The 56,627-nt window shown below is 39.1% G+C and carries 63 protein-coding genes; 54 read left to right on the top strand and 9 right to left on the bottom strand.

Annotation, left to right across the window (positions count from 1 at the left end; genetic code table 11):
* The first annotated feature begins 549 nt into the window (after positions 1-549).
* Positions 550-1,449: an arginase gene (gene rocF, locus J2X07_RS19455; protein ID WP_310262774.1), complete on the top strand. Its 900-nt coding sequence runs from the start codon at positions 550-552 to the stop codon at positions 1,447-1,449.
* Between the two features lie 34 nt (positions 1,450-1,483).
* Here rocF and J2X07_RS19450 read toward each other — a convergent pair whose 3' ends face one another.
* On the bottom strand, positions 1,484-1,666 hold the full coding sequence (locus J2X07_RS19450; RefSeq protein ID WP_310262770.1) for an aspartyl-phosphate phosphatase Spo0E family protein: 183 nt from the start codon (positions 1,664-1,666) through the stop codon (positions 1,484-1,486).
* A 197-nt stretch (positions 1,667-1,863) separates the two neighbouring features.
* Here J2X07_RS19450 and sigW point away from each other — a divergent pair, with 197 nt between their 5' ends.
* From sigW to J2X07_RS19410, 8 genes are all read left to right on the top strand, one after another.
* The gene (sigW, locus tag J2X07_RS19445) at positions 1,864-2,439 is read left to right on the top strand and encodes an RNA polymerase sigma factor SigW (protein ID WP_310262768.1); all 576 of its coding nucleotides are present in this window, start codon (positions 1,864-1,866) and stop codon (positions 2,437-2,439) included.
* Between the two features lie 6 nt (positions 2,440-2,445).
* Positions 2,446-3,099: a zf-HC2 domain-containing protein gene (locus J2X07_RS19440; RefSeq protein WP_310262765.1), complete on the top strand. Its 654-nt coding sequence runs from the start codon at positions 2,446-2,448 to the stop codon at positions 3,097-3,099.
* Between the two features lie 355 nt (positions 3,100-3,454).
* A complete protein-coding gene (cdaA, locus tag J2X07_RS19435) occupies positions 3,455-4,288 on the top strand; it encodes a diadenylate cyclase CdaA (RefSeq protein ID WP_310262762.1) in 834 nt (277 codons plus the stop codon).
* The gene (locus J2X07_RS19430) at positions 4,272-5,525 is read left to right on the top strand and encodes a CdaR family protein (protein WP_310262759.1); all 1,254 of its coding nucleotides are present in this window, start codon (positions 4,272-4,274) and stop codon (positions 5,523-5,525) included. The genes cdaA and J2X07_RS19430 overlap by 17 nt, the downstream gene beginning before the upstream one ends.
* 18 nt (positions 5,526-5,543) lie before the next feature.
* Positions 5,544-6,884, top strand: coding sequence for a phosphoglucosamine mutase (gene glmM / locus J2X07_RS19425; protein WP_310262756.1), 1,341 nt, complete (start codon positions 5,544-5,546; stop codon positions 6,882-6,884).
* Between the two features lie 483 nt (positions 6,885-7,367).
* The gene (glmS, locus tag J2X07_RS19420) at positions 7,368-9,170 is read left to right on the top strand and encodes a glutamine--fructose-6-phosphate transaminase (isomerizing) (protein ID WP_310262754.1); all 1,803 of its coding nucleotides are present in this window, start codon (positions 7,368-7,370) and stop codon (positions 9,168-9,170) included.
* Positions 9,171-9,293: 123 nt separating this feature from the next.
* Positions 9,294-9,911 (top strand): NAD(P)H-binding protein, encoded by a 618-nt coding sequence (locus J2X07_RS19415; protein ID WP_310262751.1) that lies wholly within the window; start codon positions 9,294-9,296, stop codon positions 9,909-9,911.
* A gap of 33 nt (positions 9,912-9,944) precedes the next feature.
* Positions 9,945-11,546 (top strand): FMN-binding glutamate synthase family protein, encoded by a 1,602-nt coding sequence (locus J2X07_RS19410; protein ID WP_310262746.1) that lies wholly within the window; start codon positions 9,945-9,947, stop codon positions 11,544-11,546.
* A 289-nt stretch (positions 11,547-11,835) separates the two neighbouring features.
* On the opposite strand, the gene J2X07_RS19405 is transcribed toward J2X07_RS19410, so the two are convergent.
* Positions 11,836-12,165: a DUF962 domain-containing protein gene (locus J2X07_RS19405; RefSeq protein ID WP_310262744.1), complete on the bottom strand. Its 330-nt coding sequence runs from the start codon at positions 12,163-12,165 to the stop codon at positions 11,836-11,838.
* Between the two features lie 304 nt (positions 12,166-12,469).
* Between J2X07_RS19405 and J2X07_RS19400 the strand changes: the two genes are divergently transcribed.
* The 4 genes from J2X07_RS19400 to J2X07_RS19385 all read left to right on the top strand — a co-directional run bounded on the left by J2X07_RS19400 (position 12,470) and on the right by J2X07_RS19385 (position 15,402).
* A complete protein-coding gene (locus J2X07_RS19400; protein ID WP_310262741.1) occupies positions 12,470-12,892 on the top strand; it encodes a pyridoxamine 5'-phosphate oxidase family protein in 423 nt (140 codons plus the stop codon).
* A gap of 132 nt (positions 12,893-13,024) precedes the next feature.
* A complete protein-coding gene (locus J2X07_RS19395; RefSeq protein WP_310262738.1) occupies positions 13,025-13,531 on the top strand; it encodes a hypothetical protein in 507 nt (168 codons plus the stop codon).
* A gap of 9 nt (positions 13,532-13,540) precedes the next feature.
* Complete coding sequence (locus J2X07_RS19390; RefSeq protein ID WP_310262735.1) at positions 13,541-14,401, top strand: ABC transporter permease subunit; 861 nt, start codon at positions 13,541-13,543, stop codon at positions 14,399-14,401.
* Positions 14,398-15,402: an ABC transporter permease gene (locus J2X07_RS19385; protein WP_310262733.1), complete on the top strand. Its 1,005-nt coding sequence runs from the start codon at positions 14,398-14,400 to the stop codon at positions 15,400-15,402. Before J2X07_RS19390 ends, J2X07_RS19385 begins: the two co-directional genes overlap by 4 nt.
* 38 nt (positions 15,403-15,440) lie before the next feature.
* Here J2X07_RS19385 and J2X07_RS19380 read toward each other — a convergent pair whose 3' ends face one another.
* Positions 15,441-15,611 carry a YjcZ family sporulation protein gene (locus tag J2X07_RS19380; RefSeq protein ID WP_310262730.1) on the bottom strand — a complete coding sequence of 57 codons (171 nt, stop codon included), beginning with the start codon at positions 15,609-15,611 and terminating at the stop codon, positions 15,441-15,443.
* A 121-nt stretch (positions 15,612-15,732) separates the two neighbouring features.
* Between J2X07_RS19380 and J2X07_RS19375 the strand changes: the two genes are divergently transcribed.
* On the top strand, positions 15,733-16,212 hold the full coding sequence (locus J2X07_RS19375) for a DinB family protein (protein WP_310262728.1): 480 nt from the start codon (positions 15,733-15,735) through the stop codon (positions 16,210-16,212).
* 370 nt (positions 16,213-16,582) lie between these two features.
* Here the strand turns inward: J2X07_RS19375 and J2X07_RS19370 are convergent, their stop codons facing one another.
* Entirely contained in the window at positions 16,583-19,087 is a 2,505-nt protein-coding gene (locus J2X07_RS19370) for a transglycosylase domain-containing protein (RefSeq protein WP_310262725.1), read from the bottom strand.
* Positions 19,088-19,197: 110 nt separating this feature from the next.
* Here J2X07_RS19370 and J2X07_RS19365 point away from each other — a divergent pair, with 110 nt between their 5' ends.
* The 12 genes from J2X07_RS19365 (at position 19,198) to J2X07_RS19310 (ending at position 31,812) form a co-directional block, all read left to right on the top strand.
* On the top strand, positions 19,198-19,500 hold the full coding sequence (locus J2X07_RS19365; RefSeq protein WP_310262721.1) for a hypothetical protein: 303 nt from the start codon (positions 19,198-19,200) through the stop codon (positions 19,498-19,500).
* 189 nt (positions 19,501-19,689) lie between these two features.
* Positions 19,690-20,607: a GNAT family N-acetyltransferase gene (locus tag J2X07_RS19360; RefSeq protein ID WP_310262716.1), complete on the top strand. Its 918-nt coding sequence runs from the start codon at positions 19,690-19,692 to the stop codon at positions 20,605-20,607.
* A gap of 50 nt (positions 20,608-20,657) precedes the next feature.
* The gene (locus tag J2X07_RS19355; protein ID WP_310262713.1) at positions 20,658-21,269 is read left to right on the top strand and encodes a TetR/AcrR family transcriptional regulator; all 612 of its coding nucleotides are present in this window, start codon (positions 20,658-20,660) and stop codon (positions 21,267-21,269) included.
* Positions 21,270-21,472: 203 nt separating this feature from the next.
* A complete protein-coding gene (gene sigX / locus J2X07_RS19350; protein WP_310262710.1) occupies positions 21,473-22,018 on the top strand; it encodes an RNA polymerase sigma factor SigX in 546 nt (181 codons plus the stop codon).
* Positions 22,005-23,183: a hypothetical protein gene (locus tag J2X07_RS19345; protein ID WP_310262708.1), complete on the top strand. Its 1,179-nt coding sequence runs from the start codon at positions 22,005-22,007 to the stop codon at positions 23,181-23,183. The genes sigX and J2X07_RS19345 overlap by 14 nt, the downstream gene beginning before the upstream one ends.
* A 797-nt stretch (positions 23,184-23,980) precedes the next feature.
* Positions 23,981-24,439, top strand: a complete 459-nt coding sequence (locus tag J2X07_RS19340) for a C40 family peptidase (RefSeq protein WP_310262706.1) — start codon at positions 23,981-23,983, stop codon at positions 24,437-24,439.
* Positions 24,440-24,682: 243 nt separating this feature from the next.
* On the top strand, positions 24,683-27,712 hold the full coding sequence (locus tag J2X07_RS19335; RefSeq protein WP_310262703.1) for an efflux RND transporter permease subunit: 3,030 nt from the start codon (positions 24,683-24,685) through the stop codon (positions 27,710-27,712).
* A gap of 188 nt (positions 27,713-27,900) precedes the next feature.
* Complete coding sequence (gene uvsE / locus J2X07_RS19330; protein WP_310262701.1) at positions 27,901-28,866, top strand: UV DNA damage repair endonuclease UvsE; 966 nt, start codon at positions 27,901-27,903, stop codon at positions 28,864-28,866.
* Positions 28,867-29,041: 175 nt separating this feature from the next.
* Positions 29,042-29,767, top strand: a complete 726-nt coding sequence (locus tag J2X07_RS19325; protein ID WP_310262698.1) for an SDR family NAD(P)-dependent oxidoreductase — start codon at positions 29,042-29,044, stop codon at positions 29,765-29,767.
* Positions 29,767-30,792: an S-adenosylmethionine:tRNA ribosyltransferase-isomerase gene (locus J2X07_RS19320; RefSeq protein ID WP_310262695.1), complete on the top strand. Its 1,026-nt coding sequence runs from the start codon at positions 29,767-29,769 to the stop codon at positions 30,790-30,792. Before J2X07_RS19325 ends, J2X07_RS19320 begins: the two co-directional genes overlap by 1 nt.
* A 9-nt stretch (positions 30,793-30,801) precedes the next feature.
* The gene (locus tag J2X07_RS19315) at positions 30,802-31,149 is read left to right on the top strand and encodes a VOC family protein (protein WP_310262692.1); all 348 of its coding nucleotides are present in this window, start codon (positions 30,802-30,804) and stop codon (positions 31,147-31,149) included.
* An 87-nt stretch (positions 31,150-31,236) separates the two neighbouring features.
* Positions 31,237-31,812, top strand: a complete 576-nt coding sequence (locus tag J2X07_RS19310) for a DUF899 family protein (protein WP_310262689.1) — start codon at positions 31,237-31,239, stop codon at positions 31,810-31,812.
* A 2-nt stretch (positions 31,813-31,814) separates the two neighbouring features.
* Here J2X07_RS19310 and J2X07_RS19305 read toward each other — a convergent pair whose 3' ends face one another.
* Entirely contained in the window at positions 31,815-32,558 is a 744-nt protein-coding gene (locus tag J2X07_RS19305; protein WP_310262685.1) for a metallophosphoesterase family protein, read from the bottom strand.
* An 86-nt stretch (positions 32,559-32,644) separates the two neighbouring features.
* On the opposite strand from J2X07_RS19305, the gene J2X07_RS19300 reads away from it, so the two are divergent.
* Entirely contained in the window at positions 32,645-33,163 is a 519-nt protein-coding gene (locus tag J2X07_RS19300; RefSeq protein WP_310262682.1) for a DUF6886 family protein, read from the top strand.
* A gap of 179 nt (positions 33,164-33,342) precedes the next feature.
* Here J2X07_RS19300 and J2X07_RS19295 read toward each other — a convergent pair whose 3' ends face one another.
* Entirely contained in the window at positions 33,343-35,184 is a 1,842-nt protein-coding gene (locus tag J2X07_RS19295) for an LTA synthase family protein (protein ID WP_310262680.1), read from the bottom strand.
* A 122-nt stretch (positions 35,185-35,306) separates the two neighbouring features.
* Here J2X07_RS19295 and J2X07_RS19290 point away from each other — a divergent pair, with 122 nt between their 5' ends.
* From J2X07_RS19290 to J2X07_RS19275, 4 genes are all read left to right on the top strand, one after another.
* Positions 35,307-35,708 (top strand): VOC family protein, encoded by a 402-nt coding sequence (locus J2X07_RS19290; protein ID WP_310262676.1) that lies wholly within the window; start codon positions 35,307-35,309, stop codon positions 35,706-35,708.
* A gap of 11 nt (positions 35,709-35,719) precedes the next feature.
* Entirely contained in the window at positions 35,720-36,274 is a 555-nt protein-coding gene (gene lepB, locus J2X07_RS19285; protein WP_310262777.1) for a signal peptidase I, read from the top strand.
* Positions 36,275-36,319: 45 nt separating this feature from the next.
* The gene (locus J2X07_RS19280; protein WP_310262674.1) at positions 36,320-36,820 is read left to right on the top strand and encodes a DNA-3-methyladenine glycosylase I; all 501 of its coding nucleotides are present in this window, start codon (positions 36,320-36,322) and stop codon (positions 36,818-36,820) included.
* Positions 36,821-36,881: 61 nt separating this feature from the next.
* Positions 36,882-37,217, top strand: coding sequence for a L,D-transpeptidase (locus J2X07_RS19275; protein ID WP_310262671.1), 336 nt, complete (start codon positions 36,882-36,884; stop codon positions 37,215-37,217).
* Positions 37,218-37,243: 26 nt separating this feature from the next.
* Here the strand turns inward: J2X07_RS19275 and J2X07_RS19270 are convergent, their stop codons facing one another.
* A complete protein-coding gene (locus J2X07_RS19270; protein WP_310262668.1) occupies positions 37,244-37,495 on the bottom strand; it encodes a hypothetical protein in 252 nt (83 codons plus the stop codon).
* 15 nt (positions 37,496-37,510) lie between these two features.
* Positions 37,511-38,776, bottom strand: coding sequence for a helix-turn-helix domain-containing protein (locus tag J2X07_RS19265; protein ID WP_310262665.1), 1,266 nt, complete (start codon positions 38,774-38,776; stop codon positions 37,511-37,513).
* A 225-nt stretch (positions 38,777-39,001) separates the two neighbouring features.
* On the opposite strand from J2X07_RS19265, the gene J2X07_RS19260 reads away from it, so the two are divergent.
* The 10 genes from J2X07_RS19260 to J2X07_RS19215 all read left to right on the top strand — a co-directional run bounded on the left by J2X07_RS19260 (position 39,002) and on the right by J2X07_RS19215 (position 46,319).
* Entirely contained in the window at positions 39,002-39,904 is a 903-nt protein-coding gene (locus J2X07_RS19260; protein ID WP_310262662.1) for a hypothetical protein, read from the top strand.
* A 77-nt stretch (positions 39,905-39,981) separates the two neighbouring features.
* Entirely contained in the window at positions 39,982-40,392 is a 411-nt protein-coding gene (locus J2X07_RS19255; RefSeq protein ID WP_310262658.1) for an NUDIX hydrolase, read from the top strand.
* Between the two features lie 158 nt (positions 40,393-40,550).
* A complete protein-coding gene (locus tag J2X07_RS19250) occupies positions 40,551-40,850 on the top strand; it encodes a hypothetical protein (protein WP_310262654.1) in 300 nt (99 codons plus the stop codon).
* Positions 40,851-40,876: 26 nt separating this feature from the next.
* Positions 40,877-41,812: a magnesium transporter CorA family protein gene (locus tag J2X07_RS19245; protein WP_310262651.1), complete on the top strand. Its 936-nt coding sequence runs from the start codon at positions 40,877-40,879 to the stop codon at positions 41,810-41,812.
* Between the two features lie 187 nt (positions 41,813-41,999).
* A complete protein-coding gene (locus J2X07_RS19240) occupies positions 42,000-43,208 on the top strand; it encodes a D-alanyl-D-alanine carboxypeptidase family protein (RefSeq protein ID WP_310262648.1) in 1,209 nt (402 codons plus the stop codon).
* Positions 43,209-43,315: 107 nt separating this feature from the next.
* Entirely contained in the window at positions 43,316-43,801 is a 486-nt protein-coding gene (locus J2X07_RS19235; RefSeq protein WP_310262646.1) for a DinB family protein, read from the top strand.
* A 432-nt stretch (positions 43,802-44,233) separates the two neighbouring features.
* Positions 44,234-44,539: an antibiotic biosynthesis monooxygenase family protein gene (locus J2X07_RS19230; protein ID WP_310262643.1), complete on the top strand. Its 306-nt coding sequence runs from the start codon at positions 44,234-44,236 to the stop codon at positions 44,537-44,539.
* Positions 44,536-44,904 carry a hypothetical protein gene (locus J2X07_RS19225; protein WP_310262640.1) on the top strand — a complete coding sequence of 123 codons (369 nt, stop codon included), beginning with the start codon at positions 44,536-44,538 and terminating at the stop codon, positions 44,902-44,904. The genes J2X07_RS19230 and J2X07_RS19225 overlap by 4 nt, the downstream gene beginning before the upstream one ends.
* Positions 44,905-44,925: 21 nt before the next feature.
* Positions 44,926-45,573 (top strand): cobalamin B12-binding domain-containing protein, encoded by a 648-nt coding sequence (locus J2X07_RS19220; protein WP_310262638.1) that lies wholly within the window; start codon positions 44,926-44,928, stop codon positions 45,571-45,573.
* Positions 45,528-46,319 carry a hypothetical protein gene (locus J2X07_RS19215; protein ID WP_310262637.1) on the top strand — a complete coding sequence of 264 codons (792 nt, stop codon included), beginning with the start codon at positions 45,528-45,530 and terminating at the stop codon, positions 46,317-46,319. The genes J2X07_RS19220 and J2X07_RS19215 overlap by 46 nt, the downstream gene beginning before the upstream one ends.
* Before the next feature lie 223 nt (positions 46,320-46,542).
* Here the strand turns inward: J2X07_RS19215 and J2X07_RS19210 are convergent, their stop codons facing one another.
* Positions 46,543-47,148, bottom strand: a complete 606-nt coding sequence (locus tag J2X07_RS19210) for a rhomboid family intramembrane serine protease (RefSeq protein WP_310262634.1) — start codon at positions 47,146-47,148, stop codon at positions 46,543-46,545.
* Positions 47,149-47,259: 111 nt separating this feature from the next.
* Here J2X07_RS19210 and acpS point away from each other — a divergent pair, with 111 nt between their 5' ends.
* The 13 genes from acpS (at position 47,260) to J2X07_RS19145 (ending at position 56,278) form a co-directional block, all read left to right on the top strand.
* The gene (gene acpS / locus J2X07_RS19205; protein ID WP_310262631.1) at positions 47,260-47,619 is read left to right on the top strand and encodes a holo-ACP synthase; all 360 of its coding nucleotides are present in this window, start codon (positions 47,260-47,262) and stop codon (positions 47,617-47,619) included.
* A 126-nt stretch (positions 47,620-47,745) separates the two neighbouring features.
* Positions 47,746-48,759 carry a LolA family protein gene (locus J2X07_RS19200; protein WP_310262628.1) on the top strand — a complete coding sequence of 338 codons (1,014 nt, stop codon included), beginning with the start codon at positions 47,746-47,748 and terminating at the stop codon, positions 48,757-48,759.
* A 160-nt stretch (positions 48,760-48,919) separates the two neighbouring features.
* Positions 48,920-50,092, top strand: a complete 1,173-nt coding sequence (alr, locus tag J2X07_RS19195; RefSeq protein ID WP_310262625.1) for an alanine racemase — start codon at positions 48,920-48,922, stop codon at positions 50,090-50,092.
* A gap of 143 nt (positions 50,093-50,235) precedes the next feature.
* Complete coding sequence (locus tag J2X07_RS19190) at positions 50,236-50,517, top strand: CopG family ribbon-helix-helix protein (protein WP_310262621.1); 282 nt, start codon at positions 50,236-50,238, stop codon at positions 50,515-50,517.
* 3 nt (positions 50,518-50,520) lie between these two features.
* Positions 50,521-50,871, top strand: coding sequence for a type II toxin-antitoxin system PemK/MazF family toxin (locus J2X07_RS19185; protein ID WP_066239453.1), 351 nt, complete (start codon positions 50,521-50,523; stop codon positions 50,869-50,871).
* A gap of 548 nt (positions 50,872-51,419) precedes the next feature.
* Positions 51,420-52,244 carry an STAS domain-containing protein gene (locus J2X07_RS19180; RefSeq protein ID WP_310262615.1) on the top strand — a complete coding sequence of 275 codons (825 nt, stop codon included), beginning with the start codon at positions 51,420-51,422 and terminating at the stop codon, positions 52,242-52,244.
* A 16-nt stretch (positions 52,245-52,260) separates the two neighbouring features.
* On the top strand, positions 52,261-52,617 hold the full coding sequence (locus J2X07_RS19175; protein WP_066239455.1) for an STAS domain-containing protein: 357 nt from the start codon (positions 52,261-52,263) through the stop codon (positions 52,615-52,617).
* A gap of 2 nt (positions 52,618-52,619) precedes the next feature.
* A complete protein-coding gene (locus tag J2X07_RS19170; RefSeq protein ID WP_310262599.1) occupies positions 52,620-53,021 on the top strand; it encodes an anti-sigma regulatory factor in 402 nt (133 codons plus the stop codon).
* A gap of 11 nt (positions 53,022-53,032) precedes the next feature.
* The gene (locus tag J2X07_RS19165; RefSeq protein WP_310262596.1) at positions 53,033-54,040 is read left to right on the top strand and encodes a PP2C family protein-serine/threonine phosphatase; all 1,008 of its coding nucleotides are present in this window, start codon (positions 53,033-53,035) and stop codon (positions 54,038-54,040) included.
* A gap of 61 nt (positions 54,041-54,101) precedes the next feature.
* Positions 54,102-54,434, top strand: a complete 333-nt coding sequence (locus tag J2X07_RS19160) for an STAS domain-containing protein (RefSeq protein WP_310262593.1) — start codon at positions 54,102-54,104, stop codon at positions 54,432-54,434.
* Positions 54,431-54,913, top strand: coding sequence for an anti-sigma B factor RsbW (gene rsbW / locus J2X07_RS19155; protein WP_310262592.1), 483 nt, complete (start codon positions 54,431-54,433; stop codon positions 54,911-54,913). Before J2X07_RS19160 ends, rsbW begins: the two co-directional genes overlap by 4 nt.
* Complete coding sequence (gene sigB, locus J2X07_RS19150; protein WP_310262589.1) at positions 54,879-55,670, top strand: RNA polymerase sigma factor SigB; 792 nt, start codon at positions 54,879-54,881, stop codon at positions 55,668-55,670. The genes rsbW and sigB overlap by 35 nt, the downstream gene beginning before the upstream one ends.
* The gene (locus tag J2X07_RS19145; RefSeq protein WP_310262587.1) at positions 55,667-56,278 is read left to right on the top strand and encodes a protein phosphatase 2C domain-containing protein; all 612 of its coding nucleotides are present in this window, start codon (positions 55,667-55,669) and stop codon (positions 56,276-56,278) included. Before sigB ends, J2X07_RS19145 begins: the two co-directional genes overlap by 4 nt.
* Positions 56,279-56,627 lie beyond the last annotated feature (349 nt).

The following is a 56,627-nucleotide window of genomic DNA, read 5'->3' as shown; positions in this document are numbered from 1 at the left end:
TTTAAAGGCTGTCTGTGCATACTTTGTTGCTCTTGAAAGATGAAAGAAGTTGATCTCGGTTTCAGGATGCTCGCTTTCCGTGAGGGGTAAGGTGAGTCACTAGAAGAAATATAAGCTGCTGCTCCTGCGTCTGAAAGAAAATCCTGCCGAAGTGGGCTTCCTCGTCGCATGCCTTGCTAGAAGAGTACTCAAGGGGCTGGCACGCTGATCCCGCAGGAGTCTCGCACCTTGCACTCCAATCTACTGTCAAAGAAGTTAATAATAAAAGATTAAAAAGCAACAATCTTTTAGATAAGAGCCTTTAGAAACGAGTCTTCTTAAAAGAGTGTCTTCTGAGACATATTTCTATTTAACTTCAATTACAGGTTAAACAGCATTTTAAGTTAAGCGTAAATAAACTAATAAATATGTATTCAACGTCCGAATACCCTTGTATTCCCTTGTATTTTGGTATATCTATGCAAATTTTTGTCCAGTTGAACCATGAAAACCCTTACATATACAATAGAGATTGTAATTGGCTTGTTGTAATAAGGGAGGAAGAAAAAGATGAATAAAGATATAGCAATGATCGGGGTTCCAATGGATTTAGGGCAAATGCGCCGAGGAGTGGATATGGGACCAAGTGCCATACGTTATGCAGGAATTGTAGAACGGTTAGAAAATCTTAATTATAACGTTGAAGATATGGGAAATATCGAGATCGCACTTCCCGAAAAACAGGATACAGCGAATGATGGCAAATTGAAAAACTTAAGTGGTGTGATTGAAGCGAGCGAAAAACTTTCAGATACTGTTTCAGGTGTAATAGAAGCAAACAAATTCCCTCTCGTTTTAGGTGGAGATCATAGTATAGCAATCGGCACGTTAGCTGGTGTTTCCAGACATTATAAAAATTTGGGAGTCATCTGGTATGATGCCCATGGAGATTTAAATACGGCAGATACTTCTCCAAGCGGAAATATTCACGGTATGCCGTTAGCAGCGAGCATTGGAATTGGTCATGAAAAGCTTACGCATATTAGCGGGTATGCACCTAAAATAAAGCATGAAAATATCGTGATAATCGGTGCGCGTTCTCTAGATGAAGGAGAAAGAGAACTGATTAAAGAAAAAGGTATAAAAGTTTATACGATGCACGAAGTTGACCGTCTAGGAATGACAAAAATCATGGATGAGACGATCGAGTACTTATCACATACAGACGGTGTTCATCTGAGCTTGGATTTAGATGGCTTGGATCCGCATGATGCTCCAGGCGTAGGGACTCCGGTTCTTGGTGGAATCAGCTACAGAGAAAGTCACCTGGCGATGGAGATGCTTGCTGAAGCAGAAATTATTACTTCTGCAGAATTCGTCGAAGTAAATCCAATTTTAGATGAGAAAAACAAAACAGCTACAGTAGCTGTAGCTTTAATGGGATCCTTATTTGGTGAAAAACTTTTATAAATCTATTATAGTAAATGAACAGTTGCTTCTGTACTTACGGGAGCAACTTTTCTTTATCATGTACAGGATCATTGATTCTTTGATATTGATTAAGTAATTGATCGATTTCTTGAGAGAGTTCAACAACTTCTTCCGCAATTAAGGGAAGATGCTTAGACAACTCATTCATCTGCTGCCGGGAGTGTTCAATTTGTTCAATTAATACATCTCTATGCATACAAATAACACCTCTCTAATGGGTAAAGTATTTTATATGATTAATATTCCCAGGCATGTTTTTTTCAAAACCCCATTTTTAGAAAATTATACCTTTTCATTTCGTCAAATTCTGCATCATGATAAAATAAAAAAGAATAAAAGATATGAAACTTATTTCTGAGATAAACGTAAATAAAATCCGAGTGGTGATAATGAATGGACGCCTTAATAGCCAATATGGTTTCCCAAGTGAAAAAAGGGGACCAGGAAGCGTTTGAAGGCATTGTCGACTTGTTTAAAGATAAAATATACCGGCATTGTTTCCGGATGGTCGGCAATGGACATGAAGCAGAAGATTTAGCACAAGAAACTTTTTTAAAGGCTTACCGTAATATTGATAAATACAATAACGATTTTAAATTTTCAACTTGGATTTTTAGAATTGCAACAAACTTATGTATTGACCGATTAAGGAAAAAGAAGCCTGATTATTATTTAGATGCAGAAGTTCCAGGAACTGAAGGGGCGAACATATATAGCCAGCTTGCAGTTGAAGATCCTCTGCCTGAAGAAGTTGTAACTGAGAATGAACGAAGGAACGAATTGCAGCAAGAGATTATGAAATTACCTGAAAAATATCGAACAGCAATTGTACTCAAATATGTAGAAGATTTATCATTAGAGGAAATTAGTCAAATCATGGATATTCCAGTCCCGACTGTAAAGACCCGTATACATCGTGGACGGGAAGCATTAAAAAAAGTATTTCAAATGGTTGTAAAAACGAGGTGATGATCAATGCAGTGTGAAGTTTCAACCTATGATGAATTGATGAATAAAGTACTCGATCATGAAGCGACTCCTGAAGAGGAACGCCAATTCTATGCGCACTTGGAAGAATGTGATTCATGTAAGTTTGAGTATGAAATGCTTACAGATACGTTAAAAGAATTGCAGATAGAGAATGATATAAAAGCTCCGGCAGGTTTTACGAAAGCCGTAATGGCAAAACTGCCAAAAGAAAAACAGACGTTTAAATGGAAGCGGTGGATGCAGCGTCATCCAGCTCTGACAGCCGCAGCTATTTTTATGATATTCATGGCAGCTTCTGTGTTCACAACGTTCAATCAGGAAGAATTAGCCGTTGTGAAAGGGCAGGGCAACCTGGAAATCAAGAAAGCGGATCGAATGGTTATCGTACCAAAAGGAGAAACGATTAAAGGGGACCTTGTCGTAAAAAATGCAGACGTACGGATTGAAGGAAAAGTAGATGGTGATGTAACCGTCATCAAAGGAAACCAATACGTAGCATCAGCAGGTGAAGTAACAGGTCACAGTCAAGAAATAGAACAAGTTGTCGAATGGGTATGGTACAAGTTGAAATCCATATTTACGACAAAACAAGAATCTATAGGATATAAAAAGCCGTTAGCAGACGGCTTTTTTTCATGAAGCTATTTTAGTAAGAGTTCATTCTTCATTCATAAAAAACGTCGTGCTTTTTTTTTATAAGATGCAGCTTCTGAGGGATTTTTGTAACTGCCTCTATGCCAGATTGATTGAAGTGTAGGTGCGAGACTCCTGGGGGAACAGTGGGACAGGTGAGACTCCTGAAAGTGCAAAGCGCTTAGGAGGCTCACCGCACACCCCCCGGAAAGCGAGCATCCTGAAACGGAAATCAATCACTTGAAAACTTGCAGCTACCATGCTCAGTTTTCTAAATTATGAGGTATGCTATAATAAATAAGTTAAATCTATTTTGAAACTTCAGCTTGGAAATCATAGTAACCGAGTTGGGAGGGAAGATATGTTACCAATCGCAAACTTTAATATTTTTAATTACATTACACAAATCATTGATATTTTATTGGTGACCTACGTCATTTATAAGCTGATTATGCTGATCCGGGGAACGAAAGCCGTTCAGTTATTAAAAGGGATAAGCGTCATCATCGTTGTATGGTTTTTAAGCAGTGCGTTTGACCTGCGTACAATGTCATGGTTAATGGACAAAGTCATTACATATGGATTGCTTGCCATTATCATCATTTTTCAGCCTGAACTTCGGCGTGCCTTAGAACAGTTAGGCCGTGGAAAGTTCTTTTCTCGAGCAGGAATTCCTGAAGAAGAGGAAATTGAAAAATCCATTGCAGCCATCGTGAAATCAACGAATTATATGTCAAAGCGCCGAATCGGTGCCATTATATCGATTGAACGGGAAACCGGACTGAGTGAATATGTGGAAACGGGAATCCCGATCAAAGGCAATCTTACATCAGAGCTTTTAACCAATATTTTCGTTCCAAATACACCGCTGCATGATGGAGCCGTTATTATTAAACAAAGTCAAATTTATGCAGCCGGCTGTTACTTGCCGCTTACTGAAAGTCCGTTTGTTTCAAAAGAACTTGGAACAAGACATAGAGCGGCACTTGGAATCAGTGAAGTAACGGATGCAGTAACTGTTATTGTTTCAGAGGAAACAGGCACGATCTCTCTCACAAAAAATGGAGAGATTTATCGCAACTTAGAGGAAGAGTCATTAAAGAATTTATTAAATGCGGAATTAATTATTTCACATAAATCCTCTTCCTCAAATCGCTGGAATTGGAGGGGGAAGAAAAATGGACAAACTCCTTAATAGTTCATGGTTTGTAAAAATCATTGCTTTTCTCCTTGCTCTTATGATGTACACGGTCGTTTCGATGGAAACAACGCAAGAAGCGACAAACCGTACATTTTGGACAAAAATGTATAAAGAAAGCGAAACACTTCAAAACATCCCGATCAAACCGTACTTTAATGAACAAAACTTTGTACTTACAGATCTGCCTGCTTCGGTAGATGTTACCTTAAGCGGTTCAAGCCGTTTAATTACGAAGGCCATAAAAGTAGATAAAAACTTCGAAGCCTATATTGATCTAACAAATAAGAAACCTGGAGATAACCGGGTGAAAGTACAAGTAAATGGGTTGCCTGATGGTGTAGAAGCGAAAGTTAAACCAGCATATGTGAATGTAACACTTCATAAGAAAATTACAAAAGAGATACCGGTTAATGTTGATTTGAAGAATACAAAAAAGCTCCCTGAAGGCTATACGGCGGGTGACGTCGATTATACACCAAAATCCGTAAAGGTAACGGGTGCTGAGGGGATGGTAAATCAAATCTCATTTATTTCCGGTTATGTAGATGTCGGAAAAGCGAATGAAGCGGTAAGAGCGAAGGTTCCTCTGAGAGCGTATAATCAACAAGGAGATCTTATTGATGTGAAAATTGATCCGGCAGTTGCTGATGTGAAGGTACCGATCAATAAGCCGCAAAAAACGGTACCCATCTCGATAGAAACGAAAGGTCAATTAGAAGAAGGGCTTAAGCTCGTTTCCATCACTTCAAGTCCAAAAGAACTCACACTAACTGGTACGACATCGGCTTTAAACCAATATGATGCTTATAAAGGCATTTCAATAGATTTAAGTAAGATTAAGAAAGATACAAACGTAACTGTCGATGTTCCAGTTCCAGACGGAATAGAAGCAGTGTCCAAAAAAGAAGTAACCGTCACTGTAGACGTCGAGGAACAGAACGTAACGAAAACATTCTCTGATGTTCCGTTAACATTGCAGGGAGTGAATGATAAGAAAAAAGCAACATTTATAGACCCTGCAGAAGGCAAGGTAGATGTTACAGTCAAAGGTGAAAAAGAAGCCCTTGATTCTTTAAAGAAAACTGACCTGCAAGGTATTGTAGATGTCAGCAAACTGGAACAAGGCAAATATGATGTGAAAATTGATTGGAAAAATCCTGCTGATATTGATCTGACAGATGCAGTTCAAGAAGCCAGTGTGGAAATTCAAACCGAAACCAGCAGTCAATAGATGAAGGAGAGAGCAGTAATGGGAAAATATTTTGGTACAGATGGTGTAAGAGGAGTAGCAAATTCTGAGCTTACACCAGAGCTTGCATTTAAATTAGGTCGCTTTGGCGGATACATTTTAACGAAAGATGTTAAAAAGCCGAAAATCCTGATCGGACGCGATACACGAATTTCAGGACAAATGCTTGAAGGAGCACTTATCGCCGGACTTTTATCAATCGGTGCTGAAGTTATGCGCTTAGGTGTTATCTCTACTCCTGGTGTTGCATACTTAACGAAAGTTTTAGGTGCACAAGCTGGGGTAATGATTTCTGCTTCACATAATCCTGTTGCAGATAACGGGATTAAATTCTTTGGAGCCGATGGCTTTAAGCTATTAGATGAACAGGAAGCTGAAATCGAAGCGTTGATCGATAAAGAGACGGATGAACTGCCTCGCCCTACTGGCGGCGACCTAGGATCTGTCAGCGACTATTTTGAAGGCGGACAAAAATATTTACAATATCTAAAACAAACGATTCCTGGAGACTTCTCAGGATTGCACATTGCGCTTGATTGCGCACATGGAGCTACTTCATCACATGCTCCACATCTATTTGCTGATTTGGAAGCGGATATTTCCACGATGGGTACAAGTCCGAACGGCTTGAACATCAATGATGGAGTTGGAAGCACACACCCTGAAAAGCTAGCGGAACTTGTAAAAGAAAAAGGCTGTGACATGGGATTAGCATTTGATGGTGACGGCGACAGATTGATTGGGATCGATGAAAATGGGAACATTGTTGACGGAGATCAAATCATGTTTATCTGTGCGAAATATCTAAAAGAGCAGGGCCGTCTTAATGAAGATACAGTCGTATCTACAGTCATGAGCAATCTTGGTTTTTATAAAGCAGTTGAGGCAAATGGTTTGAAATCTGCTCAAACAGCTGTAGGTGACCGCTATGTTATGGAAGAAATGCGCAGAAACAACTTTAATCTTGGCGGAGAGCAGTCTGGGCATATTATTTTCTTAGACTACACAACAACAGGTGACGGGTTGTTATCTGGTATCCAGCTTGCATCCATTGTTAAAGCAACAGGGAAGCCGCTATCTGAGCTAGCTGCTGAGATGGAGAAATTCCCTCAGCTTTTAGTGAATGTGAAAGTAGCAGATAAATCTAAGCTGAGCGGCAATGAAGGAATCAAAACAGCGATCGACAAAGTGGAAACGGAGCTCGAAGGAAACGGAAGAGTGCTTGTGCGTCCTTCAGGAACTGAACCGCTTGTGCGTGTAATGGTAGAGGCACCAAGTGAAGAACTATGCAAAAAATACGCAGATGAAATTGTTGAAGTCGTTAAAACAGAGTTAGTATAAAAAAACAGCAATTCATCCCCAGAAATGCAAAAAAGGCTCGAAACATATGCATATGCGGCTCACACAACGAGCAGTGTATGCATATTTTTTTATTATGCAGCTAATCAAGGTTCGATTTTTTCAGAAATCGGGAAAGAATAATAATTGACGGTTGCGAAAAACATGTGTATGATTATTTTTGTTTACTCTAAAAAAAGGAAGGAGTTTACAATAATAACTTCATTTAAAAGCGCCTGAACTGCTGACCGGAAAAGAGCAGTTGACGAGGAAGAGGTTCATCGATTTTTCGGCGGATGCCTCTCGGAACGATCACTTCCGTAAGCTTTTGTTCAAACCAGGTAAGGTGACTTCCTGTACAAAGACGAAAGCAAGTGATAAACCCAAAATAAAAATAGAAAACATAGGTGGGGTAGTGAGCCCCGCTCACGGCCCCCCTGTGTAAGCCGTCAGCAGAGAGTGATGGCTTAAGGAGGACGTTTATTTATGTGTGGAATCGTAGGATATATTGGAAATCAGGATGCTAAAGAAATCTTATTGCGTGGTCTTGAAAAGTTAGAATACCGCGGATATGACTCAGCAGGAATCGCTGTATTGAATGAAGACGGAGTTCACGTGTTTAAAGAAAAAGGACGTATTGCCAACCTTCGTGAAGGAGTAGATCTTGGTGTTGAAGCACCAGTTGGGATCGGGCATACGCGCTGGGCTACACACGGAGTTCCAAGCAAAGTGAATTCTCATCCACACCAAAGTTCAACAGAACGTTTTACACTTGTACACAACGGTGTAATCGAAAACTATGAACAGGTGAAGAAACAATTTCTATCAGGTGTAACAATGCTGTCTGATACAGACACTGAAATCATCGTTCAGCTTGTAGAATATTTCGTTAATGAAGGCATGGAAGTGGAAGAAGCATTCCGCCGCACGCTGTCAGAACTTAAAGGTTCTTACGCGATCGGTCTTCTTGATAACGAAAACCCTGAAACCATCTATGTTGGAAAAAACAAAAGTCCATTATTGGTAGGTCTTGGCGAAGGCTTCAACGTTATTGCAAGTGATGCAATGGCAATGCTTTCTCAAACAAACCAATACGTTGAATTAATGGATAAAGAAATCGTAATCGTGAAAAGCGACAGCTGCACAATCAAGACACTTGATGGAACAGTTGTAGAGCGTGAGTCATACACAGCAGAACTTGATGCAAGCGACATCGAAAAAGGTACTTATCCTCATTTCATGTTAAAAGAAATCGATGAGCAGCCTTTCGTAATGCGTAACATCATCAATCAGTACCAAAACGAAGACGGCAACCTTAAGCTTGACGATGATATTCGTGCAGCGATGAAAGATGCAGACCGCGTCTATATCGTAGCATGCGGAACTAGCTATCACGCAGGTTTGGTTGGAAAACAGCTGATTGAAAACATCGCAAACATTCCAGTAGAAACACACATTGCGAGTGAGTTTGTTTACAACATGCCGCTTTTATCTGAAAAGCCATTGTTTATCTTTATTTCTCAATCGGGTGAGACTGCAGACAGCCGTGCCGTATTGGTTGAGATCAAAAGACTAGGTCATAAAGCATTAACGATTACTAACGTTCCAGGATCTACGCTTTCTCGTGAAGCAGATTATACACTTAACCTGTATGCTGGTCCTGAAATCGCAGTTGCTTCAACTAAAGCGTACACAGCACAAATTGCTGTTCTAGCTATTTTAGCTGTTGACTCTGCTCGTGCAAAAGGACTTGAGCTGGAATTTAACCCGCTTCAAGAGCTTGCAATTGTAGCGAATGCTATTGAAGTATTATGTAATCAAAAAGAAGAGATGGAGAAAATTGCGCGTGAATACTTAGCCGTAACACGAAACTGTTTCTTCATCGGCCGTGCTGTTGACTTCTATGTATGTTTAGAAGGATCTCTGAAGCTAAAAGAAATCTCTTACATCCAAGCAGAAGGATTTGCTGGTGGAGAATTGAAGCACGGTACGATCGCATTGATTGAAGAAGGTACACCAGTTATCGCGCTGGCTACACAAGAGCATGTTAACTTAAGCATCCGTGGTAACGTGAAAGAAGTAGCGGCACGCGGCGCTTACACTTGTGTAATCTCTATGGACGGATTACAAGAAGAAGGCGATCGCATCGTCCTTCCGAAAATCCACCCATACTTGACACCGCTTGTATCTGTAGTACCTATGCAGCTGATTTCTTACTACGCAGCGCTTCACCGCGACTGTGACGTAGATAAGCCGCGTAACCTGGCTAAATCAGTAACAGTTGAATAAGAATTGAAGAGAAATGAAAAACCCATCTCACGAGATGGGTTTTTTTAGTTGTGAGGGAACTAGGTTTTTATTCCTATAAGGAGTGGTAAAAAGGAGTATGGGCATATAATCGGAGGTGTTTGTATGAAAGTCGCTGTTGTAGGTGCTTCTGAAAGTGTTGGTGAGCATGTGTTAATGGAGTTGAAGAAAAAAGAATATGAAACAGTGGCAGTAATTAGTGAGAACAACCGAAAGCCAGACATGGAAAAACTAGGTGCAGCACAAGTAGCGGTCAGTATTGATCATGATTTTTATGATGTGTTTTCTGGTTGTGATGCTGTCATTTATATTTCTGGATCCAGTCATAAGGCAGGAGGAAATAAATCAGTACTCATTGATCATGATGAGGTAATTAAATCGATAAATGAAGCTAAAAATCATGGCATAGACCGTTTTATTCTCATGAGTGCAATCAGGGCACACGAGCAAGAAGACAGTGATTCTCGCACAATAGGAGACAAACATGAAGCGGACGAACTTTTGCAGCAGGAACATTTAAACTACACTATCGTACGCCCAAGCCACTTGGTAGATAAATCCGGCATTGGAACCATTCAAACCGGTAAAGGATTAAGTACAGACGGAGAGATATCGAAGGAAGATGTCGCCGCTGTTTTGGTAGAAGTATTAAACAATGAGTCAGCATTCTATAAAACATTTGAGATTACAGCAGGTGAAACGCCTATAAAAGAAGCATTTTAACCTAAATAATATCATTTTGAAAAGGGTGATAGCGTGGGAATTACGGCATATTTACTAATAGGACTTATAGTTTTGATCGGTCTATTTATTTTGATTCCTGTTGGATTTCTTATCTTATTGTATATAAAAGATGACCGCCAAAAACAGCATGCTATACTCAGAAATTTCCCTGTACTCGGCAACGTCAGATATATAAGTGAAAAAATCGGTCCTGAACTGAGACAATATCTTTTTAATAATGATAATGAAGGAAAGCCTTTTTCAAGAAAACAATATGAGGATGTCGTTAAAGCCGGTAAATATAAAGAGCGGCTGATCGGATTTGGTTCAAATCATGATTTTGAAGCAGAAGGTTTTTATATCCGTAATACACTTTTTCCGAAACAGCGTGATGAACTTAAAGTCGATAATACGGAAAAGGTCCGTACGAAAACATACAAAGTGGATAAGGATGGTCTTTTTACACGAAAAGAACATCATGAAGAGAAACTGGTTGATCCATATTTATTAAGAGAAGAGGATGCCGTTGTAATTGGTGGGCTAACGTGCCGCACCCCTTTTAAGGTAAGAGGTTTAGTGGGACAGTCAGCCATGAGTTTTGGTGCACTTGGTGAAAATGCCATTACCGCCTTATCAAAAGGGTTGGGTCTTGCAAAAGGAACTTGGATGAACACGGGGGAGGGCGGCCTTTCTAATTATCATTTAGCCGGAAACCCCGATATTATTATGCAAATTGGACCGGACCTGTTTGGGGTAAGAAAACCGAACGGAGAATTTTCTTGGGAAGAATTTAAGAAAAAGAGCGAAATGGATCAAATAAAAGCTTTCGAGCTGAAGCTGGCTCAAGGTGCCAAAACAAGAGGCGGTCATGTGGAAGGTGAGAAAGTAACAGAAGAAATCGCAAAAATCCGTCTTGTAGAAGCAGGTAAGACAATAAATAGTCCTAATCGTTTTTATGAATTTGATAATGCATCGTCTATGTTCGAGTTTATAGAAAAACTAAGAGATGTTGGCGGTAAGCCAGTTGGAATAAAAATTGTGGTAGGAGATTTGGATGCTTTAGAAGATATGGTTGCGACCATGAAAGAAAGCGGGAAGGGTCCTGATTTTATTACGATTGATGGAGGCGAAGGAGGTACAGGAGCAACCTTTCAGGAGCTTGCTGATGCAGTCGGTCTTCCGATCTCTGCGGCTTTGCCTGTTATGGATGAGATGCTTACGAATTACGGGATCCGTGATAGGGTCAAACTCATCGCATCCGGGAAACTCATTACTCCTGATAAAGTTGCTATCGCACTTGCGATGGGGGCAGATTTAGTGAATATTGCACGTGGGTTTATGATTAGCGTTGGCTGTATTATGGCACAGGTATGTCATACGAATAATTGTCCAGTAGGAGTAGCTACTACGAATCAGAAACTTCAAGAAGGATTAAGTGTTGAAGAGAAGCATTATCGCGTTGCAAACTATGTCATTTCCCTACGAGAAGGTCTTTTTAATTTAGCTGCAGCAGCAGGGCTGGATTCACCTGTGCAGTTCAAGCGGAAGCATATTGTCCATAAAGATGATCTCGGCCGCATATCACACGTCGAAGAAATCGTGCATGCCGCAATGCGGGCACAGAACAAGAAATAGAGAAGATAAATCACGGCCCTTTTCTAAAGGGTTTTTTAAAAGATAGTTGCTTTTGAGCTTGCTTCAAGACATCAATGACAAGTTGATTGGAGTGTAAGGTGCGAGACTCCTGGGGGATTAGTGGGACAGGTGAGACTCCTGTAAGTGCAAAGCGCTTAGGAGGCTCACCGCACACCCCCCCCGGAAAGCGAGCATCCTGAAACGGAGATCAATAATTGCTTTCATAGCAAGAATGATTGCGGAAAAATTCATCTATAAAAACAGAGATAAGTTTCTGTATAGATTTGGATCACATTCCTTTTTTAGATGTCAGCTTGTTCAGCTCTTTATCCAGCTGTCCAAACAGAATTAAACGGTACATGCGAAAGTCTGCTCGCAGTGACCAGAATGGATGACCGAATGTAGCGGGTTTATTGCCTTCTATAAAGAAATGGCTGAACCAGGCGATGCCGTATGCTACAACAGGTGCTAATAATAAAAACCATAAACTGCTTATAATGGCGAGCAGAATAAATATAAAGACAAAAGACGTGCCGGCAAAATGCCAGGCTCTTGTCGAAGGTTTACTGTGCTGTGATAGGTAAAACGGCCAAAAGTCCTCGTAATCTTTAAACTTCATTTTCAATCCCTCCCTAATCATTTTTATATTCTATTTTCTTGAGGAAATCCCTTTTCTGGATTGATCCTACAGGTATTTTCTTTCAGACGCAGGAGCAGTAGCTTATATTTCTTCTAGTAGGCTCACCTTACCCCTCGAGGAAAGCGAGCATCCTTTAACGGAGATCAACCACATACAAAAGCAACAATAAATACGAAAACAGCCAGACTTAAAATATTAATTATGGCTAATGCATAACTTGATGTTTTATATTCCATCCTAAAAGGTAGATTTAAGAGAGAGTCATTTTAAAGGAGTGGTAGAAATGGATAAAGCTGAAATAAAGAATAAAGTATTAGAGGAACTAGAGAAGAGACAAACTGGAGTTCTTGCTACGGTAAAGCAGAATAAGCCTCACTCCAGATACATGACGTTCTTCCACGATAATCTTACCTTTTATACACCTACGAGTAGTGAAACTCATAAAACAGAAGAAATTAAAGAAAATCCCAATGTGCATTTATTAGTTGGATATGAAGGAGAGGGCTATAACGATCCTTATCTGGAAGTAGAAGGTACAGCTGAAATTAAGGATGATAAAGAGCTAAAAGAAAAATATTGGTCAGAACAAATGTCTCACTACTTTGATGGTCCAGAAGATCCGAACTATATCCTATTAAAAATCGAACCATCTTTAATCAGACTGATGAATAGCGAAGAAAAGGACCCTTTAACATTAGAACTATAAACGAGAGTCTCTCTTTTGAAAAAAAGAGAGGCTTTTTTTATCTTAAAGAGAAATTTATATTAGGTAAATATTTCTAATTTTTGAGTGATTTACACCATTTCATTCGTCTAAATGATAAGGGGGGAATATGTATTGAGAAAGTTATGGGGATTGTGGATTGTTATCTTGTTATTTGCGATAGCAGCCTGCTCGGATCATGAGTCAGAAAAGAAACCGAAATTCACAGTGAAAGACGCCATCAGCAAAAATCATGTTGTTATTCAAAACCAGTCAGATAATCGTAATGAACTATTAACAGGAGCAGTAAAAGCAAAAAACCTTCAGCCTATGTTTGCATTTTTAGACGATGTAAATGAAGGAAAGGAAAGCAAGGTTAAGATTACCGTTTTTAATAAGAAAGGAAATTCAACCACGAGTGAACTTCATTACATCAGTAAAGGAAAAATAGAATTTTTAAATAATGAAAAAAGCTATGGCATGCCAACAGGTAAATTCGAATGTTCGGACATGCGCGAAAGCAATGAGAGCGTGCAATTGGGTGGCTGCAAGGGAGATCTTGCTAACATACTGGCAATCAAATACACCATTAGAGACCACTTGCTTGCCAGTATTGAATATAAAAAGAGGAATAAGCAATAGGGGGTTGTCATGCCATATATCATAAAAGACAGTTTGGTGTCATTGATTTTATCGATTATCGGAATTGTCTTGCTAGGGTCAGTCCCCTTTATGTTTCAAGGATTGTCCTTTCAAGCTGGCACATATATCGATGGGGTAAAGGAATTGATTAGTCAGCTTTTGCATCCATCGGAACTAATGTATTTTACATTTGAAGGTGGAGGGCAGCACTCGCTATTTCCAGACTTGTGGCACATTTACAGCTACTCTTTAACTATTTTATTTTCAGCGTTCTTTATTGCTCTGACCTTGGCATTATTATTTGCTATTTTTATTTTTTCTCTTCCACCAAGAGCTACAGAAAAAATCCGCGTTTTTTCATTTGTATTTGAATCCATTCCAGACGTATTGTTTGCAATTGCCATGCAGTTTTTTATTATTTGGTTTTTCAAAAAAACGAATATCCTTTTATTTCAGATCGTTTCGTTTTCTGATCAAAAAACGTATTTTGTACCGATTCTTTGTCTAACCGTATTGCCAACCCTTCTCATCTTAAGAATTTTACTATTGAATATGGAGGATGAGCTAGGAAAGTTATATGTCGATACAGCAAGAAGCAAAGGAATGAGCAGGTTTCGAATTTTATGGAGGCATGTTCTTCCGAATACACTTCTAAGTGTTTTTCATCAGTCGCGCAATATTTTATGGTTTATGCTGTCTAATTTATTAATGGTAGAATTCTTGTTTAATATTTACGGAATTACCACGTTTGTCAGGGAAAACGGTGAACCTGCCATTTTCACGATTTCAATGATTTTACTATTTGTGCCGATGTTTTTATTTTTTACAGTGGGCAGAATCGTAACGTATAAATGGGTTGGTGAAAAATGATAAGGAATATTTGGAAAGAACCTTTCTTTATGATTGGATTCCTTTTTGTCGCTGGAATACTTTTATTTAGTTTTTATCATCAATTTGTAATGGATAACAAAATCTATGAGGATCAGTATATATATAATGCAGAGGGGACTCCCATTGATAAGGCACCCTTTGAACCATCTAGTAAGTATTGGTTTGGGAGTGACAGAATGGGAGTAGATTTGTTCTTTCAGCTCGTTTCCGGAGCAAAGTATACGTTAGGAATTGCCTTTTTAGCCAGCTTGCTTAGAGTAGCTCTGTCCTTTTTGGGAGGCATTTTGCTAGTAAGGCTTGGGAGGACTCTTTCATTTATTAAAGGCTTATCGCAGTCCTTTTATAACGTGCCGGCAGCCCTTCTTATCTTTTTTATAGTGGGACCGATCATGAAAGCAGAGGCGATTACATTTTGGGAAAAAGTATTTTTCGAAATGTTTTTTATCGTACTGATCGCAGTACCTAACACGGCGATTCTCATTAAAGAAGAAATGAGCTTAATCGAGCGGGAAGAGTTTATCACAAGTGCAAAGTTAATAGGCAGCAGCCGGTTAAGGATTCTATGGAAGCATGTAATGCCTCATTTATGGCCGAAGCTTATCTTAATTTATGTACAGCAAGTCATTGCTGTTCTTCTTTTGCTAGCTCACCTAGGGATACTGCAGATTTTCATCGGCGGAACGACCATGCGTGAATTTGCTATGCAATTCGAGATACCCGCATCTAATTCTAATGAATGGTCCGGTTTGTTAGGAACCTATTATTATCAGCTGAAACTTGCACCTTGGCTCGTCTTTTTTCCAGTTATGTGTTTTGCATTAGTGATATTAGCTTTTAATTTTATGGCTGAAGGTCTAAAAAGAGCAACCAGCCAAATAAATCGCGGCAGGAAAAGGGGAAAAAGAAAAGAAATGGATATAAACCAGCCCATTCCTAACCATGTTTCTTTTACATTTGTATCGAAACAAAGGACAGGGTAAAAAGAGGCAAGAGGATTTCTCTCGCCTTTTTTCTGCTGTTATCTTACAAACGCCGCACCTATAATGATGAGAAGGATAAAGAGCACGACAATTATCGCAAAAGCGCCGCCGCTGCCACCACTATAACCGCCATAGCCATAGCCGCCACACGGATTGCAGCAACCATATCCATAACCCCAGTTACGTTGATTTTGTTTATTTCCAAACATGCTGAATTCCTCCTTCGTTGTTGTGCCATTTGCTTTCTATACAGTGTATGTCCCAGGAGAAGGAGTGACAGGGACAAAACCCTATGTTTTTTGAAAAAGTTTATTAATTGGGGGATAAAAGATGAATAAGGTAATCATGAACTATCAATATTTCACAAATTGGCTAGAATCATTAAAAACGATGCCCGAAGAATATTGGCTAGTTCCAATAAAAGAAGGAAAATGGTCAGTTGGTGAAATCATTTCCCATATCAAAGCATGGGATCATTTCGTCTGGGAAGAAAGAGTACGTTATTTTGTCAGTGGTACCGAATTACCAAAGAAAAATTTTGACCCAGAAGAAATTAACAAAAAGGCTGCAGAGCAAGCGAGAATTGGAAATTCAAAAAACAAACTAATCGACGATGTAATAGAGTGTCGAAATAAGGTTGCAAAAAAGCTAGAAGAAGTACCAGCTTCTATATGGGAAATAAAAATTGAACTAGGAAAAGGTTTTGTATCATTATCTGAATATATAGAAGGACTTGTAGAACACGATCTTCATCATCAAGCACAGATTGAACAATTCCTTTTGCATAAAGGAATCAATATTCAAAACTAGAAGTGTAAACTTTTGGGGAATAGCGTCGAATTTCCCCGGAAATTATTTTGCACTAAGACTTGTCGTCAGCCGAGTTTCTTTAGGAAAAGCTGTTTTCGTAAAATTTGTTGCTTTTGAAAGAGGTTAATTTCCGCTTCATGCGCTCGCTTTCCGCAGGGTGTGCGGTGAGCCCCCTCCGTACTGCGTACAATGAGAGGTCTCACCTGTCCCACTCATCCTGCAGGAGTCTCGCCCCTTCCGCTCCAATTAACTTTTCCATGGAGGGTTTCTCAAAGATCACTCAACAGCACCAATCTTTTAGAAAAGAGCGTTAGTATATAACAAAGATGTAAAAAAGTAACCCGCAAAAAATGGCGGGTTACTTTTTGTATTATTGAGTGGGTGTAGTTGTCGTGCCAGATGGTTTTGTTTTATCTGAGTTGTTCGTTGTAGTTGTTCCTGACTTGTTATTCGTACCTGTTGTTCCTCCAGAGCCTGTGGTCGTTCCATTTGTCGTTCCATTTGTCGTTCCTGTCGTATCTCCGCTTGGTGGTGGATCTGTTGTTCCAGGATCATCAGGGTTCGTACCAGGATCGTCAGGATTGGTTCCAGGGTCATCAGGGTTTGTACCTGGGTCATCAGGGTTTGTACCAGGATCATCAGGATTCGTACCTGGATCATTAGGATTATCTGGTTCATCTGGGTTACCTGGTTCAACTACAGGTGGTTTATCGTCTTTAGAGCCTTTATTGTCGTCAGCCTTTTCTTCTTTGTCTGTTTTTTTATCTTTCTCTGCATTCTTATCCTTCTCTTCTTTCTTTACTTCTTTCTTTTCTTCTTTATTGTCCTTCTTAACTGGTTTTGCTTTTCTTTCTTTGACTGGTTTCACAAGATCTTTTGTAGAAGTTCCTTTTATGATTAATTCTCTTGTGACATTAGAGCTGTTCTTATCTTTTGAAATGTAGCCCGTATCTTTATTTACATAAATCTCTTCAACTGATTTGGGCTGTTCAAATCCAGCCGTTTTCTTATCCTTTGAGACTTCAGATACGATGGATTTAAAGATATATTTAGCAATTTTTTGATCTTCAGGTGTTAAGTATTGTTCGCTTGTTGTTTTGTCATAACCGGTCCAGACGGCTGCCGTATAGTTGGTTGTATAGCCAGCAAACCACGAATCACTGGAACCTTTCTCATCAATGTTTGCTCCTTCTGGCATGTTTGTTGTGCCCGTTTTCCCGGCAACTTCAAGTCCAGGTATGGCGGCTAATGTTCCAGTTCCTCGTTTTACAACGTCTTTCAGCATATCTGTAATCATATAAGCCGTGTAATCATGCATCGCAGCAACAGGCTTTGTTTCGTATTTTTTCTCATATCCGTCTGAGAATGTTACTTTTCTGAGAGTAGTAGGCTCATGATAAATTCCCTTATTTCCAAAAGCCGTATAAGCACCGGCAAGTTGCAGTGGTGACGGTCCACGGCTAAATCCTCCTATTGCATAAGCTGGAGTAGCATTTTCAATATTCATGCCTAATTTGTTTGCGAAACCGACAGCATCTTTGGATCCTACTTCCATGAAAGTTTTAATAGCTGGAATGTTGTAAGAGTTAACAAGGGCTTCTCTCATAGAGATCTCCCCATGAAACTCGTCATCCCAGTTGTTGACTTCCCAATCGCCAATATCTAATTTTTCATCATTGATTTGTTTATAGGTTGGCCATTTTAACCCATCAATAGCAGGACCATAGTCAAGGATAGGCTTTATCGTCGATCCAGGCTGTCTTTGAATATCCGTAGCATAGTTATAGCCGCCTATCACATCGTTTTTGTCAGCTGTGCGATTTCCGCCGATCGCTCGGATAGCACCAGTCTTTGTATCGAGCAGCGCTACGCCTGCTTTGAATTTATCACTCGGATATTTTACGAATTCGTCCGTAGACAGCACTTTTTCAGTATGTGCCTGTGCTTTTTGATCAAGAGTGGTGTATATTTTTAATCCGCCTTCATAGATCGCTTGTTCAGGGATTCCCTTTTTCTTTAGTTCTTTAATCACTTGCTGAATGAAAGATTCATATTTTAAACGGCTTCCTTGGTCCTTTACGAGAGAGTCTGTGACAGGAGTTTTTATGGCCTTATCCTTTTCCGCTTTCGTTATGGCACCATTTTTGTACATTAAGTTAAGTACGGTGTTTCGTCTTTCTTCTGCTTGTTTTGGATGAAGAAAAGGGTCGTAGCCGCTTGGTCTTTGAGGTAGACCGGCTAACAATGCCGCTTCTTCAGGTTTTAATTCTGATAAGGGCTTATTAAAATATGTTTTTGATGCAGTAGCGACACCATAGGCACCGCTTCCAAAGTAGATTTTGTTCAAATACATCTCGAGAATTTCATCTTTGGAGTATTTTTGTTCTAATTTGACTGCTAAGTAAGCTTCTTGAATCTTACGTTTTATCGTTTTATCTGACGACAGCACACTATTTTTGACAACTTGCTGAGTGATTGTGCTCGCACCTTCAGCCCCAAAGCCATCTTTCACGTTTGCAAGGGCAGCTCCCGCTATACGTTTGACGTCGATTCCGAAGTGCTCCCGAAAGCGGGTATCTTCTGTTGAGATAAAGGCTTGCTGCACAAGCTCGGGAATTTCATTTATCTTTGCATATTCCCGCCGTTCTTTCCCGGTTACATATGTTACGAATTTATCGTTCATATCATAAATCATGGATGATTGCGGATCACGCAGTGCCTCTTTAGTTAATTTAGGGGTTCCGTTGACATAGGCATATATCATAGCACTGCCGAATGTAATGCTGGATAGAAAAAATAGTAGTGTTACAAGGGCAGTTCTGCGAATCCATCGGGACCGTTTTTTACTTTGACGAAGTTCTGTTCTTTTTCCCACAGCACTCTTCCTTTCTTTAGGACACTACCCTTGATTTACCCAATGTTTTCCTAAATAAAACAGTTTATTAAATTTAAGGGCGGGAATGATGAGAAAAGGAGAGTGATAGTATGAAAGCTCAGACAAAAGAAAGAGCACAGCTGCTGTATTCTATGCTTGGCCAGATTCATCAAAAAAAGAGTTACAGCGAGGATGAATTAAACAAGCTGACAGAAATCTCTCAATTACTAAAAGAAGATGTAGAGATAGGAAAAAAGACTTCAGGTGTTCTGGCAGATTTAACGGAATTTGGAGCAAATGCTTTAGAAAAGAAAACCGATCAAGAAAGAAATAATTATATAAAACAAGAAGATCGGAAGCTCAAAGAATATTACGAGCATTTTAAAATGCTTTTTGAAGAAAAAAACGAATAGGAAGAGGAAAGCTGTTTTTTGCAGATTGAATTCTAATCTCATGAAAACAGTTTTTTTGTGTTTAAATGGTGTCTCTTGCAAAGGGTTAATTTTGTCGAACGATTTTTCTAGTCATCACAGAATTCTTTTTATAGAATAAAATAAAACGACCAGTCGTTTTTAAAAAATACAATTTGAGGAGTGAGGCTAGTGTTAGTTATTAAGCGTTTTAGCGAGTTGAGTTTTGATGAAGCGATTTCTTTATGGAATGAGTCGTGGAAACATTATTTCTCAGATATGACGATGGATCTAAATCGTTTTATTCAAAAGATAGCGGGTGAAGGTATTTCCTTAGAAGATTCTGTCGCAGCTGTCTATGAAGGCAAGCTTGCTGGTTTTGTTTTAAACAGCTTTCGAGACATCGATGGCAAACGCTATGTTTGGAATGGCGGCACAGCTATCGCTCCTGATTATAGAGGAATGGGAATTGGGAAGAAGCTCATTGCTGTCTGTTTAGATATCTATGCTCATAAGCAAGTAGATACTGCCAGACTCGAAGCGATTATGGGCAATACAGCCGCGATTAAACTCTACGAAAAAATGGGCTATCAAACCTTTGAAGAGTTGATTTTCTTGAACCATGATGGGCCTGTCTCAAATTTCCGCGAGATAAATAATGAGATTAAAATAGAAGAAGTAAGCATGTATGCAATTAAAGAGCTATCCTTTTTCGAGCCATTGACAGCATGGCAGACACAATTTGCAAGTTTGAAAGATTTCACATGTGTGATTGCAAGTAAAAATGAGAGCCCTGCTGGGTATGGAGTTTACAAAAATAATTATAATGAGAAGGGTGAACTGTCGGCAATTATTCTTTACCAATGTTTCACTGACCCGCAATTAAAAACGGATGATGAAACGACAGCATCCCTGTTAAATGCTGCGTTCGGTCCATGGGAAGTGCCGTGTAAAAGAATAACGCTGAATGTCCCTAAGAAAGACAACGCATTAAACCACTTACTAACAAACTCAGGGTTTACAGCATTTGTTGAACAAGTGCATATGACTCTTCCCATTAAAAAAGAAACAGAACAGAAGTCAGTCAAAACTTTTTCCAAAATAGACTGAAAACTTTGATATACTTAACATGAAAGACTTAGTTTTTTGGAGGAAGCATCATGCCTAAGGTTTCAGAGCAATACAAGGAAGAAAAACGCAGCCAGATTCTTGAGAGTGCTTTAAAATGTTTTGGAGAAAAAGGGTATCAAGCAACCATTATTGATGACATCGTAAAAGACTCTAACATTAGTAAAGGTGCTATCTATAATTATTTTACAAGTAAAGAAGAAATTTATTTGCAGCTTCTGCAAATCAGCACGAATACGTTTTTTGAGGAAGTCGCACAAGAGAACATGGTTCTTAAAAGTGCGAAAGAAAAACTCAAAAATATATTCCGCCGTTTCAGAGATCAGGAGTTAACAGAAGAAATTCAGCAGTCGAGAAGAGTATACATTGAATTTTGGCTGTATGGTTCGAGACAAGAGGATCTGCGTGTTATTCTTGAAGATAGATATAATAAATTCATTGATTACATTGTTTCGATTATTAAGGACGGACAATCTGCTGGGGAAATAAAAGAGAATCTCGATCCGCAAAATATATCACGTATATTCTGGGGTATTCGGGACGGTAATGTACTTCACTATTCCTTTTTGGGAAAAGAATCGGAATATCGTAAAACGTGGGAAACGCTTGAAGAAATGTTTATAAGCTATGTGATGAATGAATAAAAAACTCGCTGATAGTAGCGGGTTTTTTATTTTGTTTGGCTATATTTGTCTAAGGAGAACTAGATTTGTTGGTAAATATCGACCAAATGGTCCTTTCCGGAAGTATCAAATAAAGGTAGACTTGTAATGTGAAATAGTGAATTGTAACTTTTTTTATAAAAATTCGACTACATAAAATAGAGAGAGACAGGGGGCCATTAGTAGTGAAAGAAACGTTCGACCGGTTGTACGACGAGTATCACCACGCGTTGTTTCAATTTCTGTTCTATATGGTCCGAAACCGGGAGTCGGCAGAGGATCTCGTACAGGAAGTTTATATCCGGGTTTTAAACTCATATGAAAATTTTGAAGGCAAAAGCACCGAAAAAACATGGTTATATTCCATAGCCAGACATGTGGCCATTGACTGGTTAAGGAAACAAGCAAGACGAAGCAAGAAATTTCTGATCTTTGATATTAAAGAAAGCGAAAACGTTTTACGTGATAAAGACCCCCTTCCAGAAGAATTAGTAGCTAAGAAAGAGTCTTTCAAAGATTTGTATAAAATGCTGAAACGCTGTTCATTTGATCAACAACAGGTGTTGGTACTTCGATATATCCAATCTTTATCGATTGTGGAAACTGCACAAATTTTAAGTTGGACAGAAAGTAAAGTGAAAACCACCCAGCACCGGGCCATAAAAGAATTGCGCAAATGGCTTGATCAGCATCCGGGCCTGGAGGAGGAATTGAAAGATGGAACCAATTAAGTGGAATGACGAAAAAATTGAGCAGTTTCTTAAGAATCTGCCACCTATAAAAGATCGCCAATCCAAGCAAGACTTATATCTTAAAATTCAAGCCAGCATCAATTATAAACAAACAAAGGGTAAACGCAGCATTCCATCATGGGGGCTTCCTGCTTTGGCGACAGCGTGTGCACTTGTGTTGTTTGGCGTCTTCGCTCCGGATCTTGTTAACAACAATAGCAGCAATAGTAAGATGGAATTCAAACGATCAGAGTCAGGTAAGATGGAATCACAGTCCACAGCAAGTTTTGACCGGGCAGGAGACCAATCCGATGCGAAGATGTCATTAAAATCTGCTGAGATGTCAAACCATTTTAAGTATCATGGTCAAAAGTTTGCTAAAGATTTTACGGGCAAAAACATGGATTGGGTAACGGTGTCGTACATGGATGAACAGGCTCAAATTGTTGTTCCTGTCAGTTTTATAACCAAAAAGTCTAATTATCTGGAAAAAGTAAATGATCAGCTCGTAAGTTTTAAGCCAACTGAGTTGGGACTCTCTGATAGTCCTTTAAATCGTGCGAAGCTTTCAGAGGAAGAAGAGACTGTTATTATTGATTGGCCGCCTGGTGTGATTTTTGAATCTGAAGAGAATTTGCTAGACCCAATGCTGTCATTTACTTTTAATAATAAGAAATATAAAGCTGAATTTCGGACGAATGGGCAGGCAGGTTACGAGTTTCCTAACATTGGCCGCAAAAACGAAATGGCATTAAGTGTGCCAGGATCACCATTTTATCGCTTTGATACACCAACTACAGATACATTTATCGTAAGCTTGTATTCAGCTGGAAAGAAAGCAAATGAGATGCCTAAAGACGTTAAATCAGCCATTAATGAGATGGATGACGATCAAGAACGAGGATTAAAACCCCTTCTTCCAAAGGATATGGAACTAAAAATTGAAATAACGGGGAAACATTCTATTGAAGTAACATTCCCTGATTCATATAAACTATCTGAAGAAAAAGAAAACAATATCATGATGATTGATGGAATTCTGCTTACTGCTGAAAGTTATGGATACCATAGTGTAAAGTTTAATATACCTGGAACAGACTCAGTAGGACCATATCAATTAAATGAACCGATCAAAGACATAACGGGAATTAATTTTATACAATAAGAGGTTGTCGAAAAAGGCTGCAATTTGCAGTCTTTTTTTTAGGCTCTTTATAAAAGATTGTTGCTACAAAAAGGTTTTGAAGTTCTTCGTTGTAAAGTTGATTGAAGTGGAAGGTGCGAGACTCCTGCGGGACAGGTGGGCAGGTGAGACACTTATAAGTGAAACGTACGAATGTGGCTCACCGCCTGCCCCGCGGAAAGCGAGCAGCCTGAAACGGAAATCAACCCCATACAAGAGCAACAATGAATACGAAAACAGTCTTATTTTTTGCTCTTTTATAAAAGATTGTTGCTACAAAGAGGTTTTGAAGTTCTTCATTGCAAAGTTGATTGAAGTGAAAGGTGCGAGACTCCTGCGGGACAGGCGGGCAGGTGAGACACTTATAAGTGAAACGTATGAATGTGGCTCACCGCCTGCCCCGCGGAAAGCGAGCAACCTGAAACGGAAATCAACCCCATACAAGAGCAACAATGAATACGAAAACAGTCTTATTTTTTGCTCTTTTATAAAAGATTGTTGCTACAAAAAGGTTTTGAAGTTCTTCGTTGTAAAGTTGATTGAAGTGGAAGGTGCGAGACTCCTGCGGGACAGGCTGGCAGGTGAGACACTTATAAGTGAAACGTCCGAATGTGGCTCACCGTCTGCCCCGCGGAAAGCGAGCAGCCTGAAACGAAAATCAACCGCATACAAGAGCAACAATGTATACGAAAACAGATTTTTTTTTGAGAAAATAGAAACCTTATCCATTAGACTATCGACTAATCATAAAAAGCAGTTAAAAAGAGAGGATGTTTTTTATGAAACGTATTTTCTCCGTATTTGTTTCATTAGGACTTGCCGCAATGTTTTTATTAAGTGGTGTATCAGTCGCAAAAGCATCTCCATCCTATGACCAAGAAGTAACAGAGACAGCCAAAGTCTATTTGGGGACTCCATATAAATGGGGAGGTACGACAGCAAAAGGCTTTGATGCCTCAGGATTCACGAAATTTATTTATAAAACGACTGTTGTGAAGAAAGACATACCAAGAACAGCTGCCGATCAGTTTAAAGGCGGAGCGGCAGTTGCAAAGGGAAAAGAAAAATTAGGTGATCTCGTATTTTTTAAGACGAACGGAAAAAGTGTTTCTTTTGTAGGGATCTATCTCGGAAATAATAGTTTCATAGCAGCCACAACAAAGGGAGTCCGCATCCAGTCAATGAACACAAAATATTGGAAAGATATTTATAGCGGTGCTAGAAGATATTTACGTTGATGAAAATGATACATCTTTGAGAACTGTCCTTTTCTTTTAGGGCGGTTTTTTTAATGGAAACGGGTATAAAAGGATCCTTTCGAACATACAGTTTTTTGTTGATACATAAGGACTTGTGTACATTTGGAAAAATTTTAAAGCTGCAGCTTGTTTTTAGATTCAAATCGTACTACAATATCCAAGTATTGTATAAAATGTGAGCCTTTTGTACTCAAAAAGGCTGTAGGGGATGGAGGCAGGGAAATGTTAAAACTTACTTGGTTTTCTTTGAAAAACCGCTCAGCCATCGTAATCATGTGTTTGCTGATTTCTGCGTTAGGGGTTTACGCAGGGCAACGCTTACCGATGGAGTTTTTACCGAGCATTGATAATCCAATGGTTACCATTACAACACTAGCAGATGGTATGGACTCTGAGACGATGACAGATACCATTACAGAACCCATCGAACAAGAACTTCGCAATATTAAAGGTGTAGAATCGGTTACCTCACAATCTGGTCAAGGGATTTCTAAAATTGACTTAACCTTTGATTTGGATACAGATATGAAAGAAGTAACAACAGAGGTAGAACGAAAGACAAATAGTTTTCCGCTGCCTGAAGGTGTGCAAAAACCATTTGTTATCCAGTTAAATACGTCAATGATTCCAATCATGGATATGACCATCAACAAAGATGGAGCGTTTACTGCGGCTGATTATAAGCTGATCGAAGAAGAAGTAATTCCGCAGCTCGAAGGTGTTGACGGGGTTTCTAATGCGGCATTGTACGGAAAAGCGACTCGTGAAATCACATTAAAATTAGATCAAGCGAAACTAATGGAGAAAAAGATAGCTGCACCGCAAATTATCGCAGCTCTTCAAGGTAAAGACGTTTCAATTCCTGCAGGGAATGTAACACTTGAGGAAAAAACGAACACGCTTCGTGTCCTTGGCGAAATGAAAGATTTAAATGCATGGCAGAACATCGCTGTTGCACCGGGCGTTTTATTAAAAGATGTTGCTGAATTAAAAGATGTACAGCACCTCGATTCCATTACACATGTTGATGGAAAAGATGCCATGTATTTAGCGATAACAAAAGAATCAAATGCGAATGCGGTTCAGGTAGGCGACGATGTACGGAGCAAAATGAAAGAAATTAACAAGCAATACGGAAAAGATTTCAAGCTGGCTGTATTCTTTGCAACATCTGACTCAGTTTACGATTCCGTAATGAGCATGGCGAAAGAAGTTGCCCTAGGAGCTTTGTTTGCTTCTATTGTTATCTTGTTATTCCTGCGTCATTTTAGATCGACCATTATTGCTGTAATCAGTATTCCTTTATCGATCTGCTTAACGTTGTTCTTGCTGCATCAATCAGGCATCACGCTGAACGTTTTAACACTAGGCGGATTAGCGGTTGCAGTTGGGAGACTTGTAGATGATAGTATCGTAGTTATCGAGAATATATTCCGACGCCTGCAAACTGGCGAACGCTCGAAAGAACTGATCGTCGATTCTGTAAGAGAAGTAGCAAAAGCCATTACAGCATCCACAATTACTACGATTGCGGTATTTTTACCAGTAGGTCTTGTGGAAGGAGCATTAGGTGTTTTCTTCCTGCCGTTTGCCTTAACGGTTGTGTACTCATTGCTCGCATCCTTGCTCGTAGCGCTTACAGTTGTACCGTTGATGAGCTATAAAATGCTGAAAAACGTAAAGGAGCATACACCAAAGCCTCCAAGACGCTACTTAAATATCTTAAGCTGGTCGTTAAACCACAAATGGATTGTAAGCGGAATCTGTATTTTATTATTTGCAGGTTCAATCGCGCTTTATGCTGTAATGCCAGCGGGAACGATGGCTTCAGCAGAAGAAAGTATTGTGAATGTTAAGATCGAATATCCTGAAGATACGTCTTTTGATGATGTAAAAGCAGGAACGTTTAAAATGGAAGAAAAAATTAAAGCTCATGATGGTGTTTTGTCGAGTTTTTCTCAAGTTGGTGTTTCCAGTGAGATGGCACAATGGGGCCAAGCGACAGGTAACAACATAGCATCCTTCACAGCTAAAATGGAAAAAGGTGCTGACACAGATCAATTTGTAAAAGATATGAAGAATCTTGAAAAAGAGTTCGCTCCTGCAACGATTTCTGCCAGCAAAGCAAGTATGATGGGTGGAAGTTCAGATGCATTGACACTGAATATCACGGCTGAAAAGCAATCAGACCTTGCACCAATGGCTGAAAAGCTTACAAAGAAGTTAAAAGACGTAAAAGGGCTGGATAATGTACAGTCCAATAATGAAGATATTAAAAATGAATGGGTAATGAACGTTAACCAATCAAAAGCACAAGATGCAGGGTTAACACCGTCTGATATTGCCCAGCAGCTAAAAGGATTAGTCGGTAATAGTCCAGTAGGCCAAATCACGTTAGACGGCATTAAACTGCCAGTTGTCATGAGCTATGACCTAAGTAATGTAAATGACCGAGAAGACTTGATGAATACAATTGTCCTTTCCCCAGTAAAGGGACCTGTGGCATTGAAGGATGTTGCGGACTTAACGCTTAAGCCTGCAAAATCTCAAGTGTTCCGTAAAGACGGGAAAGAGTATTTGCAAGTAACAGGAATGATTACAGATAAAAACGTGAAAAAAGTAAACCTGGATGTAGCGAATGTCATCAAGAAAATGGAGAAACCTGATGGCGTTAAAGTAGCACTTGGCGGTGCTGGAGAAGAAATGAACGATCAATTTATGGATCTTTTCATGACGATGGGTGCAGCGATTTTCATCGTATACTTAATCATGGTGGTTACATTCGGTCAGGCACGCGCGCCGTTTGCCATTCTGTTCTCATTACCGCTCGCAGCAGTCGGTGCAATTATTGCGCTTGTCATATCGCGCATACCGCTTGATATCTCTTCTCTTATCGGGGCATTGATGTTAATTGGAATCGTTGTAACAAACGCGATCGTATTTATCGACCGCGTGCAGCAGCAGCGTGAAAAAGGCTTAACGATAAGAGATTCTATTTTAGAAGCAGGCTCAACGCGTCTTCGTCCGATCTTAATGACAGCTGTCGCAACGATCTGTGCGATGATTCCATTAATGCTTGGAGGAGAAAGCGGAAGCCTCGTATCAAAGAGCTTAGCGGTCGTAGTAATCGGCGGATTAACGGTATCCACATTATTAACGTTAGTTGTTGTACCGGTTATCTATGAAATGCTCGCAAACATTGGAAAGCTGTTTAAACGCAAAAAGAAAAAGCAGGCAACTGAAGCTGCTTAAGCATAATCGAGCGCCCTGGTACGAAATGTGCCGGGGCGTTTTTTTTGTTCGGTTTTCTGTCGTTTTTTTTAAAAAAGGGAGTGGCGCGGTTTCGTCTTTTCTGTACCCGTAAATGCTGTAAACATGAAAATAGGTTAAGCAACAGGTTAAAGTGGTCATACTGATAGTGACGAATCGAGGTGTTAGGAATGACCATAGTCAGATTAGGTTTTGTTGCCATGAGTATGGAGCTGAAAAATGCTTCACCATCCCAGACGATGACATATAAGCAATTCAGCCAGCTGCAAAATAGAGAAGCGGGAAAGAGGAAATTAGAGAGAATCGCACAAGCAAACTTACATAGCACGTTAAGAATTTTAAAACACGCGGCGGCTCATGACATCAAGTTTTACAGAATGACTTCAAGATTGATTCCGCTTGCCAATCACGGGGAGTTGCTGGATTGGGATTATATGAAACCATTAACGGATGAACTGCATGAGATTGGTGTGTTTGCTGCTAAACATAAGATGAGGCTCGACTTCCATCCAGATCATTTTGTGCTCATTAATTCACCAAAAACAGAAGTGCTCAAAAACTCGGTAAAGACGTTGCAGCTGCATTACAAGCTTCTAAAAAAAATGAAAATCAATACAATGCATAGGTGCGTGATGCATGTAGGCGGGAACTATAAAGAAACCGATGTGGCTCTTGAGCGGTTTATACAAAACTGGGCGTATGTTCCTGTGCCGCTTCAGGAGATGATCATGTTAGAGAATGATGATACTTCTTTTACAATGGATGATGCCCTTTATTTATGTGAAAAGCTTGCGGTTCCTCTCGTATTTGACTATCATCATCATCTTGCCTTTCATCATGACGAAAACTGGACACAGCATTGGCCGAGAGTAGTAGAATCGTGGAAACGTTCACCACTGCCTTTAAAAATGCACATTTCCAGTCCAAAAAGTGAAAAGCAGTTTCGTCATCATGCCGATTTTGTTGAAGCAGATATGTTCTTTGATTTCTTAAAAGAAATCAAAGGAAGCGTGGACCAGATCGACTGTATGATTGAATCCAAGAAAAAAGACATGGCATTATTTCAGTTAATGAGAGACGTTAAAAAACGTTCAGACATCGAAATCATAGATCAAGCTTCCTTCCTTTTGAAATAGAGATGGGGGGTCTGTCCCGGGACAGACCCCCCTCTTTTTTTATGTTCAAGAAAGTTGTCGAAAGATTTTTAAAACAAATCCATTGACGGAATAAAAAGAATGAAACTATAATAAATATACTTAGTAAACATAAATGTATAAAAAGTATATAATCCGATTTTAGGAGGAAGAAAAGATGAAAAAATTAGCAATGATTACAGGTGCATCAAAAGGTTTAGGGAAAGCGCTTTCGCTTTATTTTGCGAAAGAAGGATATAATTTAGCGATTTGTTCACGAACAGAAGAAACGATTCAAGAAGTAAAAAAGGAAGCAGTGGAGCTTGGGGCAGACGTGTTAGCATTAGGAGCTGATATGTCAACAGCAAAGGATGTTGAAAGATTTGTAGCTTTAACAGAAGAATATTACGGAAAAATTGATGTGCTTATAAATAACGCATCGATCCTTGGACCGAGCCCGATGCCATTTTTATTGGATTATCCAGAACACGATTTTGAAGAAGTATTGCGGGTAAATACGATTGGTCCATTCCTCGTGACGAGAAGAGTCCTTCCAATTATGCTGCAGAAGCAAACGGGAAGCATTATTAACATCACATCTGAAGCGGGTGCAACCGGTTATGCCGGATGGGGCGCATATGGAATCTCTAAATTTGCTCTTGAGGGCTTAACCGAAACGTGGGCAGATGAAGTGAGGGAATCAGGTGTCCGTGTGAACATGGTCGATCCAGGAGAGATGGACACGGAAATGCACAGACTGGCCGTGCCAGATTGCGACTATGAGCTCGCAAGACCAGAAGACATTACTGCTGTATTTGGATTCTTAGCCTCGGATGCGTCTAGTCACATTACAGGGCAACGTTTTGAGGCACAAGAATTTCAGCTTGAGGGGAGCGGGAACTGATGGAATCAGCAATCAAATTCGAACTTCCAAATGAACTTAACGCCATAAAGCCTCCCGAGCGAAGAGGAATACGCAGAGATTATGTGAAGATGATGGTGCTCGACAAAGCGACAGGTCAAACGGAACACACGCAATTCTATCATCTGGATCGATTTTTAAAAAAGGGAGACCTTCTCGTATTGAACGTAAGCCGGACGGTTCCTGCTGTTTTAAAAAGCAAACGGGAAGCAGACGGTGCGGAAGTAGAGATAAGGCTCGCTCACAGAAAAAATGAGTCCGTCTGGGAAGTGCTGCCGGTCAGCGGGGATTTGAAAGAAGGAGACATCATCCGATTTTCACCCGCTTTGACGGCGGCGGTCGTAGCTCAATCTTCTGAAACACCATTTGTTTCATTGGCGTTCAACCTTTGCTGTTCAGACCTTTTTAACCAGATTTATAGTTTAGGAGAACCCGTTCGGTATGAGTACATTCAAGAGCCGTGGAACCTTGATTACTACCAGACCGTATTTGCAACGATCCCAGGATCCGTTGAAATGCCATCTGCTGGCCGCGCATTCAGCTGGGAACTCTTATTTCGTCTTCAGAAAAAGGGGGTACGGATCGCCTATATAACGCTTCATACCGGTTTAAGTTATTTGCTCGATGACAAATGGCATAAGGGACCAGACAAAAATTTTGAAAACTATATAGTTCCTGAAGAAACCGTTCATGTGATTAATAAAACGAAACAAGAAGGCGGAAGGGTAATAGCTGTCGGGACTACTGTCGTCCGGGCATTGGAAACAGCAGCCCTAGAAAAAGGAGAACTGCATGCTGCAGAAGGCTGGACAAATCTATACATTCAGGAGAAAACAAACCTGCAAGTCTGTGATGGATTAATTACCGGGATGCATGAACCAGAAGCAAGTCATCTTCAGCTTTTGTCCGCCTTTATTCAATCTGAGAAACTTTATTCTGCTTATAGAGAAGCTATTGACCAACATTACTTGTGGCACGAGTTTGGCGATATGAATCTTATTTTATAGGTGACGATTATGATGCTTCATCATATTGGAATGTATGTTGAAAACCTAGAGCGGTCGGTCGCTTTTTACGAAAAAATAGTAACCATTCAATCTATGGAAAAGCTGAATTGGAATGATACTAAGCTTTTATTTATTAAAGGTGAAGGATTTCAGCTTGAACTAATACAAGACGCGCATGAAGTGACAAAAGGCGCTCATATCGCTTTTACCGTTATGAGTATCGAAGAAAAAATAAGAGAATTGCAGTATCAAGGACTCTCACCGTCAGAAGGTCCTTATCAAGTAGAAAACGGCTGGAAAACCGTATTTTACGAGGGACCAGATGGTGAGGAAATTGAGTTTATTGAATTAGGCTAAGAAAATCATCAAATAACCTCCAAATTGTACAGGATTTGTACTTTCCGCCACAGAATTAGATGGTAAACGGAAAATAGGAGGCTGGGAATGGTAGTTAAAGAGGTAATAGAAGAAATTGAATTATTGGAAAAGGAAATCTTGGAGAGTAAAGCAAAACTTACCAAGCTAAAACGCTCTCTCCCTGAAGAGGAAGTAGAGAATTACACGTTTCTGACTGCAGAGGGAGAGCAAGTCTCACTATTAGATCTTTTTGGTGATCAGGATGAACTGATCATAGTGCATAATATGGGGCAAAGCTGTTCATATTGTACAATGTGGGCTGATGGATTTAATGGAGTGTATCATCACATTATCCGCAAAGCTCCTTTCTATCTATCAAGCCCTGATGAACCAAAGGTACAAAAAGAATTTGCTCAATCAAGAAGCTGGAGATTTCCTATGATTTCAACAAAAGAAAATACATTTAAAAAAGACTTAGGCTTTGAAAAAGATGGATACTATTATCCGGGTGTTTCTACTTTTAGGAAAGATCAAAACGGTACAATCTATCATGTTGCCAAAAGTGATTTCGGTCCAGGAGACGATTTTTGTTTAGTTTGGCCGATGCTCGATCTTCTCCCATCAGGCTCAAAAAACTATCAGCCGGTAAAAGATTTATACTAAACCTAAGAAATACCATGAAAAGCTTTCATGAGGAAGTCGGAATCTGGTATTTGCAACTCCTTATAAGCTTTTATTAATCTTTGACGATCATAAGGTACGCTTTTAAATTCCACGCGAACTTTGTGATTGTCTACATATATCAACGCATAACGAGCTTCAGCGGTCGAGCTGCATCCAAGAGCACCCGGGTTCACATAATGTGTCATTTCCCCTTTAAAATCATGGCCGATATGGTGATGTCCGAACCCGATAAAGTCATTTGAATGTGTTCCAAAAGCTTGTTCGATCAATTCTAGGGTAGGGTTTCCCATAATAGGCTGGAAGGGATCTTCAGAAATAGGAGATTCCTTTTTTCCTTGTTTAAAAGGATAATGGGTAATTAAAAAGCTAATATCGACATGGTTAAAAGCAATTTCTCGCGGCAGCTTTTTAAGCTGTTCTGCTAATTCATGATTGAGTTGATCTGCAATCCATTGATGATGAAGTTTGGCATGAGCGTGACTTTCAGGATATGGCTGATCGTATTTTAAAGCAAGGACAGCTTCATCATGATTGCCTGTTACCATATGAATAGAAGGTAAGCTGAATAATAGTTCTAGTACCTCATTTGTAAAGGGACCGATCCCGATCATATCCCCTCCGCAGATAAAGGAGTCCGCACCTTGAGAAACGGCATCTTCAATGACTGCTTCAAGTGCATCGATATTGCCATGAACATCAGTAAAATAAGCAAAAAGAAGTTTCAAAATGATTCCCGCCTTATGAGTGTTATAGGTTATTATAAAGGGATATTTTAGGTTATCACAAGAGATAAAAGGGAGGAAGGGTTCTGATGCTATATCACTTTTCAGAGGAGAAGCATATTGAGGTTTTTGTACCGCGTAAACATCCAAGTTTCCCAGACCGTCCACCAATGGTGTGGGCGATTGATAAAGAGCGGTCCCCGCTCTATTTGCTTCCGCGGGATTGTCCAAGGATTGGGTTTTGGGCAACACCTGAAACAACTCAGTCAGATCGGGAAAAATATTTACACATGACATCAGCACAAAAAATAATGGCTGTAGAAAGCGGATCGCTTGACCAAATTCAGAACACAAAGCTCTTCAGGTATTCATTAAGTGATGATCACTTTGTTATGATGGATGAAGGAGCAGGTTACTATGTGTCATATGAGACAGAAGTCCCCCTGAAAGTAGAGGAAGTGGGGTCCCTGCTTGATGAACTCGTACAGGAGAGAATTGAAATTAGAATCGTTCCATCGCTTCAGCCATTGTATGAACAGCTGCCAACATCCACCTTGCACTACTCCATGATCCGCATGCGCAACTCAAAAATCATGCAGAGGGACTGACCCCAAACAATTTATTTCCCTTGCTGATCTCGGATTTTTCTCAAGGCGTTTATCACAGATTCATACAGTAAATTTCACTCTTTTTCATTTTTGTTTTTAGGTGCTATCCTTATATTTCCTAACCCGTCCAAGCAAAAAAGCCTAAAACGGATGATCGTTTTCATCCGTTTTAGGCTTTTCTATTTTACTTTTAAGAACCTCAGCAGATCACCGTAAACAATGCGATCCGATTCATCGAGTTCATCTTTTGCCTCATCTATATAAGGCTCACATTTTTTGATATCAACAGGTATACCAAACGTGTTGCTATAGCATGTCTCATTTGTGTATACAAAATCCTTGTTAATGAAAGCACCGTTGCGAAGAACTGTAAGGTCATTATGATCTTCTGAGAAAAGGTCTGTACCAAAATGGACATCATCTTTTGTTTCGATCCCCAGAAGGTGTAAGAGTGTTGGTTTTACATCAATCTGTCCGCCGATGCTTTCAACTGTCCGTCCTTTTTTACCAGGGATATGAATAAATAACGGAACTTGCTGAAGCTGAATATGGTCAAAAGGGGTAAGACTTTCTTTGCCAAGCACTTGAGCCATAGCATCCTCATGTCTTTCAGAAATCCCATAGTGATCTCCGTACACAACAACAACCGATTTATCATAAAGTCCTGACTTCTTCAGATGATCAAAGAACTGCCTTAATGCTTCATCCTCATAACGGACGGTTGTAAAATAGCGGCTAACGGTACCATCATCAACCGAATACGGATCAATCCATTGATCTTCTGGATCCAGTATAAAAGGATGATGATTTGTCAGCGTAATAAATTTTGCATAAAAGGGTTGCGGAAGATCTTCTAAGTACGGCATGGATTGCTCGAAAAACGGGATATCTTTTAAGCCGTAATTAATGGAATTTTCCGCCGTAACATTATAGAATTCTTCACTGAAAAATTGATCATATCCCATGGTTTTATACATAACATCTCTGTTCCAAAAGCTTTTATTATTCCCATGAAAAACGGCTGAAAAATAACCGTTCGTTTTTAAGATTTCAGGCATCGCATTATATTCGTTCAATGGGTTCGTCTGGAAAACAGCGCCTCTTGGAAGAGGATAGAGAGAATTTTCTACTAGAAACTCAGCATCTGATGTTTTGCCCTGACCAGTCTGGTGATAAAAATGATTAAAATAATAGCTGGATTTAGCGAGTTTATTAAAAAATGGTGTAACTTCTTTGCCATTGATTTTATAGTTCAGCACAAAGTTTTGAGTAGATTCTAACGAAATGACAATTACGTTTTTACCTTTTGCGATGCCAAAAAGCTCTTGATTTTTAGCCGTGTCTTTTTTGAGCTTTTGCAAAACTTTTTCAGCATCAATGTTGCTCGCTAATGCTTTTTGCATGGAAGATTTGGATTGAAGCATGATGTCATACAGATGATAATTGAATGTCCCTAAACTTTTAACAAGAATTTCCCGATCAAACGTCCTTGTGAGCAGCTGCGGCCGGTTGGCTTCAGCCAATGAAATATGAACGGCTAAAATAGCCAGCCCTGCAAGAAATAATTTTCTGCGGTCTTTGCGTACAATGGATACGTCGGGAGACCAACGAGGTTGTTTTAGTAAATAGGCCAATATAAAAACATCCATGAAAAAGAAAACATCGGTTAGATTCACGAGTTCGTAAATGCTATTGCCCATATCACCTGCGTTTTTTGTCTGGAACAATACCGGAACCGTAATAAAATCACTAAAGAATCGATAGTACACAATATTCGCGTATAATATGAAACTATAAATAAAAGAAAGCCATAGAATGACCCGCCTTCTTTTTGATGGAGAGAAGTAATAAACCATACTAAAGTAGAATACAAGAAAACTAAGGGGATTAAAAAATAATAAAAATTGTTGCAGGAAATTATCCATCGGAAGCGTAAAAGAGACTTTATAAACAATATAGGTTTTCATCCAAAGCAAAAAGATAGCCAGGAAGATTGCTGCGTGTTTTGTTTTACCGTTCATAGATAACCCTCCTGTTTCAAAAACGGAAATCTTTACCATTGTAGGCTATTTTTAATAAAAATAAAAGTGAAAGAATGCCTTTTTTCATTTTTTCATAGTATTCTTAAGGAGAACAACAGACATTGGAAATATCACAAGGGCTTCATCATGTAGAAATTAATGTTCATCATTTAGAGCGTACAAAAGCATTTTATAGCTGGCTTCTGCAGGAATTAGGATTTGCGGTTTACCAGGAATGGGACAAAGGTGTTAGTTATAAAAACGGTACTGCTTATCTTGTGTTTACTCAGACAGAAGAGAAGTACGCAAAGACCCCCTTCCATAGAAAACATACAGGGCTCAATCATTTGGCGTTTTGGGCTAAATCACGTGCGCAAATTGATCAGCTTCGTGTACAATTAACAAATAGAAATGTTTCGTTTCTGTATGAAGATAAGTACCCATATGCAGGAGGAAATGAGCATTTTGCTTTGTTTTTTGAAGATCCCGATCGCATTAAAATTGAAATCGTAGCGGCGAGGTGAACGATTATATGATGGAACAAGAAAAAAATACAAAACCGAGAAATGAATGGATGAGCTGGATTAAAGCAATTGTATTTGCATTGGCTTTTGTTTTTATTACGAAAACCTATTTTTTCGCTCCTTATTTAGTTGAAGGTGCATCCATGTCCCCGACACTTCACGATCAGGAAAAATTATATGTTAACAAAATTGTATACGCATTCTCTGAACCGAAAAAAGGAGATATCGTTATTATTAAAGGGGACGATAAACGCTACGTAAAGCGGATTATAGGTGTTGAGGGTGACGTGATTCAAATGAGAAATGACGTTCTTTATGTAAATAATAAAAAGATACCTGAATCCTATTTAAAAGAAAATAAATCAGAAGCGAAAAGTCTAGGTGTCTATTTAACGGAAGATTTTGGTCCATTAAAAGTACCAAAAGGTAAAGCTTTTGTTATGGGTGATAACCGATTGAACAGCATGGATTCGAGAAATGGACTGGGTCTTATTGAGCTAAACTCTATTGAGGGCCGAACAGAGGTTGTTATTTATCCATTCTCAGACATTCGAACGACTCAATAAAAGTGCAGCCTAGGCTGTGCTTTTTTTCCTGAAAGGAGAAATAACATGCAACGATGCAAGTGGAGTGAAGAAAGTGAAATGCTGCAGCAGTATCATGATGAGGAATGGGGTCAAAAAGCAGAAGGGTCCAACAAACTATTCGAGTGCTTAACACTGGAGCTGTTTCAGTCAGGATTGAGCTGGCGGACGATCTTGCATAAACGTGAGAACTTCAGAAAAGCCTTTGCAAATTTCCAGGTGGAACGTGTGAAAGATTTCAATGTGGATGATATTGAAAGATTAGTAGCAGACGTGGGGATTGTCAGACATCGAAAGAAGATTGAAGCGACCATAAAAAATGCAAACATTGTTCATGAAATCATACAAACATACGGTAGCTTTGATGCCTTTTTAGATCAATTGCCAAATGGAAAACTTGAGAAACAAAAAGCATTGCAAAAAACGTTTAAGCATGTAGGATTTACAACAGCAGAGAGTTTTTTAGAAGCGACTGGCAGGATTGCTCCTACCCACAGTGAGAATTGCTTCTTACACGTGAAGAAGTAAGCGGGTTTCAATAGGGACACACTATAAGCCTCCTGCATAAACTATTGCAGGAGGTTTGACTATGCCTTACGAAATCTTTGTTTCCACGGCTAGAAAACGGCTTGCTTTAATGAAGGATGGTACAGTGATCAAACGGTACCCGATTGGTGTTGGGAAAATGCTGACTCCCACACCGACAGGGATGTACACCATAGTAAATAAAGCACCGAATCCAGGTGGACCATACGGAGTGATGTGGATGGGATTATCCGAACCGCATTATGGAATACACGGGACCAATAATCCTGCATCCATTGGAAAAGTCGTATCCAAAGGGTGCATACGCATGTATAACAATCATGTACTAGAACTCTCCAGGTTAGTGCCAATCGGGACTAAGGTGTATATTAGCAAGTAAAAAAAGCTCTCAGAAATGAGAGCTTTTTACGTTGGATTAGGACCATCGTCAAGTGTTCTTTGAATTGAGTAGTCACCTTTAGCGATAGTTCTAGCCGGCATTGTAGGGTTAGGACCATCATCCAGAGCTGTGACTCTAGTAGGGTTAGGTCCGTCATCAATCTTAGCATATTTCACTACTTTAGTAGGGTTAGGTCCATTTTCATACGCAAATGATACTCCACCAATTGAAGCACTTATTGCAAAAGCAAAAGAAAGTGTTAATACTGTTTTTTTCATTTTTCTCCAACCTTTCTAAAAAATGTTTTTTAGAGCATTGTTTGCTCTTCGATAATACTGACTTGATTTTTTATATAAGGACTGATCGAAATATATATCAGCCAGCATTTCTGAGAATTCAGCTACATATTCCCATATATTAACCTTTTCAAAATAAGGAATGGCAGCTTTAGATAAAATTTCTTCCAACTTTTCGATATTACCATCAATTCTTTGTTCTAGAATCATAAAGTGATAGTATTGATCATCGGGAGCATTTTTACCAATAATATTTAAACCTTTATTCAACCATATTTTAGCATTATTTTTATCGTTGGCAAGAAAATATTCTCTTGCAATTAACATTATTGTGCTTATGGATTCATTATTCGGAACTTTTTGTTTTGCTTCTATACTTTTATGAAAGTATTCGAGAGCCTCTCTATGAAGACTTTGACAAGAAGCGACATAACCTAAATTGTGATAAATGACACCGTTAGTAAAGTGATCATTGAAGGCAGTGGAGTATTTTAAAGCCTGCTTTAAATGGTAATTAGCTTGGTCGTAATTTCCGACTCTTCTATTGCTTGTTCCTAAGAGTATTTGGCAGTCTGCTGAACGGCTATAATTATATTCTTTGTCAAAAATATTTATAGCTTTAAAAGCATATTGATTAACAGAAGTTACTCTACATAAATAGTTATAGGTTAAAGCAAGATGATAAAAAAGAACAGCACCTTCACTTTGTGTAATACCCGTTGTTTTTGTGTTATAAAGTACTTCAGCATCTATTAGTAAATCTAGAGCTTTTTTATATTCTCTTTTAATATTGTAATACAATGAGAGAAAATTAAGGTAATAGAATTTTAAGTCTGGAGTCATTTCAGCAAAAAAGCTTTCTGCTTTTTTTAACCGATTAAATGAACCTTCTAAATCAGGGTGTATATGATGCACCATATGAAACCGGGATAAAAACAATTCATATCTTAAGATTAAATCAGGTTCCATAACATTTTTCATTTTAGGCTGAACTGTTTCATATAAAAATGTTTCAGCCTTATCGAAATTACGATTCACCATTTGAAGATACCATTCATTTAGCATACCTAAGACCTGGTTATCGTCCATTTCCTCGGGCGAAATACCTAGACGATCACAGAGCAGGTTAATGACTTCCTCGCTTGATTTTGCGTCCCCTTTCTCAATCTTACTCAAGTATGAAACAGAGCAAATTCCCTGTGCCAGTTCTTCCTGGGTTAGGCCTTTTGTTTTTCTATAATATCTTATTCTTTGACCGACCATAAAATCCCCCTTTCAGAACTTGGGAAAATTGTCATGCAGGACCCCTAATTAACAAGTATCTTTCCTACCATTTTTCCCAATACAGTTTAAGTTGTATGTTTGATAAGATAAATATAACAGAAAATACAAAGTTTTTGCTAGAAATTGATAATTTTGATTAATTGACTATTCATAAAACAAAAGCTGAGTTGAGAACCGGCGCCAAATTTGAAGGGAGCGAGTACTATGGCCAAAATGTATAAACTTACATCACGAAATGCGGAGCAGAATGGTTCGCTGTATGTCTCCAGTAATCCTGACCAGGCCGGAAGTGTAGTAAGAAATGAGGAGAGCGAATTTGCCTATTCGGAAATTTTCATGGATAACCAAAAGAACTACTGGTTTTCCAAAAAGGCAGAAGGCAATTCAACAGATTACAAGTTGTTCATCTTTGATCATAAAAACGGCTGTTTAAAATCCCAAATGGTTAAAGGGCAGCCTAATTTTTACGAATTTGAGTCCAGCGTTGTTGTAGCTTGTGAAGGCGATGGTTCAAAAGGCTCAGTACTCATATTTACGAAGAATGGCCCTGAACTTTTAAAAGAGTGGAATGTGAACGGATATCTTTGGGAAGTCGAAATGAACAAAGACGTTCTCTACATTTCCTCTTACATTGTCGAAGAAGATCAAGCCGTATTATATATCATCCGCAACGATAAGAAAAAACGGGTGAATTTAGGAAATAACATGGCACCAACAGATATCCTCTGTATAAACAATCACGTTTACGTTTCAGGTGCACCGGTTTTATATGGTGATCCTAAAAAAATCATGGTACTTAATGAGAAGGATAAAGTAGTAAAGGAACACAAACTATCAATCTCACCTCGCGCTTTGTATTATGTAGATGGCCATATACTTGTTTACGAGTTGGATCTTTCTACAGGAAAGAGCGAACGTATCGTATATGTTAATGTAGAAACTGGTGAACAAAAGGAACATGACATTCCACATTCTAAAATCGTAGAATGTACAAATGATTCCCTTTCTTTACTGGAACAAAACAGCCGTACCTTATACACATGGGATCACTGCAACAGAAAAATTATTAACAGCCAAAAAGTAACGGAACAATATAAAGTCATTTAATCGTCAAAAAGTCCTGTGTGAATGCACAGGACTTTTTTTGTGCCATAAAGAACCTTTTTTTTAAAGGGGGAGTTTGGATGACTTGGGAAGGTGCATCTTGTATTTGTATAAATGAAGGAAAATTATTAATGGTGCTGCAAGGAAAACCTGAAGAAGATAAATTATGGTCCTTTCCTTCAGGCGGAAGAGAAGCGGATGAAAGCTTAGAAGAATGCTGCGTACGGGAAGTCTGGGAAGAGACGGGATATAAAGTGGCAATTAAGAAAAAACTGCATAAAAAAGAAGGGGTCTCTTTTGGTATTCAATATAAAGTGCAATATTTTTTAGCAGAGATTGAAAGCGGTTCCCCGGTAATTCAAGATCCGGATGGTTTAATCTACGACATAAAATGGGTATCCTTGGAGGAGTTAGATCAATTATCGCTTTCGTTTCCCGAAGATCGAGAATTTCTCATCAGCATGCTATCTAAAACGGAAGAAATTATATAGGTACATTTTTAAACCCGTTTCTAAAAGATTGTTACTTGTGAATCGTCATCAAAAAGCGAGCATCCTAGAACGGAAATCAACCACTTTAAGAGCAACAAAGATTACGAAAACAGCCTCTATTAACAAAACAGACGTTCACAGAGGAGGATAGGATTAGGATGGAAGTCGAAACGGCACTAAAAGAAGACTTAGCTCAACTAAGTACATGGTGTGAAGACGTTCCTGAAATTCAAGAAAATCTGACTCAATATTTGGATCGTGATGATACAACAATACTCATGATGAAAAATAATCAGCATATAGCAGGTATCGCCTTGCTGAAAATTAAGGAAAGACAAAAGACAGGGACGATCTGGCTTCATTTGAATGAAGAAGGTAATCATAATCATAATTTGATCATGGAGAAATCGTTAAAGTGGCTGAGGCAAAAAGGCGCTAAAGAATATGATCTTGTTTAAATAGGATACAAAGGTTGGGATCAAATATGGAACATACAAGTGTTTATGGTTGGAAATGGCACCAGCATGATTGCCATAAGGAAGAAATGCATGACTTTATTTCACCTAATAAAGGCTGTAAACAATGGCTGCAGCATGTTAAAGAAAACAAAACGAGCTATCTTCGGATTGAAAAAGATAAAGATGGAGATCTCATCATTAGAGGATCTTTAATATACAAACAAAATCCGGAAAATCAATCAGAGTTTGAAGTGTTTTACTTTTATATCCGTAAAAATTCATTCATGACAGTAGGTCTTGATTTATCACTCATTACAGGTGATTACAGAGACCCCTGTGAACATCTAATTATTGAAGAAAAAACATCAGTAGAGGGCTTTCTTGTCTTGTTAGGGGAATTGATCAATCATTTCTTAGACGGTATTGACGATTTGGAATTGAAATTGAAAGAATTGCAGCGGGATGTTCAGCAAAATAATCATACGACACTCTTAAATAGCATCTATGACAGACGCATAGAACTCATTAACTGGAGTGATTTGACCTTGCCTGTTCATGAGACCGCGATGGCGATTAAAGAGGCGTATTTGGATGAAATAACGGAAACGAATACCTTCAAAAGAATTACAACAAGAATTGACCGCACGATTACTCTTCTTTCCCATTACAGAGGCGACATCGATACGTTGTTAAATCTAGAAGACGTTCTTTCCGCTCATCGTGGTAATGAAATTATGAAAACACTGACTGTTTTTACGGTTATTTTCACTCCCGCAATGGGGCTCGGGGCGATATGGGGGATGAACTTTAAGAATATGCCAGAACTCGATTGGAAACTCGGTTATTTATATTCGATGATTTTAATCACTCTTTCAACCCTGGCCGTATATTTATGGCTTCGAATGAAAGGATGGACAGGTGACTTATTAAGAGGGAAAAAAAATCACAAACATTTTGACTAAATAATACTGCAAAATGTACGATATATAAAAGGATTCAGGCGAATATTGTCGAATGGTATCAGTTGATAATAACGCCTGTTTTTTTATGGCGAAAATTACTAAATTTCATTTTGATTTCAACCATAATAGAGAATGAATATTCAGCGAAGAGTTATATAGATTAAATGACTAACGGGAGCGGAAACAAATGAAAAGACTCATGATCTTTCTTGTTTTTTCACTTATGATGCTGGCTCAAACCCCCATTGTGCAAGCGTCCGGCGAAAACGAACCAAACATTAATAGCGAAAGTGCCGTAATGATCGATGCTAAAACGGGTGACATTTTATATCAAAAGAACAGTGCGGACAAAATGTATCCAGCAAGCATAACAAAAATCGTAACGGGTATTTTGGCTATCGAATCGGGGAAATTGAACGAATCCGTTATTGTCAGCGGTAATGCAGCTAAGGCTGATGGAACGCGTGTTTACTTAGTAGAAGGCGAGAAAGTACCATTAAAGAAACTGGTACAAGGACTTTTGATCAACTCAGGTAATGACGCTGCAATTGCCATAGCCGAATACTTAGCAGATGACATTCCTTCCTTTGCGGATAAAATGAATGATTTTGCCAAAAAAGTGGGGGCGAATCACACTCATTTTGTTAATCCGAACGGTCTTTTTGATGTAGAACATTACACAACAGCAGAGGATATGGCTAAAATCACACAATATGCGATGCGAAATAAAGAATTTCGTGAGATTGTTTCTACGAAAGAGCTTCCTTGGGTAGGTGAGGGCTGGAAAACAACCTTGCGAAACCATCAGCAATTATTGTGGGATTATCCAGGTACAATCGGAGTAAAGAACGGTTACGTGGACGAGTCTAAACACACATTAGTAACGGCTGTTTCCAGAGAGGGCTTAGACGTAATTATTGTTACTATGAAAGGGCCTTCAAGCAAAGCATCCTATTGGGATACAATGTCTATTGGAGATTACGGATTTCAAAACTTCGAGAGGCAAACCATTCCAGCAGGGACAGAGATTAAAGTGCATGACGGCAAGAAGTATGCTTTAAAAGAAGACCTGATGGTTACACTGCCAAAAGGCGAAAAACCTATAAAGCATGTAACATCTAAAGGAAAATTACAATTGAAGAACGCTGAGGGTAAAGTGCTGCTGACTCATAAATTATTTGAAGAAAAACCAGTTAAAGCAGCGGCAGTATCAACAGCAACTAAATCAGCTGAGGAAGCCGGCACACCAACCTTTTTCCATCAAGTGGTGAAAGCAAGTGTTTATTTATACAGCGGACTCCTGATATTGCTAGCGTTCTTAGTCATTATGAGAATGAGAAGCCAGAAAGTCAGACATAAGAGAATGAGACGCGTAGCAAGAAGCTATGTGAAATGAACCGTCGATTGGCGGTTCTTTTTATTTGGTATACAGCAAAGTGAAGGAAAATCTGATTACGTGAAGAATAATGTAGCATAAATCATAAATTAGGCTGGAGGATCTTTATGGTAAATGCTGCTATTTCTATGACCGAAACATTATTAGATGAATTTTATGTTATTGTACGTACAACAAGCCAATTATTAAAAAAGGCAGATGCCTCTGTGTACGATTATCGACCTGCCGAGAATATGCGAACCTTTTTAGAACTTGCAAATCATCTTGTCCAAATCCCTCATGTCGATTTAGCTATTTTACAAGAAAAATCGGAGGCGGATATCCGGAAGTTAGAAGACAAGCTACGTGCTGAAAATGAGGCAGAATTGACTCACGTACTTGAAGAAGGCTATCATTTATTAAAGTCCTACTTTCTTTCTTTATCACAAGAGGACTTTTTTCAAAAGGAAACAAAAGCCTTTTATGCAGAAAAAGGGATGTCTCAGGCGAAATGGCTTGTTGAAATTGTTACCCACGCCTTTCATCACAGAGGGCAATTATTTACGTATCTCAAACAAACGAAACATGATGTGAACATGTTTGATCTCTATTAATCACCACCGGAACGATTCCGGTGTTTTTCTTTTTTTCTGTAATTAATCATCTTTTGTGAAGGCTATTTTCTGAAAGATTGCTGCTTTTAGATAATTTTCGTAAAGAGCTTCATTGACAAGTTGATTGGAGTGCATGGTGCGAGACTCCTCGAAAATGAACTACAATTTTCTTCGTGCGATATAATCCTGCCGAAGCTTTCCTTGTCCTGCGGGATCAGGGTGACAGGAGAGACCGTTCAAAGTCGCAAAGCGACGAAGGGGCTCACCGCACGCCCCGCGGAAAGCGAGCATCCTGAAACGGAAGTCAACTACTTTCAAAAGCAACAAAGTATGCGAAAAAGCTTTTGTGAAAGAGGAAATTTTCTTTTTATATTGAATTCTTAATAACAGAAACTTGTTAACTTTATTAAATACACCTAAGAGGTGATAATTATGTACACAGTCTTTTCAACATTTGATGTTCCAAATGAAAAAGCCGAAGAAGTGATAAATATATATAAAAATCGTTCAAGATCGGTAGACAACGCTGAAGGATTTGTAGATTTCTTGCTTTTGCAAAATGATAAAAGAGCTGGTGAACTTACCGTGCAGCTTATCTTTTCCACGAAAGAAGATTATTTAAAGTGGGTAAGAAGCGAGGAGTTTAAAAAGATCCATGATCTAGAGAAGAAATATCCCGACAAAGAATTAGCAGCTGTTATCCCGACTGTTAAACAATATAAGGTGGTTGCCAAATGACGTCATTGAATATTAATGAGATGGTCGAGAAAGTAACCGAAAAGATATATGAAAAAGACCCTTCTTTAGATGAAAGATATGGTGATAAAGGTCGAACGAAATGCATCGAAGACAATCACCATCATTTTAAACATCTAGAAACCGCTTATGAGCTGGATAATGCGGCATTCTTTACAGACTATGCTTTATGGTTAGACGGAATTCTACAAAAGTTCGGAATGAGTACTGAGTTATTATGTGATAATTTTCATTTTATTATAGAAGTATTAAAAGAAGAAAAGGTAGAAAATCCTAGAGTCGAAGTGTATATAGATTACTTAAACCAAGCAATCAATATTCTTAGTAAGAAAGCGGCGACTGGGTGACCGAAAGGGGGTCGTCTGAGTATGGCGACATCAAATGCTGAGAAACTAGCACGTTTATTCTTAGAAGGCAATCAAGCTGCTGCACTTCATTTCATAAAACAACAGCCCAATCAGAATCGCATGTCATTATTTCAGAATTTGTTTACCCCGGCAATGTACTTGATTGGAGATCTGTGGGAAAATAACGAAATTTCTGTAGCGGATGAACATCTGGCAACTGGCGTTTGCGATTTTGTGCTTTCAAGACTTTTTCAAATATCAACAGAGACCACAAGCGACCACAAATCCATGTTTTTTTGTTTGCAAGGTGAACAGCATTACCTTGGAATCAAGATGATCAATAGTCTTTTTGAAGAAAATGGCTGGCAAACGAGGTATTTCGGTGCGAGTTTGCCTTTAGAATATGCACTTAAAACTGCTTTACAGTGGAAGCCTGAGGTTATTGGTCTGTCCGTTTCCATTGTCTATAACTTGCCTGTACTAAAAAACTATGTGCGGACATTAAGCGCTTTGCCTCATAAGCCCGTAATATTGATTGGCGGCAGGCTAGCGGAGAAATACGATTTAATTCCTTATACCAATCACCAGGGTATAATCATGAAGAATTTGGATGAAGTGGACCAATGGCTGAATACGTATACGGTAGAAAGGGTCAATGTCAGAAGATGAACGATGTAATACCCGTACCCTACTTACAAATGACGATGCATGGTGACATCCAGTTCCTTTCTAAAAAAGCGGAAGAGATGCTGCATGAAGGCATCAAAACAATCACCGACTGTTTTGATGATGAAAGTCATAAGAAACTCTTGAAATTCATGATGCCATTTGAAGGCGACAAAAGTTTTGAAGCGAACGTTAAGAGTAAAAATGACCCCTTTCTTTTATGCGACATCCATGTTTCATGGCAGAATGATTATGCATACGTGGTTTTCATTCCGATCAGTAAACATGTAAAATCACTGGAAGAAAAACTTTCCGACCTTCGATTAAGACTTTCTTCTACCGATTTTGAGCTTTTTGAGAAAAAAGAAGCCTTGGAAATGGCGATAAAGCGTTTAGATGAACTCTCTGGACCGTTCATTCCCATTTCAGAAAAAATTGCTTTCGTTCCTATATTCGGTGACATTACCGAAAGTAAGATGATTACCGTAACAGGAAATGCGTTGAAATCCGCTTATGAAGGGCAATATGACGAAATATTTTTTGATTTATCCGCAACAGGTGAGATTGATCTGGACGGTGTGAAGAAATTGAGCGAACTCTTTCGCATGCTCCAATATATGAACGGCAGACCGGTTAAAATATTAGGTGTTAAGCCAAAGCATGCACGTCAATTGAACGATTTTGATGTGGATTGGCCTGTATTTTATGAATCATCGTTAAAAGAAGTATTGCTGGGTTCTAATAATTGAAAAAAAGACTCATAAAGCTGCTGAATTAGAGCTCTTTGAGTCTTTTTTTATTTATATTTGTATGCCTGTAAGACATAATCCACCGAGTTTTGACAATTATTCACCGAGAATATCGATTAATCCACCGAGTTTCGGTTATAATCCACCGAGAATTTACCATATATCCCCGAGTCGACAAAAATTTCCATAAGCTAACTAAAATGCGGGTTGCAGGTTATACTTTTCAGTTCCTTTTCCCTCTCCGTTTCAACGTTGCCAGAATAATCGGGGCAAGGGCAGCTCCCCCAATCAGTCCGAATAGATGGCCTAAAACATTGATTCGCTCGCTCATGAATGTTGAAACCAAACTGATTGCCAAAACAACCAAAAGAATCTGTGTGTTTGCCTTATCAATATAGTGCTTTTTGTTGTAAACCATGTAAACATAAATACCGAACAAACCAAAAATTGCACCTGAAGCACCGATATGTGCGTATGACAAAGGAAGCATAAGCAAGGTGGCAATATTAGCGATTAATCCTGAACCCACATAACCAATCAAAAAACGCACTTTGCCAAGTATTTGTTCAAGAGCTGGACCAAACAATAATAATGAAAACGAGTTAAAGATTAAGTGACCTGCAGCCTCATGCGTAATGATTGGTGTGAATAACCGCCAGTACTCTCCTTGAGAAATATAATAATTAGACCCGACCATAAAATAGTACACAGAAGTGCTAAAAGGGGTAAAATTAATAAGAAGAAACACGATAATATGAGCGGCTATCAAAAAAGTGATAATGGGATAACGGCGAATAAAGGTTTGGAAACTTTCATCTCTTACAAACATACGGACAACTCACCCTTTTATTTAGAGTTTTTTTTATTATATATTCATCTATCTCAAGTTTACCATGCGAAAAGTTTTTGGGCTAAGATCTAGTGTAAAGGAGTAAAGTTCATGATTGTTGGAACAGGTATCGATATTATTGAAATGAAGCGGATAAAGCAGGTTGCACAGCATCAAGTGCGGTTTGCCGAGAGAATTTTAACCCCTTTTGAACTTGGGAAATTTAATGCACTCACAGGCAACAGAAAGCTGGAATACTTAGCAGGCAGGTTTTCTGCAAAAGAAGCCATGGCAAAAGCCTTAGGTGTCGGGATCGGTGCCGATCTTTCGTGGCACGACATGGAAATCAAGTCTGATGAAAAAGGAAAACCCTTTATTTCATCTCCTTATCCTTATGTATGTCATTTATCTATATCTCATACGAAGGAGTATGCCGTAGCACAAGTTATTTTAGAAAGCTCGTCAAGCTAGTCTGCATATTGTCCAGGGTTGTCTCATATATTGTAATGCGGTAGAAGGGGCAGTCCTTTGCTAGACGGCAGAGCTTGTACCCCCTTCAATGTCGAAATTACTTTGGGACAAAGGGGATGGCAAAAAATGAAAAAAACACTGTCAATGATGTTGACGGCGTTCATGCTAATGGCAATTCTGTCGGCATGCGGTGCAAAAAGCCAGAGTGATGTTTTGGACTCCTTAGAAGAAAGAATGGATTCAATGACAGGCTATAAAGCAGATGCCAAGATGACTTTGAAAACTGGGGAAAAACCACTCACGTACGACTTGGAAATCTGGTATAAAAAACCTGATTTTTATCGTGTGAGCATGAAAAACGCAGAAAAAGACCAAAGTCAGATGATTTTACGCAATAAAGATGGCGTTTTTGTATTAACACCAGCACTTAATAAAAGCTTCCGTTTCCAAAGTGATTGGCCGGAAAATAACAGTCAGGTCTATTTGTTCCAATCTCTAATCTCAGATATTTTGAACGATAGTGACAGAGGCTTTAAATCAAAAGAAAAAAGCTATGTGTTCCATACAAAAACAAATTATCAAAATAAGAACTTATACCAGCAAGAAATTACGTTGAATAAGGATTTAGATCCTACACAGGTTAGAATTATGGACCAGGATCAAAAAGAGTTAGTTAATCTTACATTCTCTAACGTAAAATACAATGCCAAATTCGATAAAAACTCTTTCGATATGGAATCAAACATGTCGAGCGCTCAGTACGAGATTCCAACTTTCTCAGGAGATGATAAAGAGTTTGAAGTCCTTTATCCTACCTATACGGCAAATTTGAATCTCATGAACGAAAAAGAAGTTGCGCTTGGCAAGAACGAGTCTAAAGTGGTCCTGAGCTATGCAAGCGGCGAAGATAAGAAATCATTTACGCTGATGCAGCAAAGAAATCAAGCAGTTGAATCGGCAGCAAGACTGACGATGCCAAGCGGCGAACCGGTGGATCTAGGATTTACAGTCGGAGCGATGACAGATCAATCCATTACATGGAACTACAATGGTGTTGATTATTTCCTGGCATCTAACTCCTTAGATCAGGATGAACTGATGGCTATCGCAAGATCTGTTTCTGGAGAGGCAGTAAAATAAATTCCTTCTTATTATATATGGAGCAATTAAACAGGCACCGGGTAATCCGGGCCTGTTTTTTACGTGATTGGAGACAGCCAAGTTTCCTTTACATATTTTTAATGAAACGGTTAAAATAAAGGACAGTAATCCGGAAGTTTTACAGGGAGGTATTTTGAAAGTGGATAAACATCATTTTTTTAGAGATACATGGGCTGAAATAAACTTGGATGATATAAGCAAAAACGTACAATCATTCAAAAAACATCTCCCTGATGATAAAATTATGGCAGTTGTAAAGGCGAATGGGTACGGGCACGATGCCTATCAAACCGCAGTCACAGCACTGGAATCAGGAGCAGAGTATTTAGCCGTTGCCATACTCGATGAAGCAATTGCTTTAAGAAAACGAGGAATTTCTGCACCGATTTTGGTTATGAACCGTATTCGTCCTGAATATGTTAATCTTGCGGCAGAAAATGAGTTGAGTATAACTGTTTTTCATAAAGAATGGATTCATGAAGCGATTTCTTATATGAAGGAAACGAATCTAACATTAAACCTTCACATCAAGCTTGATACCGGTATGGGGCGTGTTGGCATAAAAGACGAGGAAGAACTTCTTGATATGGCTTCGCTTATAGATAAGTCTTCTAACCTTCATTTTGAGGGTATTTTTACTCACTTTGCTACAGCAGATGAATGGGATTCTGCTTTGTTTGATGAGCAGACAAAAAGATTTAAAAATCAAGTGGAGACCCTTAAAAAACGGGGATTCGCACCGCCGCTGATTCATTGTGCCAATAGTGCGGCTTCACTTCGAAAAGTAAAAGGGCCATTTAATCTCGTAAGACTCGGAATCAGTATGTACGGATTAGCTCCATCTATGGAGATAAAAAAAGCACTGCCGTTTCCTCTGGCAGAAGCATTTAGTCTGCATACAAGACTGATTCATGTTAAAAAACTGATGCCTGGGGATACTGTAAGCTATGGAGCTACTTATACAGCAAAAGAAGAAGAATGGGTCGGTACACTCCCAATCGGTTATGCAGATGGCTGGCAAAGAAGACTATCACCTGGAGCAAGTGTGCTGATTGATGGCGAGCGGATGCCGATTATCGGAAGAATATGCATGGATCAGTGCATGGTACGGCTATCGAACAGAAAAGAAGTAGGGGAACTTGTTACATTAATCGGCAGACAAGAAGATGAACGGATAGAGATGGATGAAGTAGCTGCATTAGCAAATACGATAAATTATGAAATTCCGTGTTTAATTTCTTCACGAGTGCCGAGGGTTTTTGTGAAAAATGGTCGAATTTCAGAAAATATGAATGTAATTTTAAATTTTTAGCAGAATATTAGAAGGACTAATAAAAAGTTTGTAGAATAAATACTTTGAAATCGCTTTGCAAATGGAATATTGAAGTGATAATATTGAATGTGGTTAAAAGGAATTTGATCGTATAGTATAGCTTTGCGCTGGAGGTGTAGGTTGTGTCCGAATTGAACACAAAAAGGATCGTCATTAGTCTTCCTCAGAAATTGCTTAGTGAGGTTGATCGCGTCATTAAAAAGGAAAATTTGGACCGCAGCGAATTCATCCATCAAGCTACTGAAATGTATCTTCGCGAGCGGAAGAACAAGCGTCAGTTTCGAGATGAGATGAGACAAGGTTACATGGAAATGGCTAAGATCAATCTAACGATTGCCTCAGAAGCATTTTTGTTAGAGGAGGAAGCCGATCATACCTTGGACCGCTTAGTTAGCGGGGTGTAGTCCTTGATAGTCAAACGCGGAGATGTTTACTTTGCAGATCTTTCACCGGTAGTAGGTTCAGAACAAGGCGGAATTCGCCCTGTACTGATTATCCAGAATGATATCGGTAACCGTTTTAGCCCTACTGTTATAGTTGCTGCAATCACAGCTCAAATACAAAAAGCGAAACTACCAACACATGTTGAAATAGATTCAAAAAAATACGGCTTTGAACGGGATTCGGTTATATTGCTTGAACAGATTAGAACCATTGACAAGCAAAGATTAACAGATAAGATAACACAACTGGATGAAGATATGATGCGCAGGGTAGACGACGCATTGCAGATCAGTACTGGTCTGGTTGATTTTTAAATTTATATGAGGCTCTTTGAGAAACTGTCTGGCAAAACTGTCTGACGGTTTTTTATTTTATTTTAAGGCTCTTTTCTAAAAGGTTGTTGCTTATGGGTCATTTTATAATTTGACTTCAATGGTAAGTTGATTGGAGTGCAAGGTGCGAGACTCCTGCGGGACAGGCGGGCAGTCCGAAAAGCGGAAGCGGTTTGGTCAGCCCCGACAAGCAAAAGGGGAATGGGCTAAGAAGGCGCTTTTTGCCTTCGGGACCATTAAACTTTTGACCTCGAGGGGCTAACCGCTGCAGCTAGACAGGTGAGACACTTATAAGTGAAACGTACGAATGTGGCTCACCGTCTGCCCCGCGGAAAGCGAGTAACCTGGAACGGAAATCAACTACTAAGAAAAAAACAAAAATTGCGAAAAGAACTTTATTTTTATATATAAAATGTTTAACTTATAAAAAAATGGGTTATATATCCAAGGTTAGAAAAGAGTAAACATTGCAGAAAATTATTATAAATGAAATAATGAAATAGAAACTATGCAGTGGGGGTGCAGAATAATTGGACAACTTGATTGTGCAAATGATTAATGAAAATCAAGAAACCCTTAAAAATAATTGGCTCGATGAAGTCAACATTTTTAAAGAAAAAGAATTAGTTGCGGCTTCTACCACTATGAAACTTAGTGAAGAAACAGATCAGCAATTCTTTGAGTTACTCATCAAACACATAAACTACCATGATATATCCAAGGATGGTACTCTTGATCAATTTTTTGATCAAGTTCTTCATACTGGTCTGCCGTTAAGTTATTTAACGCAAGGCCTGCAGGCGGCACGCCGTGTTATTGTCAACTTTTTAGTTGAAAGGATTTCTGATAAAGAAAGGCTAATTACGATTTATCGAGAAATCGACACATGGCTAGATCCTATTTTAAACCGTGTGGTAGAAAACTCTTCCCAAATTTGGGAAAGAACCGTTTCCATTCAAAAAACAGCGTTGCTGGAGCTGACTGCTCCGCTTATTCCTGTTTTTCAAAATATTAGTGTCATGCCATTAATCGGTTCGATTGATACGGAGCGCGCTAAATTAATCATGGAAAACTTATTGAATGGAGTTATCAAGTATCGGTCTGAAGTCGTTTTAATCGATATTACGGGAGTTCCTGTCGTTGATACGATGGTTGCTCATCATATTATCCAGGCTGCAGATGCCGTACGTTTACTAGGATCCAAGTGTATCCTGGTTGGAATTCGTCCTGAAATTGCTCAGACGATTGTCAGTCTTGGCATTGACTTGAGTTTGTTCCCGACGAAAAGCTCTCTTCAAAAGGGTATGGAAAGTGCTTTGGAATATACAAACCAAAAGTTAGTAAGCAATAAATAGGGAGTGAATGGATAAAATGAGAATTCCTATTTTGAAATTGCATGAATATTTATTGATAACAATTCAAGTCGAAATGGATGATCAAACAGCACTTCAATTTCAAGAAGACTTGTTAAATAAAATTCATGATACAGGTGCTAAGGGTGTTGTTATTGATTTAACATCCGTTGACATGATTGATTCATTTATAGCAAAAGTCCTTGGAGACGTAGTAAGAATGTCAAAATTAATGGGTGCACAGGTAGTGCTAACTGGCATACAGCCAGCAGTAGCTATTACTTTAATCGATCTTGGAATTTCAATGAGAGAAGTTTCAACAGCACTTGACTTAGAACAGGGGCTTGATAAATTGCGTCTGGAACTGGAGGGATGATTATGGACATCCAATCCTGTGTAGAAGTACGCAATGAGTGGGACATCGTAAGTGCCCGGCAGCTTGGAAGAAACATGGCAAAAGAGCTGGGTTTCGGAAATGTTGACCAGGCAAGAATCACAACTGCTATTTCTGAACTTGCCCGTAACATCTATTTGTACGCAGGTAAAGGCAAGATATGTATAGAACCAATTGATCAATTAGGAAAAAAAGGTCTTCGCATTATAGCGATAGATAATGGACCAGGGATCCGAGAAATCCGAAAAGTTATGCAGGATGGCTACACGACTTCTGGCGGCTTAGGTGCAGGATTACCAGGTGTGAAGCGTTTAATGGACGAATTTTCGATCGAATCCACTGTTGATGTGGGAACGGAGATTTCTGCTACTAAATGGCTTCGTTAGGAGGAAAGCTCTTGACTGCAAAAGATGCACTAACTGAACGTTACCAAGACCTATTATCGGTCTATCTAAAAGCAAAAAACGAAACGACCCTATATAAAGGTCAGCAATTTAGCAGAAAATTGCTTGAACAGCAAATCTCTCCGGAAGACCTTGTCAGCTTGCACATTCAAGTGATGGACGAGCTTTTTCCAGATATGTCTGATGAAATGAGAGATTCTTTTGATTTTCTTTTAGAAGCAATGATTGGCTATGGTTTCGCTTATCGCGAACACCAAAGCTTGCGAGATAAACAGCAGCAGCTGGAGTCTGAAATTGAAGTTGCAGCGAGCATGCAGCAGACATTGCTCTTAAGTGATGTACCTCAGTTTGATGAGCTGGATATTGGCGTTGTCAGTGTTCCAGCTAAGAAAATGAACGGTGACTATTTCAATTTTGTAAAAAGTGGAAATAGCCTTAGTGTAGCTGTGGCTGATATAATTGGCAAGGGCATACCTGCTGCACTATGTATGTCGATGATAAAATACGCGATGGACAGTCTTCCTGAAGAACAAATGAAACCGCATTTGCTTTTGGAAAACTTAAATCGAGTAGTGGAACAAAACGTAAATAGCAATATGTTTATTACGATGTTTCACGGTGTATATGAACCCGAGACCCATAAGTTTTTCTATGCTGGAGCGGGTCATGAACCTGGTTTTATTTATAATGCGCAAGCAGATCAGTTCGAGGATCTAATCGCTAAAGGGCTAGTACTCGGAGTGTCACGGTCAACAACCTATCATCCTTATGAAAAAGAAATCCTATTAGGTGATATGGTTATCTTGCTTTCTGACGGTGTTACCGAATGCCGGACAAGCAAAGGCTTTATCGAAAGAGAAGAAATTGTAACACTTATTCGGAAGTACATGGATCTGCCAGCTCAGCAGATTGTTGAAAACGTGTTTAAAGAATTAGACCGTTTACAGGAATTTGAGCTTAGAGATGACTTCACTTTAATTATTTTAAAACGAATTGTTTAACACTTACTGGAATAGGGAAGTGTACCTTATCGGTTTCTAATTAAAGCCTGGGGGGAAAATAATGAATTTACAAATTAGCCAACGCCAAATAGATGCAACACACGAATTAGCTTTATCTGGAGAAGTTGATGCTTATACAGCTCCGAAGTTAAAAGAAGTTATGCTTCCATTAACAGAAAAAGAAGGAAATACCGTTATCGTTGACCTTTCTGGTATTGATTATATGGATAGTACAGGATTAGGTATTTTTGTTGGAGCGTTAAAATCATCAAAAGCTAACAATAGTTTATTAAAACTTCGTGGGATGACAGATCGGGTAAAACGAATTTTTGAAATTACCGGTTTAACAGAAGTGATGGACATTGAAAGCGGAGTAAAGGGGGAGGCGCTATGAGAACAGCGTCCGACTATATTGAAATGAACGTTCCCGCAAAACCGGAATACGTCGGTGTAGTCCGATTAACGATTTCCGGTTTAGCGAACAGAATGGGCTTTTCATTTGATGAGATTGAAGATATTAAAATTGCAGTTTCTGAAGCTTGTACGAATGTTGTTAATCATGCTTACAAAGATGTAGAAAAAGGGCAAGTTCGAATTGCCTGCAATATTTATGAAGATTGCTTGGAAATTACAGTTGTCGACCAAGGAAATAGTTTTGATGTTGAATCTATCTCAGAAAATCTTGGCCCAGTAGATGGTAAATCTGTTGATCAATTGAACGAAGGAGGTTTAGGCCTTTTTCTCATAGATACATTAATGGACAAGGTAGAAATAAAAAGTGAAGCCGGCGTCATGGTAACAATGACTAAGTATCTTCACAGAGATGAGGTGGAGGAACATGTCGACAGAATCTCGCCAGCGCCTTCACAGTAAAGAGCAAGTATATGAGTGGATTGATCAATTGCAGGAGGATCCAACAAATGAAGTGATCCAAACGAATTTGGTTCTGCAATATCAAGACTTAGTCCATTCACTTGCCCGAAAATTTTCTAAAGGGAAAAGCATCCATGATGATTTAGTTCAAGTCGGTATGATTGGCTTGCTAGCCGCGTTTAGAAGATACGATAAAACGTTTGGCAGATCGTTTGAATCGTTTGCTGTACCTACGATAGTGGGTGAAATCAAACGTTTCATTCGCGACAAAACATGGAGTGTACATGTACCGCGCAGAATTAAAGAGTTAGGACCTAGAATTAAAAAGGCAGTTGAAGAATTAACAACTAGCCTGCAAAGATCTCCTAAAATCGCAGAAATCGCTGACTATCTTGAAGTTTCTGAGGAAGAAGTGCTGGAAACAATGGAGATGGGTAAAAGTTATCAAGCCCTTTCAGTAGATAGTTCAATTGAAGCTGATCAAGAAGGAAGTACTGTAACACTTCTTGACCTTGTGGGTTCAGCCGATGCTGGTTATGATCAGATTGATAAAAGAATGCTTTTAGAAAAAGCGTTTGCTGTTCTTTCTGAACGTGAGCGTGAAATTCTCCAATGCACGTATTTCGAGAATTTAAGCCAGAAGGAAACAGGAGAAAGACTTGAGATTTCTCAAATGCATGTATCAAGGCTGCAAAGAAGAGCATTGGAGAAATTGAAAGAGGCACTGAGAGTATCACCTTCGGAGGCGCTTAGATGATCGAACACCAAAAGTATAAAAAAGCAACGGTCTCCTCTTATCAGATAGCAAAAAAGGGGAATGACCTTTGCGGCGATAGTTTTTATACAAAGGAAACAGACAATTATTTAATTTGTGCTGTGGCGGATGGTCTTGGAAGCGGAAAACTTGCGAAAGACGCATCTGGAAAAGCGACTGAAATTATTGATCTGAACCATGATGAACCAGTAGAGCGATTGATGTTCTTATGTAATGAAGGGATGCGTCAAACACGCGGTGCTGTTATTGCAATCGTAAAAGTGGATTATATAAACAAGATGGCCACCTTTTCAGGGGTTGGAAACATTCGTTTTATGATTTCAACTGAAAGACAGCGTGCGGTGCATCCTTTGCCAAAATTAGGTTTTCTTGCAGGTAAACCGGAAAAGTTTAAGATTCAAGAATTTAAATTTGAAAGAGAACTTTCATTTATGCTCTATTCTGACGGGATGGATATCCATACCGTAAGCCGTTCACTTCTTACGAAAATGATTTCACCAAAAGAATCGGTGAATTATATAAGCGCATTACCGCAAGAGATTAATGACGATGCTACAGTTTTAGTAGGACAAGTTAATCTGGAAGAATAGCGAAACATCATCCTTGGTTAAATTAGGATGGTGTTTTTGTTTTTTTGGTGATTGATAAGCTGCGAATCTCTTTGTCAGTTTTGATTCTGCGGTACTCACGTATGAGAAATACGCTCCGTTTCCTCGAACCTTCACTTCCTCGACCTTCTTGCTTCTAAATCACCAAAAGATTTGAAGTGGAAGATAAGCTGCGAATCTCTTTGTCAGTTTTGATTCTGCGGTACTCACGTATGAGAAATACGCTCCGTTTCCTAGAACCTTCACTTCCTCGACCTTCTTGCTTCTAAATCACCAAAAGATTTGAAGTGGAAGATAAGCTGCGAATCTCTTTGTCAGTTTTGATTCTGCG

This window comes from Fictibacillus barbaricus (genome assembly GCF_031457135.1).
Taxonomy (GTDB): Bacteria; Bacillota; Bacilli; order Bacillales; family Fictibacillaceae; genus Fictibacillus; species Fictibacillus barbaricus_A.
The sequence above is the reverse complement of the archived record's forward strand: the minus strand, read 5'-3'. Positions and strand labels throughout refer to the sequence as shown.

What these genes read in the sequence shown, in the direction of transcription:
- sigW (WP_310262768.1), top strand. Translation starts at nt 1,864, where the DNA reads ATGGACGCCTTAATAGCCAATATGGTTTCCCAAGTGAAAAAAGGGGAC.
- J2X07_RS19335 (WP_310262703.1), top strand. Translation starts at nt 24,683, where the DNA reads ATGTTAAAACTTACTTGGTTTTCTTTGAAAAACCGCTCAGCCATCGTA.
- J2X07_RS19365 (WP_310262721.1), top strand. Translation starts at nt 19,198, where the DNA reads ATGAAAGCTCAGACAAAAGAAAGAGCACAGCTGCTGTATTCTATGCTT.
- J2X07_RS19275 (WP_310262671.1), top strand. Translation starts at nt 36,882, where the DNA reads ATGCCTTACGAAATCTTTGTTTCCACGGCTAGAAAACGGCTTGCTTTA.
- rocF (WP_310262774.1), top strand. Translation starts at nt 550, where the DNA reads ATGAATAAAGATATAGCAATGATCGGGGTTCCAATGGATTTAGGGCAA.
- uvsE (WP_310262701.1), top strand. Translation starts at nt 27,901, where the DNA reads ATGACCATAGTCAGATTAGGTTTTGTTGCCATGAGTATGGAGCTGAAA.
- J2X07_RS19215 (WP_310262637.1), top strand. Translation starts at nt 45,528, where the DNA reads ATGGCTGAATACGTATACGGTAGAAAGGGTCAATGTCAGAAGATGAAC.
- rsbW (WP_310262592.1), top strand. Translation starts at nt 54,431, where the DNA reads ATGAGAACAGCGTCCGACTATATTGAAATGAACGTTCCCGCAAAACCG.
- J2X07_RS19440 (WP_310262765.1), top strand. Translation starts at nt 2,446, where the DNA reads ATGCAGTGTGAAGTTTCAACCTATGATGAATTGATGAATAAAGTACTC.
- J2X07_RS19260 (WP_310262662.1), top strand. Translation starts at nt 39,002, where the DNA reads ATGGCCAAAATGTATAAACTTACATCACGAAATGCGGAGCAGAATGGT.
- J2X07_RS19220 (WP_310262638.1), top strand. Translation starts at nt 44,926, where the DNA reads ATGGCGACATCAAATGCTGAGAAACTAGCACGTTTATTCTTAGAAGGC.
- J2X07_RS19315 (WP_310262692.1), top strand. Translation starts at nt 30,802, where the DNA reads ATGATGCTTCATCATATTGGAATGTATGTTGAAAACCTAGAGCGGTCG.
- cdaA (WP_310262762.1), top strand. Translation starts at nt 3,455, where the DNA reads ATGTTACCAATCGCAAACTTTAATATTTTTAATTACATTACACAAATC.
- J2X07_RS19325 (WP_310262698.1), top strand. Translation starts at nt 29,042, where the DNA reads ATGAAAAAATTAGCAATGATTACAGGTGCATCAAAAGGTTTAGGGAAA.
- J2X07_RS19160 (WP_310262593.1), top strand. Translation starts at nt 54,102, where the DNA reads ATGAATTTACAAATTAGCCAACGCCAAATAGATGCAACACACGAATTA.
- glmS (WP_310262754.1), top strand. Translation starts at nt 7,368, where the DNA reads ATGTGTGGAATCGTAGGATATATTGGAAATCAGGATGCTAAAGAAATC.
- sigB (WP_310262589.1), top strand. Translation starts at nt 54,879, where the DNA reads ATGTCGACAGAATCTCGCCAGCGCCTTCACAGTAAAGAGCAAGTATAT.
- J2X07_RS19280 (WP_310262674.1), top strand. Translation starts at nt 36,320, where the DNA reads ATGCAACGATGCAAGTGGAGTGAAGAAAGTGAAATGCTGCAGCAGTAT.
- J2X07_RS19345 (WP_310262708.1), top strand. Translation starts at nt 22,005, where the DNA reads ATGGAACCAATTAAGTGGAATGACGAAAAAATTGAGCAGTTTCTTAAG.
- J2X07_RS19230 (WP_310262643.1), top strand. Translation starts at nt 44,234, where the DNA reads ATGTACACAGTCTTTTCAACATTTGATGTTCCAAATGAAAAAGCCGAA.
- J2X07_RS19225 (WP_310262640.1), top strand. Translation starts at nt 44,536, where the DNA reads ATGACGTCATTGAATATTAATGAGATGGTCGAGAAAGTAACCGAAAAG.
- J2X07_RS19340 (WP_310262706.1), top strand. Translation starts at nt 23,981, where the DNA reads ATGAAACGTATTTTCTCCGTATTTGTTTCATTAGGACTTGCCGCAATG.
- J2X07_RS19380 (WP_310262730.1), bottom strand. Translation starts at nt 15,611, where the DNA reads ATGTTTGGAAATAAACAAAATCAACGTAACTGGGGTTATGGATATGGT.
- J2X07_RS19375 (WP_310262728.1), top strand. Translation starts at nt 15,733, where the DNA reads ATGAATAAGGTAATCATGAACTATCAATATTTCACAAATTGGCTAGAA.
- J2X07_RS19355 (WP_310262713.1), top strand. Translation starts at nt 20,658, where the DNA reads ATGCCTAAGGTTTCAGAGCAATACAAGGAAGAAAAACGCAGCCAGATT.
- J2X07_RS19170 (WP_310262599.1), top strand. Translation starts at nt 52,620, where the DNA reads ATGGACATCCAATCCTGTGTAGAAGTACGCAATGAGTGGGACATCGTA.
- acpS (WP_310262631.1), top strand. Translation starts at nt 47,260, where the DNA reads ATGATTGTTGGAACAGGTATCGATATTATTGAAATGAAGCGGATAAAG.
- J2X07_RS19385 (WP_310262733.1), top strand. Translation starts at nt 14,398, where the DNA reads ATGATAAGGAATATTTGGAAAGAACCTTTCTTTATGATTGGATTCCTT.
- J2X07_RS19210 (WP_310262634.1), bottom strand. Translation starts at nt 47,148, where the DNA reads ATGTTTGTAAGAGATGAAAGTTTCCAAACCTTTATTCGCCGTTATCCC.
- J2X07_RS19430 (WP_310262759.1), top strand. Translation starts at nt 4,272, where the DNA reads ATGGACAAACTCCTTAATAGTTCATGGTTTGTAAAAATCATTGCTTTT.
- J2X07_RS19300 (WP_310262682.1), top strand. Translation starts at nt 32,645, where the DNA reads ATGCTATATCACTTTTCAGAGGAGAAGCATATTGAGGTTTTTGTACCG.
- J2X07_RS19405 (WP_310262744.1), bottom strand. Translation starts at nt 12,165, where the DNA reads ATGAAGTTTAAAGATTACGAGGACTTTTGGCCGTTTTACCTATCACAG.
- lepB (WP_310262777.1), top strand. Translation starts at nt 35,720, where the DNA reads ATGGAACAAGAAAAAAATACAAAACCGAGAAATGAATGGATGAGCTGG.
- J2X07_RS19145 (WP_310262587.1), top strand. Translation starts at nt 55,667, where the DNA reads ATGATCGAACACCAAAAGTATAAAAAAGCAACGGTCTCCTCTTATCAG.
- J2X07_RS19240 (WP_310262648.1), top strand. Translation starts at nt 42,000, where the DNA reads ATGAAAAGACTCATGATCTTTCTTGTTTTTTCACTTATGATGCTGGCT.
- J2X07_RS19200 (WP_310262628.1), top strand. Translation starts at nt 47,746, where the DNA reads ATGAAAAAAACACTGTCAATGATGTTGACGGCGTTCATGCTAATGGCA.
- J2X07_RS19295 (WP_310262680.1), bottom strand. Translation starts at nt 35,184, where the DNA reads ATGAACGGTAAAACAAAACACGCAGCAATCTTCCTGGCTATCTTTTTG.
- J2X07_RS19270 (WP_310262668.1), bottom strand. Translation starts at nt 37,495, where the DNA reads ATGAAAAAAACAGTATTAACACTTTCTTTTGCTTTTGCAATAAGTGCT.
- glmM (WP_310262756.1), top strand. Translation starts at nt 5,544, where the DNA reads ATGGGAAAATATTTTGGTACAGATGGTGTAAGAGGAGTAGCAAATTCT.
- J2X07_RS19400 (WP_310262741.1), top strand. Translation starts at nt 12,470, where the DNA reads ATGGATAAAGCTGAAATAAAGAATAAAGTATTAGAGGAACTAGAGAAG.
- J2X07_RS19265 (WP_310262665.1), bottom strand. Translation starts at nt 38,776, where the DNA reads ATGGTCGGTCAAAGAATAAGATATTATAGAAAAACAAAAGGCCTAACC.
- J2X07_RS19320 (WP_310262695.1), top strand. Translation starts at nt 29,767, where the DNA reads ATGGAATCAGCAATCAAATTCGAACTTCCAAATGAACTTAACGCCATA.
- J2X07_RS19235 (WP_310262646.1), top strand. Translation starts at nt 43,316, where the DNA reads ATGGTAAATGCTGCTATTTCTATGACCGAAACATTATTAGATGAATTT.
- J2X07_RS19310 (WP_310262689.1), top strand. Translation starts at nt 31,237, where the DNA reads ATGGTAGTTAAAGAGGTAATAGAAGAAATTGAATTATTGGAAAAGGAA.
- J2X07_RS19450 (WP_310262770.1), bottom strand. Translation starts at nt 1,666, where the DNA reads ATGCATAGAGATGTATTAATTGAACAAATTGAACACTCCCGGCAGCAG.
- J2X07_RS19390 (WP_310262735.1), top strand. Translation starts at nt 13,541, where the DNA reads ATGCCATATATCATAAAAGACAGTTTGGTGTCATTGATTTTATCGATT.
- J2X07_RS19245 (WP_310262651.1), top strand. Translation starts at nt 40,877, where the DNA reads ATGGAACATACAAGTGTTTATGGTTGGAAATGGCACCAGCATGATTGC.
- J2X07_RS19250 (WP_310262654.1), top strand. Translation starts at nt 40,551, where the DNA reads ATGGAAGTCGAAACGGCACTAAAAGAAGACTTAGCTCAACTAAGTACA.
- J2X07_RS19415 (WP_310262751.1), top strand. Translation starts at nt 9,294, where the DNA reads ATGAAAGTCGCTGTTGTAGGTGCTTCTGAAAGTGTTGGTGAGCATGTG.
- J2X07_RS19175 (WP_066239455.1), top strand. Translation starts at nt 52,261, where the DNA reads ATGAGAATTCCTATTTTGAAATTGCATGAATATTTATTGATAACAATT.
- J2X07_RS19255 (WP_310262658.1), top strand. Translation starts at nt 39,982, where the DNA reads ATGACTTGGGAAGGTGCATCTTGTATTTGTATAAATGAAGGAAAATTA.